The organism is Streptomyces sp. AK08-02, assembly GCF_033795085.1.
GTDB lineage: Bacteria > Actinomycetota > Actinomycetes > Streptomycetales > Streptomycetaceae > Streptomyces > Streptomyces echiniscabiei.
This window is the reverse complement of sequence record NZ_JARAZV010000015.1, coordinates 282,148-332,016: the sequence shown is the minus strand read 5'-3', so window position 1 is coordinate 332,016 and position 49,869 is coordinate 282,148. Positions and strand designations below refer to the sequence as shown.

At 70.9% G+C, this 49,869-nt stretch carries 44 protein-coding genes (1 of these 44 only partly in view); 21 read left to right on the top strand and 23 right to left on the bottom strand.

Features of this window, described 5'->3' with window-relative positions; translation table 11 throughout:
• Positions 1–209 precede the first annotated feature (209 nt).
• Complete coding sequence (locus PV734_RS30995) at positions 210–1,151, top strand: hypothetical protein (RefSeq protein ID WP_319292969.1); 942 nt, start codon at positions 210–212, stop codon at positions 1,149–1,151.
• A gap of 291 nt (positions 1,152–1,442) precedes the next feature.
• Complete coding sequence (locus PV734_RS30990) at positions 1,443–3,743, top strand: LamG domain-containing protein (protein WP_319292967.1); 2,301 nt, start codon at positions 1,443–1,445, stop codon at positions 3,741–3,743.
• Positions 3,744–3,977: 234 nt separating this feature from the next.
• Here PV734_RS30990 and PV734_RS30985 read toward each other — a convergent pair whose 3' ends face one another.
• Together PV734_RS30985 and PV734_RS30980 are read right to left on the bottom strand one after the other, a co-directional pair.
• Positions 3,978–6,362 carry a serine/threonine-protein kinase gene (locus PV734_RS30985; RefSeq protein WP_319095381.1) on the bottom strand — a complete coding sequence of 795 codons (2,385 nt, stop codon included), beginning with the start codon at positions 6,360–6,362 and terminating at the stop codon, positions 3,978–3,980.
• 240 nt (positions 6,363–6,602) lie between these two features.
• Complete coding sequence (locus PV734_RS30980; protein WP_319095382.1) at positions 6,603–7,322, bottom strand: VOC family protein; 720 nt, start codon at positions 7,320–7,322, stop codon at positions 6,603–6,605.
• A 145-nt stretch (positions 7,323–7,467) separates the two neighbouring features.
• On the opposite strand from PV734_RS30980, the gene PV734_RS30975 reads away from it, so the two are divergent.
• Complete coding sequence (locus PV734_RS30975; protein WP_319095383.1) at positions 7,468–8,115, top strand: TetR family transcriptional regulator; 648 nt, start codon at positions 7,468–7,470, stop codon at positions 8,113–8,115.
• A gap of 132 nt (positions 8,116–8,247) precedes the next feature.
• On the opposite strand, the gene PV734_RS30970 is transcribed toward PV734_RS30975, so the two are convergent.
• On the bottom strand, positions 8,248–8,730 hold the full coding sequence (locus PV734_RS30970; protein ID WP_319292965.1) for a nitroreductase family deazaflavin-dependent oxidoreductase: 483 nt from the start codon (positions 8,728–8,730) through the stop codon (positions 8,248–8,250).
• The gene (locus PV734_RS30965) at positions 8,730–9,962 is read right to left on the bottom strand and encodes an acyl-CoA dehydrogenase family protein (RefSeq protein ID WP_319292963.1); all 1,233 of its coding nucleotides are present in this window, start codon (positions 9,960–9,962) and stop codon (positions 8,730–8,732) included. The genes PV734_RS30970 and PV734_RS30965 overlap by 1 nt, the downstream gene beginning before the upstream one ends.
• A gap of 169 nt (positions 9,963–10,131) precedes the next feature.
• Here PV734_RS30965 and PV734_RS30960 point away from each other — a divergent pair, with 169 nt between their 5' ends.
• Positions 10,132–11,301, top strand: a complete 1,170-nt coding sequence (locus PV734_RS30960; RefSeq protein WP_319292961.1) for a thiolase C-terminal domain-containing protein — start codon at positions 10,132–10,134, stop codon at positions 11,299–11,301.
• A gap of 51 nt (positions 11,302–11,352) precedes the next feature.
• Here the strand turns inward: PV734_RS30960 and PV734_RS30955 are convergent, their stop codons facing one another.
• Positions 11,353–11,856 (bottom strand): isochorismatase family protein, encoded by a 504-nt coding sequence (locus PV734_RS30955; RefSeq protein WP_319095387.1) that lies wholly within the window; start codon positions 11,854–11,856, stop codon positions 11,353–11,355.
• A gap of 127 nt (positions 11,857–11,983) precedes the next feature.
• Here PV734_RS30955 and PV734_RS30950 point away from each other — a divergent pair, with 127 nt between their 5' ends.
• Positions 11,984–12,556 carry a helix-turn-helix domain-containing protein gene (locus tag PV734_RS30950; RefSeq protein WP_319292959.1) on the top strand — a complete coding sequence of 191 codons (573 nt, stop codon included), beginning with the start codon at positions 11,984–11,986 and terminating at the stop codon, positions 12,554–12,556.
• Between the two features lie 87 nt (positions 12,557–12,643).
• On the opposite strand, the gene PV734_RS30945 is transcribed toward PV734_RS30950, so the two are convergent.
• On the bottom strand, positions 12,644–13,054 hold the full coding sequence (locus tag PV734_RS30945) for a Fur family transcriptional regulator (RefSeq protein WP_319095389.1): 411 nt from the start codon (positions 13,052–13,054) through the stop codon (positions 12,644–12,646).
• A gap of 324 nt (positions 13,055–13,378) precedes the next feature.
• Between PV734_RS30945 and katG the strand changes: the two genes are divergently transcribed.
• Positions 13,379–15,607: a catalase/peroxidase HPI gene (gene katG / locus PV734_RS30940; RefSeq protein ID WP_319292957.1), complete on the top strand. Its 2,229-nt coding sequence runs from the start codon at positions 13,379–13,381 to the stop codon at positions 15,605–15,607.
• A gap of 100 nt (positions 15,608–15,707) precedes the next feature.
• Positions 15,708–16,403: a pyridoxal 5'-phosphate synthase gene (locus PV734_RS30935; RefSeq protein ID WP_319292955.1), complete on the top strand. Its 696-nt coding sequence runs from the start codon at positions 15,708–15,710 to the stop codon at positions 16,401–16,403.
• Here the strand turns inward: PV734_RS30935 and PV734_RS30930 are convergent.
• Both PV734_RS30930 and PV734_RS30925 read right to left on the bottom strand, forming a co-directional pair.
• On the bottom strand, positions 16,381–17,010 hold the full coding sequence (locus PV734_RS30930) for a GNAT family N-acetyltransferase (RefSeq protein WP_319292953.1): 630 nt from the start codon (positions 17,008–17,010) through the stop codon (positions 16,381–16,383). The genes PV734_RS30935 and PV734_RS30930 overlap by 23 nt on opposite strands.
• Positions 17,010–17,453, bottom strand: coding sequence for a Zn-ribbon domain-containing OB-fold protein (locus tag PV734_RS30925; protein WP_319292951.1), 444 nt, complete (start codon positions 17,451–17,453; stop codon positions 17,010–17,012). Before PV734_RS30925 ends, PV734_RS30930 begins: the two co-directional genes overlap by 1 nt.
• Positions 17,454–17,654: 201 nt before the next feature.
• Here PV734_RS30925 and PV734_RS30920 point away from each other — a divergent pair, with 201 nt between their 5' ends.
• From PV734_RS30920 to PV734_RS30905, 4 genes are all read left to right on the top strand, one after another.
• Positions 17,655–18,830, top strand: coding sequence for an NAD(P)/FAD-dependent oxidoreductase (locus PV734_RS30920; protein WP_319292950.1), 1,176 nt, complete (start codon positions 17,655–17,657; stop codon positions 18,828–18,830).
• 149 nt (positions 18,831–18,979) lie between these two features.
• Positions 18,980–21,244, top strand: a complete 2,265-nt coding sequence (locus PV734_RS30915; RefSeq protein ID WP_319292948.1) for an acetate--CoA ligase family protein — start codon at positions 18,980–18,982, stop codon at positions 21,242–21,244.
• A 28-nt stretch (positions 21,245–21,272) separates the two neighbouring features.
• Positions 21,273–22,115 (top strand): enoyl-CoA hydratase/isomerase family protein, encoded by an 843-nt coding sequence (locus tag PV734_RS30910; RefSeq protein ID WP_319292946.1) that lies wholly within the window; start codon positions 21,273–21,275, stop codon positions 22,113–22,115.
• 50 nt (positions 22,116–22,165) lie between these two features.
• Positions 22,166–22,828 (top strand): flavin reductase family protein, encoded by a 663-nt coding sequence (locus PV734_RS30905; RefSeq protein ID WP_415924295.1) that lies wholly within the window; start codon positions 22,166–22,168, stop codon positions 22,826–22,828.
• A gap of 194 nt (positions 22,829–23,022) precedes the next feature.
• On the opposite strand, the gene PV734_RS30900 is transcribed toward PV734_RS30905, so the two are convergent.
• Entirely contained in the window at positions 23,023–24,366 is a 1,344-nt protein-coding gene (locus PV734_RS30900; protein ID WP_319292943.1) for an MFS transporter, read from the bottom strand.
• A 71-nt stretch (positions 24,367–24,437) separates the two neighbouring features.
• On the opposite strand from PV734_RS30900, the gene PV734_RS30895 reads away from it, so the two are divergent.
• Positions 24,438–25,469, top strand: coding sequence for a GlxA family transcriptional regulator (locus PV734_RS30895; RefSeq protein ID WP_319095399.1), 1,032 nt, complete (start codon positions 24,438–24,440; stop codon positions 25,467–25,469).
• A 9-nt stretch (positions 25,470–25,478) separates the two neighbouring features.
• On the opposite strand, the gene PV734_RS30890 is transcribed toward PV734_RS30895, so the two are convergent.
• The 3 genes from PV734_RS30890 to PV734_RS30880 all read right to left on the bottom strand — a co-directional run bounded on the left by PV734_RS30890 (position 25,479) and on the right by PV734_RS30880 (position 28,708).
• Positions 25,479–26,528, bottom strand: coding sequence for a Zn-dependent alcohol dehydrogenase (locus PV734_RS30890; protein WP_319095400.1), 1,050 nt, complete (start codon positions 26,526–26,528; stop codon positions 25,479–25,481).
• Positions 26,528–27,679 carry an acyl-CoA dehydrogenase family protein gene (locus PV734_RS30885; RefSeq protein WP_319095401.1) on the bottom strand — a complete coding sequence of 384 codons (1,152 nt, stop codon included), beginning with the start codon at positions 27,677–27,679 and terminating at the stop codon, positions 26,528–26,530. Before PV734_RS30885 ends, PV734_RS30890 begins: the two co-directional genes overlap by 1 nt.
• A 114-nt stretch (positions 27,680–27,793) precedes the next feature.
• Positions 27,794–28,708, bottom strand: coding sequence for an SDR family oxidoreductase (locus tag PV734_RS30880; RefSeq protein ID WP_319095402.1), 915 nt, complete (start codon positions 28,706–28,708; stop codon positions 27,794–27,796).
• A gap of 106 nt (positions 28,709–28,814) precedes the next feature.
• On the opposite strand from PV734_RS30880, the gene PV734_RS30875 reads away from it, so the two are divergent.
• Positions 28,815–29,750, top strand: a complete 936-nt coding sequence (locus PV734_RS30875; protein ID WP_319292941.1) for a cyclase family protein — start codon at positions 28,815–28,817, stop codon at positions 29,748–29,750.
• 494 nt (positions 29,751–30,244) lie between these two features.
• Here the strand turns inward: PV734_RS30875 and PV734_RS30870 are convergent, their stop codons facing one another.
• The 4 genes from PV734_RS30870 to PV734_RS30855 all read right to left on the bottom strand — a co-directional run bounded on the left by PV734_RS30870 (position 30,245) and on the right by PV734_RS30855 (position 34,569).
• Complete coding sequence (locus PV734_RS30870) at positions 30,245–30,820, bottom strand: ATP-binding protein (protein WP_319292939.1); 576 nt, start codon at positions 30,818–30,820, stop codon at positions 30,245–30,247.
• A 514-nt stretch (positions 30,821–31,334) separates the two neighbouring features.
• The gene (locus tag PV734_RS30865) at positions 31,335–32,231 is read right to left on the bottom strand and encodes an acyl-CoA dehydrogenase family protein (RefSeq protein WP_319292937.1); all 897 of its coding nucleotides are present in this window, start codon (positions 32,229–32,231) and stop codon (positions 31,335–31,337) included.
• A gap of 8 nt (positions 32,232–32,239) precedes the next feature.
• Positions 32,240–33,376 (bottom strand): acyl-CoA dehydrogenase, encoded by a 1,137-nt coding sequence (locus PV734_RS30860; protein ID WP_319292935.1) that lies wholly within the window; start codon positions 33,374–33,376, stop codon positions 32,240–32,242.
• A complete protein-coding gene (locus PV734_RS30855; protein WP_319095407.1) occupies positions 33,376–34,569 on the bottom strand; it encodes an amidohydrolase family protein in 1,194 nt (397 codons plus the stop codon). The genes PV734_RS30860 and PV734_RS30855 overlap by 1 nt, the downstream gene beginning before the upstream one ends.
• 172 nt (positions 34,570–34,741) lie before the next feature.
• Between PV734_RS30855 and PV734_RS30850 the strand changes: the two genes are divergently transcribed.
• Complete coding sequence (locus tag PV734_RS30850; RefSeq protein WP_319095408.1) at positions 34,742–36,304, top strand: class I adenylate-forming enzyme family protein; 1,563 nt, start codon at positions 34,742–34,744, stop codon at positions 36,302–36,304.
• On the opposite strand, the gene PV734_RS30845 is transcribed toward PV734_RS30850, so the two are convergent.
• Positions 36,241–36,795, bottom strand: coding sequence for an EF-hand domain-containing protein (locus PV734_RS30845; protein ID WP_319095409.1), 555 nt, complete (start codon positions 36,793–36,795; stop codon positions 36,241–36,243). The genes PV734_RS30850 and PV734_RS30845 overlap by 64 nt on opposite strands.
• A gap of 183 nt (positions 36,796–36,978) precedes the next feature.
• Entirely contained in the window at positions 36,979–37,380 is a 402-nt protein-coding gene (locus PV734_RS30840; protein WP_319095410.1) for an STAS domain-containing protein, read from the bottom strand.
• Between the two features lie 396 nt (positions 37,381–37,776).
• Between PV734_RS30840 and PV734_RS30835 the strand changes: the two genes are divergently transcribed.
• The 3 genes from PV734_RS30835 (at position 37,777) to PV734_RS30825 (ending at position 40,501) form a co-directional block, all read left to right on the top strand.
• A complete protein-coding gene (locus PV734_RS30835) occupies positions 37,777–38,391 on the top strand; it encodes a sigma-70 family RNA polymerase sigma factor (protein WP_319095411.1) in 615 nt (204 codons plus the stop codon).
• A complete protein-coding gene (locus PV734_RS30830) occupies positions 38,388–39,737 on the top strand; it encodes a zf-HC2 domain-containing protein (protein WP_319292933.1) in 1,350 nt (449 codons plus the stop codon). Before PV734_RS30835 ends, PV734_RS30830 begins: the two co-directional genes overlap by 4 nt.
• 116 nt (positions 39,738–39,853) lie before the next feature.
• Entirely contained in the window at positions 39,854–40,501 is a 648-nt protein-coding gene (locus PV734_RS30825; RefSeq protein WP_319292931.1) for a dihydrofolate reductase family protein, read from the top strand.
• A 61-nt stretch (positions 40,502–40,562) separates the two neighbouring features.
• Here the strand turns inward: PV734_RS30825 and PV734_RS30820 are convergent, their stop codons facing one another.
• The 3 genes from PV734_RS30820 to PV734_RS30810 form a co-directional block, all read right to left on the bottom strand.
• The gene (locus PV734_RS30820; protein ID WP_319095414.1) at positions 40,563–40,907 is read right to left on the bottom strand and encodes a hypothetical protein; all 345 of its coding nucleotides are present in this window, start codon (positions 40,905–40,907) and stop codon (positions 40,563–40,565) included.
• Positions 40,908–40,948: 41 nt separating this feature from the next.
• Complete coding sequence (gene purU, locus PV734_RS30815; RefSeq protein WP_319095415.1) at positions 40,949–41,830, bottom strand: formyltetrahydrofolate deformylase; 882 nt, start codon at positions 41,828–41,830, stop codon at positions 40,949–40,951.
• 96 nt (positions 41,831–41,926) lie between these two features.
• On the bottom strand, positions 41,927–42,427 hold the full coding sequence (locus PV734_RS30810; protein WP_006374073.1) for an SCO4402 family protein: 501 nt from the start codon (positions 42,425–42,427) through the stop codon (positions 41,927–41,929).
• 117 nt (positions 42,428–42,544) lie between these two features.
• Between PV734_RS30810 and PV734_RS30805 the strand changes: the two genes are divergently transcribed.
• Positions 42,545–43,849, top strand: a complete 1,305-nt coding sequence (locus tag PV734_RS30805) for an ABC transporter substrate-binding protein (RefSeq protein ID WP_319292928.1) — start codon at positions 42,545–42,547, stop codon at positions 43,847–43,849.
• Positions 43,850–43,899: 50 nt separating this feature from the next.
• On the opposite strand, the gene PV734_RS30800 is transcribed toward PV734_RS30805, so the two are convergent.
• Together PV734_RS30800 and PV734_RS30795 are read right to left on the bottom strand one after the other, a co-directional pair.
• The gene (locus PV734_RS30800; protein ID WP_319292926.1) at positions 43,900–45,804 is read right to left on the bottom strand and encodes a hypothetical protein; all 1,905 of its coding nucleotides are present in this window, start codon (positions 45,802–45,804) and stop codon (positions 43,900–43,902) included.
• A 130-nt stretch (positions 45,805–45,934) separates the two neighbouring features.
• The gene (locus tag PV734_RS30795; protein WP_319095418.1) at positions 45,935–47,320 is read right to left on the bottom strand and encodes a transcriptional regulator; all 1,386 of its coding nucleotides are present in this window, start codon (positions 47,318–47,320) and stop codon (positions 45,935–45,937) included.
• 340 nt (positions 47,321–47,660) lie between these two features.
• On the opposite strand from PV734_RS30795, the gene PV734_RS30790 reads away from it, so the two are divergent.
• From PV734_RS30790 to PV734_RS30780, 3 genes are all read left to right on the top strand, one after another.
• Positions 47,661–48,314 (top strand): bifunctional DNA primase/polymerase, encoded by a 654-nt coding sequence (locus tag PV734_RS30790; RefSeq protein WP_319095419.1) that lies wholly within the window; start codon positions 47,661–47,663, stop codon positions 48,312–48,314.
• Positions 48,315–48,613: 299 nt separating this feature from the next.
• Positions 48,614–49,390: an ABC transporter ATP-binding protein gene (locus PV734_RS30785; protein WP_319292924.1), complete on the top strand. Its 777-nt coding sequence runs from the start codon at positions 48,614–48,616 to the stop codon at positions 49,388–49,390.
• On the top strand, positions 49,387–49,869 hold the beginning of the coding sequence (locus PV734_RS30780) for a transporter (RefSeq protein WP_319095422.1). The gene runs 1,116 nt beyond the window's last position; 483 of the gene's 1,599 nt are visible here — the first part of the coding sequence; its start codon is at positions 49,387–49,389; its stop codon lies beyond the right edge, outside the window. Before PV734_RS30785 ends, PV734_RS30780 begins: the two co-directional genes overlap by 4 nt.

The window sequence follows — 49,869 nt, the reverse complement described above, 5'->3', positions numbered from 1 at the left end:
GCCGCCGGCCGCCGGGCCCACACCGAACGCACCCTCGTCCTCAGCCTCTACGGCATCACATGATCAAACCGGACGACCCGGGCAAACGCCGGGGCCCTGGCCGACACCCTGGCGGCTTTTCGTGACCGCTTCGAAGAAGCCGGTCCCGGTAAAAGCCGACCTTCAGCCGGTATGCACCTCGTACTCTCCTCATTCAGCCCGGAGGACACATGTTCAAGCGAACCGCAGCGCATGTACGCGGAAAGACGAGATCCAGAAAAGGGAAGCGTGCTTTCTCCGCTTTCTTCGCGGTCGCCATCGCGATAGCGCTGCTCCAGGCGCTCCTGTCGATGACATCGGCCCCATCGGCACAGGCTGTATCGATCACCGAATGCCCGGGAGGTGCCCATTCGGGAGAAGGGTCGTCTTCCTGCCCCAACGTGGAAAACGAAAATCTTCAAACCCAGAGGCGCTTCCCATCCGTGCTGTATCGCGGAGAAAACCGCCTGCCGAACGACATCTTTCGCAACGGCTTCACCTCGTGGGGGCCCAACGACGACATAGAAAGCCACGTCCGAGGCGACAGATATCGCAACAGCAACTACATCCCGACGTCAGGCACGCTATCCGTTGCGGAGACGTTCGCGCGCACTCACGGACTAGTGGCGCTGAATTCCATGGCGCGGCAGCCACGCTGTTCGACCGGGCGGCTCGCCTTCTACGCGTTCATTCCGGTGCTTGGCAATTTCATGATGGAGAGCTGCATCAACGGACAGGTGACAGCGGAGGCCCTCGTCTACACCATCGATCCCGTGTGGGCGAGGAACGCGGTGTACGTCCCCGATCAGACCCGTGGGAATCCGGAACTTCACCGGTTCAACGTCCAGGACGAATGGGCCTACGTTCACCGGATTCCGCGAGAGGCGATCTCCGGCGTCCGCATCTACCGATTGACGGCGCAGGCCAGAGGCGGCTTCATAAATGAGCGGACCGTCACCTTCCACTACCATCGTTTCGCCGGGAATCCTTTTCACACACAGGCGCGAATCCTCTACAACCCGGAAAGCGATCTGGATTCCCACTTCGGGTTCCATTCGAACATGAACATCCCCGAACTGCCCGCGAACCCGTACACCCGCGGCTGTTCGACGCTGGACTTCTGCCACCGCTGACCTTGGAATTCCGAAAGAATTCCGTTCGGCGGCATCCCGTTCACCCTGCACCAGCTGAATCCGCCGCGCTTCAGGTTCGCCCGCCCGGCCGCCCGACCGAGCCCCGCAGGCGCAGGCCGCCCCAGGCGTTCTCCGCGCCGCCCCTTCTCGACGAACACGGGCCGGCGCCGGTGCACCACGGCCGCGCGAAACAAGCCGATCGCCGATGAGGAGTGAAAGCACTCCCGTTGCCCACCCCGGCGGAATCCGCCGGCGAAGCCATTGGGCTCACCCCGACACGAAAGGCAACACATGCTGAAGAAGAACGAGCCGGGGGTGAGAACCCGGACGGCCACCTCGCCCATGCGACGGATGCGGACCGGTCTCGTCGCCGCCTGCTCCCTCGCGCTGGTCGCCACCGGCGGGCTGCTGACGACCGCCGCTCCGGCCCAGGCCGACATCACCGACGGTCTGCTGCTGCGGTACAAGCTGGACGAGTCCGCCGGCACGGTCGCCCACGACTCCTCGGGCCACGGCCTTGACGGCACGGTCAACGGCACCGCCGACCTGGGTGGTGCCGAGGGGCTGGGCTTCAACGGCTCCGACACCTACGTCAAGATGCCGAACAACATCATGGCCGGGCTGGACTCGATCAGCGTCGACTTCGACGTGTGGGTCGACAACGCCCTGACCAAGCCGTACTTCTTCTACGGGCTCGGCAACACCAGCGGCACCAACGGCAACGGCTACCTGTTCACCACCGGCGACACCTTCCGCACCTCGGTCTCCCTCACCGACTACACGGCCAAGAAGGACATCCAGCCCTCGGGCGGCACGTACACACTGCCGCACGGCGGATGGGAGCACGTGACGTACACCCAGACCGGCACCACCGGCATCCTCTACGAGAACGGGGTGGAGAAGGCCCGCAACACCAACGTCACCATCACCCCGGGCTCGATCGGCAACGGAACAACCACCGCGAACTACCTCGGCCGGTCCCTCTACGCCAACGACAAGTACTTCAAGGGCCGGATGCGCGACTTCCGCGTCTACAACAAGTCCCTGTCCCCGGCCGAGGTCGAGGACAGAGCCAACGACATGGAGCTGCAGTCGGAGGAGCTGCAGGCCCTGGCCGTCTACAACAACGCGCTCGCGGCTTTCGAGGACCCCAACATCGGCCCGGTCCTCATCTTCCCGTCCGACTACACCGGGGACATCGACAACATCCAGCGGCCACCGGACTGGACCGACTCCTCCGGTCGGACACCGACGCTCTGGCCCACCCCCACCACCGCGAAGAGCCCACAGTTCACGGCCGATCAGATCACCGTCCTGCAGGACGCGGTCTACGCCGCGGTACAGCCCGACGGCGACACGACGTACACCTTGGCCGTCCACTACGACGGGATGAGCGACCGGGTGATCGCGGAGACCAACGCTCCGGCCTCGGTCACCGACCCCCTGACCACCCAGTACGCCGGCCAACTCGTGATCGACAGGTCCACGGACGTCCCTCCCGCACCGCCCGCGTGCCGGCCGGCGCAAGTCGGCACCACCCAGGGACTGCTGCTGGACTACAAGCTGGACGAGCCCGTCGGTGAGGTCGCCCACGACTCCTCGGGCAACGGCCGCGACGGTTGGATCTACAACGCCGCCGACCTGGGTGGCGCCGAGGGGCTGGGCTTCAACGGCTCCGACACCTACGTCAAGATGCCGGACAACATCATGAAGGGGCTGAACTCGATCAGCGTCGACTTCGACGTGTGGGTCGACGACACCCTGACCAAGCCGTACTTCTTCTACGGGCTCGGCAACAGCAACGCCACCAACGGCAACGGCGACGGCTACCTGTTCACCACCGGCGACACCTTCCGCACCTCGGCCTCCCTCACCGACTACACGGCCAAGAAGGACATCCAGCCCTCGGGCGGCACCTACACACTGCCGCACGGCACCTGGAAGCACGTCACGTACACCCAGACCGGCACCACCGGCATCCTCTACGAGAACGGGGTGGAGAAGGCCCGCAACACCAACGTCACCATCACCCCGGGCTCGATCGGCAACGGAACAACCACCGCGAACTACCTCGGCCGATCCCTCTACGCCAACGACAAGTACTTCAAGGGCCGGATGCGCGACTTCCGCGTCTACGACCACGCCCTGACCGCGCCGCAGGTCCAGGACAGGGCCGACGAGCCCGCGAAGCACATGGAGCAGCTGCAGGAGCTGGCCAACTACAACTGCGCGATCTCGTACTTCGACGACCCCGAAGTGGGGCCGGTGGTCACCTACCCGTCCGACTACACCGGAGACCTCTCCGTGCAGACGCCGACCGACTGGACCGACTCCTCCGGGCAGACACCGACGAGTTGGCCCCAGCCCGCCATCGCGAAGAGCCAGCAGTTCACCGCCGCCGAGATCAAGAAGGTCACCGAGGCGGTCTACCAGGCGATCGATCCTAATGACGACGCGACATACGGACTGGTGGTCACCTACAACGGGCCGACCGACAAGATGATGGTGGTCACCAACGCTCCGGCGTCGGTCACCGACCCGCTGATGAGTGCCTACCCGGGCAAGATCCTCCTCCAGGGGCCCCCGGCCTGAAAGGCGATCCGGATCAGCTGAGATCAGGGAGGGGCCCGGGTCACCCGGGCCCCTCCTGGAGTCCAAGGCCGGTGGCGATCTCGTCCAGCGACTCGAACACCGCTCACCCGACCCCGGCGGCACCGCCAGACAGCGCCAGACACCGAACAGCGCCCACCGCACACCGGCTTTCGCCCTCCGCCCGCCCAGAGGGATCCGGCCTTCGCCCCTTCCGCCCGCCCAGAGGGCGACCGCTCACCCGGTCCGAGCCGTCCCCGTCCCCTTCTCCGCGTCCAACGCGTACACGCACCGGTCCTTGCTGCACGCGTACACCACACCGTCCTTGACCACCGGGGCCCCGGTGATCTCACCGCCGGTCGCCAGTTTCCATCTGAGGCGTCCGTCGTCGGCCTTCAGGGTGTACAGGAGGTGGTCGGTCGAGCCGAAGTGGATACGGCCCTCGGCCACCGCCGGGGCGCCGACGATGTCGCCGCCCGCCTGGAACCGCCATTTGGGGGTACCGGTGACCGCGTCGAGGGTGTACAGGCCCTTACCGCTGCCGACGTGCACGTGCCCCGCCGCCACCAGTACGGGCTCGATCGACGCGCGCGACTCGGTCGCGATCCGCCACCTGTCCCGTCCGTCCGCCGCGTCGAGGGCGTAGACCGTGCCGAGGTAGTCGGCGAGGTAGACACCGCCGCCCGTGACCGCGGGGCCCGGCGCGAAGGTGGGCGGCGAGAGGAACACCGCCGGGGCCTCGAAGTGCCAGCGGACGTGGCCCGCGGCGACGTCGATCGCCAGGACCCGGGTGCCCGCGGAGACGTAGACCTGGCCGTCGGGGCCCGGGGTCAGCCGTACCGGGACTCCACCGCAGGAGGCGGCGTCGCCGATCGGGTAGGACCAGCGCTCGTCACCCGTACGGGCGTCCAGGGCGCGCAGTCGCCCCTCCTGCCAGACGAACACCGTGCCCTCGTGGACGTGCGGGCCGGCCTCCGGGGACTCGAAGTCCGTCTGGGCGCCGGTGTGCTCCCACAGTTTCTGGCCGGTGGCCGCGTCCCAGCCCTGGACGCCGCCACCGCGCGTTCCGGTGACGACCGTGCCCCGGTCCGCCTTCAGCGAGTACACCCAGGCGTCCGTGGACAGCCGCCACAGGTCCATGCCCTCGCGGGCGTCGAGCGCGAACAGGGTCGGTCCGTCGGAGGCGTGGATACGGCCGTCCGCGACCGCCATCGACCAGGCGACGTCCCTCGTCTTGAAGCGGCGGCGGCCCGTCATCACGTCCAGGGCGTGCACCTCGAAGGAGGTGACGTAGACCAGGTCACCGGCGACGGCCGGGGTGCCCCAGACGTCGTTCGACATACGGAAACGCCAGGGGCGCCAGCCCGCGGGCGACTCCGGGGGCAGCTGCGGCGCGACCGGGACGGGGTTGGGGTCGGCGCCGTTGACGCCGGGGCGGGGGCGCGACCAGGAGGCGACGAGGCCGGACTCCGGCGGGGGTGCCTGGACGGCGGCGGCGCGGGCGTCGGAGACGCGCGGTCCGGGGCCGATGGGCACGGGGGCGCCGGCCAGCCGGACGGGACCGGTGTCGGGCGCTCCGGTGGGCAGGGCGGACGGCATCGGGCCGGGTACGGGGCCGGGGCCCGGGCCTCGGCCGAAGCCGGGCGCCGGGTCGTGCGAGGGCGGCGGCGGGATCGCCAGCCTGCCGCCGCTGCGGCCGGCGGAGGACTGCGGCTTGGCCGCCGGACGGCCTCCCCGGCGCTGTTCGATGAGGGCCGTCGCCCGTTCGGGCAGCCATGCGGAGGCCGTACCGCTGTCGTCGGAGCCGGAGCCGAAGAGGTGGGGAGCCAGCTGCGCCTGGAGGTCGGCGGGGTTGGGGCGGTTGGTCGCCTCCATCTGCATACAGGACTCGATGAGGGGGCGGAGTTCGTCCGGCAGGCCTTCGAGGTCCGGGCCCTCACGCAGCAGCATGAAGACCGTCTCGACGGGGTTCGCGCCGTGGAAGGGGGCGTGGCCGGTGGCCGCGAAGACCAGCATCGAGCCGAGCGAGAACACGTCGCTGGCGCCGGTCACGCTGCGCGAGTCCTTCGCCTGTTCGGGGGACATGTAGGCGGGCGTTCCGACGGCGACGTTCGTCATCGTCAAACGGGTGTTCGAGACGCCGGAGGCGATACCGAAGTCGATGACCCGGGGGCCGTCCTCGACCACCAGTACGTTCGACGGCTTCAGGTCGCGGTGGACGAGCCCCGCGCCGTGGATGGACTGCAGCGCCTCCGCGACCCCCGCCGCGAACCAGCGCACCGCCTGGGCCGGCATCGGCCCGCACTCGTTCACTATCTCTTCGAGGGAGGGCGCGGGCACGTACGCGGTGGCGAGCCACGGCACGGCGGCGCGCGGATCGGCGTCGACGACGGCGGCCGTGTAGAAGCCGGAGACGGCCCGCGCCGCCTCCACCTCACGGGTGAAGCGGACCCGGAACAGCTGGTCCTCGGCGAGTTCCGTCCGGACGGTCTTGATCGCCACCCGTCGGCCCGAGGCCGAGCGCGCGAGATAGACCAGCCCCATGCCGCCGGCACCCAGCCGTCCCAGCACCTCGAACGGCCCGATCCGCCGCGGATCGTGCTGCGTCAGCTGATCCACCACTTGCCTGCCACCTCCCCGTACGAGCCGCGTCACCTACATATGTACGCGACCCCGTGCAGCGTCTCACCACCGCCACCGCCTTGGCGGCACGCACCCCGATTCTTCCTGGCCGGGGCACAGGTTGCGAACTCGCCTCCGAAAGGGGATGTCTCAACCCAAACAGCCACAAAACCCCTCCACGCGGGCGCTCGCGCGACGACTCACGCCCGTTCCTGGCGGTTCACGACAGCCATCGGCCGCTCATTTTCGGAGGAGTGCGAACGACGCTCCCTGATTGTCCGTGACGACCGCCACATTCCCGTACGAAGTGTCGAAGGGCGGCACCTGGACCCGGCCGCCGATCCGGTTCACCGTCCCGAGCGCCTCCGTCATGTCCTCGACGGCGAAGTGGACCAGGAAATGCGGCGGCATCTCGGCCGGGAACACCTCCGAGACCGCGGCCCGGCCGAAGTCGGGGGCCGCTTCGGGTCCGAAGAGCGCCTCGTGGAAGAGGTTGCCGTAGAAGGTGTTGGCGACGGCCGTGTCCCGGGCGTACAGCTCGGCCCAGGCGAAGGTGCCGGGCTCGTGGCGGCGGCCGAAACCGGGGTGCGTACCGGCCTGCCAGAGGCCGAACACAGCTCCCTCGGGGTCGGCGGCCAGTGCCATCGTCCCCAGTTCGCCCAAGGGGACCGGCGCGGTGATCACCTGCCCGCCGGCCGCGTGGATCCGGGCGACGAGGGCGTGGACGTACGGGCTGGCGAAGTACACCGTCCACACGGTGGGCATCCGGCCGTCCGCCTTGTGGGCGAGGGAGGCGACGGGCTCGCCCTCGCGCAGGGCCTGCGTGAGGCCCTCCTTCTCCTGGAAGGTCCACCCGAAGAGCTCACCGTAGAAGCGCTTGCCCGCCTCGACGTCGGGCAGCTGGGCGTCCACCCAGCAGGGGACGCCCTCTGTGCGGGCGGATGCCCTGTTTTCGGCCATACCGTCAAGTTAACGGTCCTTCACGCATCCCGCAGAGCAGGCGCGGGACCAGGCAAAGCCGCCCCTGAGCGCCCACGGATCACCATTGCACCCCATTTGCAGTCGGCCGAATCGCGCTCCGATCACCCCTCGGTAAGCTGACGGCATGACAGGACAAGTGCGTACCGTCGACGGCCGAGTGGCGGGTCGGCGTGGGCAGGCGACCCGGCAGAAGCTGCTCGACTGCCTCAGCGAGATGCTCAGCTCCTCCCCTTACCGGGACGTCAAAGTCATCGATGTCGCCCGGAAGGCGGGGACTTCACCCGCCACCTTCTACCAGTACTTCCCGGACGTCGAAGGCGCCGTCCTGGAGATCGCCGAGCAAATGGCCACCGAGGGCGCCGGGTTGACCCAGCTGCTCGCGGGGCGGTCCTGGGTCGGCAAGGCCGGCTGGCAGACCGCCCAGGAACTCGTCGACGGGTTCCTGGAGTTCTGGCGGAAGAACGACGCGATCCTCAGGGTCGTCGATCTCGGCGCCGCCGAGGGCGACAAGCGGTTCTACAAGATCCGCATGAAGATCCTCAACTCCGTGACCAACTCCCTTACGGACACGGTCACCGAGCTCCAGGCCAAGGGCAGGGTCGACAAGGACGTCAACCCCGCCGCGATGGCCGGCTCCCTCGTCGCGATGCTCGCGGCGGTGGCCTCGCATCAGAAGGGCTTCCAGACCTGGGGTGTGAAACAGGCCGAACTGAAGCCGAACCTGGCTCAGTTGGTCCACCTGGGCGTGACCGGCAAGAAGCCGACGAAATAGCGCCGACCTTCTATTCCAGGTTCCATGGCCGCCTCAACCGGCCCAAGTCCTGTCACACAGGCGGTGGTTCACTCCGGTGGACCACCGCCTGTCGCGCACCGGGGACGAGTTCGCCCGGCACTCAGCGCCTACTCAGCGCCGTACGATCCGGAAGATCCGTATCTCCCGCTCGACCCGCGCCTGATAGGTCGCGTACGGCGGCCAGAACGCCAGCAGCGCCTTCCAGGCCGCGTCCCGTTCCTCGCCGGCCAGCAGCCGGGCCGTGACCGGGATGTCCTGCCCCTTCCAGCTGACCTCGGCGTCCGGATGGGCGAGGAGGTTGGCGGTCCAGGCGGGATGACCGGTACGCCCGAAGTTAGACCCGATGAGCAGCCAGCTGTGCGTCTCCTCCGGCATACAGGCGAGCGGGGTACGCCGTGGCAGCCCGCTCTTCGCCCCGCGCACGGTGAGCACCACCCCGGGCAGCAGCTGGGCACTGAGCAGCACCTTGCCCCTGGTCAGCCGGTGTACGGCGCGGTCGAGCGCGGGGACGACGTGCGGGGCGATCCGCGCGAAGGCCGGCGCCGAGGACATCTTCTGGACCGCTTTCACGACCCTGGTCGCTGTCACTGGCATCAGACGGTCACCTCTCCCGTGTCGAAGAGCCGCGCGGCCTCGGCCGCGTACGCCCGGAGCCGGTGCACCGGTCCGAACAGCAGCTCGTCGCCGGCGGCGCGCTTGAAGTACAGCTGGGCCTCGTGCTCCCAGGTGAAGCCGATACCGCCGTGCAGCTGGATGCCCTCGGCGGCGGCCGTACGGAGGGAGTCGAGGGCCTGGGCGAGGGCGAGCCCGCCAACTCTCTCACCCTCGTGGGCAGTTGCCCAGGCCGCGTAGTAGGCGGCCGAGCGGGCCGCCTGGACCTGGACGTACACATCGGCTAGCCGGTGCTTGACGGCCTGGAACGACCCGATCGCCCGCCCGAACTGCACGCGCCGCAGGGCGTGTTCGACGGTCAGCCCCAGGATCCGGTCGGCGGCCCCGACGGCCTCGGCGGCGAGCACGGTGGCGGCCACGTCTCCGGCCAGGGAGAGGGCGCGGGTGACGGCGAGGGCGAGGTCGGCGCCCACACCGTCACCCGCATCGCCCGTTCCGCTCTCCTCGTTGCCCAGCAACTCGGCCGGTACGTCACGCAGTTCGAGGCGCGCCTGCGGCCGGGTGGCGTCGAGGGAGGTCTGCCGGTGGCGGACGAGTCCGGGGGCGTCGCCGGGGACGAGGAAGAGAAGGGTGCGCGAACGGGCGTATCCACCGGCGTGCGCGGCGACGAGGAGAAGCCCGGCGCTGTGCCCGTCGAGAACCTGGCCGACCTGCCCGTACAGCCGCCAGCCCGGGTCCTTCCGGGCCGCCTGCACCCCGCCGGCCCGCCCGCCCCCGGCCCAGTCGCGGTCGGGCGCGCCGTTGAGGGAGAGCACGGCGGCCAGTGCGGTGCCGGGGACGGCGAGCGTGGCGGTCAGGGCGCCGGAGGCGATGCGTGGGAGGAGGTCGGCACGCTGGGCGGGGGTGCCGAGGGCGGTGATGAGAGGGGCGGCCAGTACGGCGGTCGCGAGCAGCGGAGAGGGCGCCAGGGCTCGCCCCAACTCCTCTGCCGCGAGGGCGAGTTCGGTCGTGGTGCCGCCGACCCCGCCGTGCGCCTCGGGCAGGGCCAGGCCGGGCAGACCGAGGTCGCCGGCGAGGGCGGTCCAGAGGGCCGGGTCGTACCCGCTGGGGGTGTCGACGGCGGCCCGTACGTCACCGGGCGCGCACCGCTTGTGGAGCAGTTCGCGGAGGGTACGGCGGATGTGGTCCTGCTCGGGGGTGAATCGGGCGTCCATGACCTGCCCCTCCTGGGCGTCCGCAGCGCCCGTTCAGCGGGAACCGACGGATCTGACGGTTCGTCATATTAGGGCGGACGGACCCTGCCGCACAGAGTCGGAGCTGATATACCGTCAGATTCATGCTGAGTCGACAACGAACGGGCGACGGACGGCGGGAGGACGGGCGATGAGCCGGAAGGTCGCGATCGTCGGGGTGGCCCTGTCGGACTGCGGCCGGGTGGACGACGTCACCCCGTACGCACTGCACGCGCAGGCCGCCCGGCGGGCACTGGCGGACTCTGGGCTCGGCCGGGAGGTGGTGGACGGTTTCGCGTCCGCGGGTCTCGGCACGCTGGCCCCCGCCGAGGTGGCCGAATACCTCGGCCTGCGCCCCACCTGGGTCGACTCCACCTCCGTGGGCGGCTCGACCTGGGAGGTCATGGCGGCGCACGCGGCGGACGCGATAGCGGCGCGCCACGCGAACGCCGTACTCCTCGTCTACGGCTCCACGGCCCGCGCGGACGTCAAGGCGGGCCGCCGGACCGGGAACCTGTCCTTCGGCGCGCGTGGCCCGCTGCAGTTCGAGGTCCCGTACGGCCACACGCTCATCGCCAAGTACGCGATGGCCGCACGCCGGCACATGCACGAATACGGCACGACGATCGAGCAGTTGGCGTCGGTCGCGGTCCAGGCGAGGGACAACGCGGCGCTGAACCCGGAGGCGATGTTCCGGACGCCGATCACCGTCGACGAGGTGCTCGACGGCCCGATGATCGCGGACCCCTTCACCAAGCTCCACTGCTGCCTGCGCTCGGACGGGGGCGCGGCGGTGCTGCTGGTGGCCGAGGAGTACGTACGGGACTGCCGTACGCGGCCGGTGTGGATCCTCGGGACGGGGGAGCACGTCTCGCACGTGAGCATGTCGGAGTGGGCCGACTTCACGGTGTCCCCGGCGGCGGTGAGCGGGCGGATCGCCTTCAAGCGGGCGGGAGTCCGGCCGGACGAGATGGACTTCGCGGAGATCTACGACGCGTTCACCTATATGACGCTGGTGACGCTGGAGGACCTCGGCTTCTGCGGGAAGGGCGAGGGCGGGGAGTTCGTGGACGCCGCGAAGGGCCGTCTGCGGGTGGCGGGCGGCGAGCTGCCGGTCAACACGGACGGGGGCGGCCTTTCGGCCCAGCACCCGGGAATGCGGGGCCTGTTCCTGCTGGTGGAGGCGGTACGGCAACTGCGCGGGGACGGGGGTGCGCGGCAGGTCCGTACAACCGCGGGAGCCCTGCCGGAGCTGGGGGTGGCCTCCGGCACCGGGGGCTGGTTCTGCTCGTCCGGGACGGTGGTGCTGGGCCGGGGGTGAGCAGGCACTCCCGGGGGCTCACCGCGCACCCTCAGCCCGGGGATCCACGTCTCACACCCTCAGCTCGGGGATCCCGTCCGCCGGCAGGACGTCGGCGATGCGCCACAACCCGATCCAGCTCTTCGGGGCGACCGACTCGTCGAGCAGTACGGCGTTGACCTCGGGGTCGGGGTCGTCGCAGGCGTCGGCGCAGACGGTGACCTGGAAGCCGGTGTCGACCGCCCACCGGGTGGTGGACAGCACGGTCCCGGAGGTGGCGACGCCCGCGACGACGATCCGGCCGACCCCGGCGGCCTCCAGCAGCTCACGGAGTCCGGTGGTGGCGAAGGCGCTGAAGCTGGTCTTGGTCAGCACGGTCTCGCCCTCGGCGGGGGTCAGGAGCGGGTGGATCTGCTCGCTCATGCCCTGCGGGACGACATGGAAGACGGGCAGTCCGGCCGTACGGGCGGCGGTGAGGGCGTGTGCGGCGCGCTCGGCGACGGAGGGGTCGTGGCTGAAGTTGTCGACGATGTAGGTGACGTAGTCGAGGGCGAGGAACGCGGTGCCGGTGGCCATGGTGTTCACCTTTGCGGAGGAAAGCGGGGCTAAAATCGGAGAGCGCGCCCCGGTTAGCCGCACCGTACCGGAGACAGCGCCCCGCTTAAAGGCTCCATGGCAGGTTCACGACGAGGGAGACCCGGAGATGGCCACAGAGAACCGGCCCCTGCGCGCCGACGCCCGCCGCAACCGGGACCGGCTGCTGACCGTGGCGAGGGAGGCGTTCGCCGCCGAGGGGCTCTCGGTGTCCCTGGACGAGATCGCGCGCCGCGCGGGCGTGGGCCCGGGCACGCTGTACCGGCACTTCCCCACGAAGGAGGGCCTGTTCGAGGCGGTGGTCCATGAGCGGCTCGACCCGCTCCTCGCCGAGGCCCGCGCCCTGCGCGACGCGGCGGACCCGGGCGCGGCGCTGTTCACGGTGCTCGACCGGCTGGTGACGGACGCGGTGACTAAGGCGGATCTGATCGACGCCATCGCCCACGCGGGCCCCGAGGTCCGGGCCACGGTCGACGCGACCTCCGCCGACCTGCACCGCGTGATCGGCCATCTGCTGACCCGCGCCCAGTCCGCCGGCACGATCCGCCCCGACATCGGCATCGCGGACCTGATGGCCCTCCTGTCGGGCATCCTCCTGGCCCTGCGCCACCGGGCGAACGCGGGTGCGGACCCCCGCCTGGCACTGGCGGTGCTGTGCGACGGGCTGCGGGCGAGGAGTTGAGCGCCCCCAAAGGGGCGCGGGGAACCGCGCGACCAGCCACAGCGAGCCCGCAGCGAACCGACAACCTGTCGCCGCCCTCCAGCGGAGCTACCCGCAGGCCCCGCACAGCCCCCGGTAGGTGACCTCCACCTGGGACACCGTGAAGCCGAAGCGCTCCTCCGCCGGGAGGTCCGCGAGGGGGTCGCCGGTGGGGTGGACGTCCCTGATCGTGCCGCAGTTCGAGCAGATCAGGTGGTGGTGGGGGTGGTGCGCGTTCGGGTCGTAGCGCTTGGCGCGGCCGTCCGTGGCGACCTCTATGACCTCCCCGAGGGAGACCAGCTCACCCAGGGTGTTGTAGACGGTCGCACGGGAGATCTCCGGCAGCCGCTGGGCCGCGCGGGCGTGCACTTCGTCGGCCGTGTAATGGACGTGTTCGCCGTCGAGGACCTCCGCAACGACACGCCGCTGGGAAGTCATCCGCCAGCCGCGTCCACGCAGTCGCTCCAGCAGGTCGCTCATATCGTTCACCTATTCAAGTTCGGTCGAATACACGGATTTTACCAGTGGACGTCCGGGTTCCGATAGGATATGGATTTGTCACACTTCTTGACTTGGACCTTGTCCATTGTAGGATCGCTTACGGCGATGGCCAAGGGATCCGAGGGACAGGAAGAGACTCCAGTGCGGCACCAGTGCAGCAGGAGACAGCAGCGGCGAGACGGCGTGTGTGACCTCCTCCACGCGCCCGACCGTCCCCCCACCCCTCACCACCCCTCCAGTTCCTGAGAACGCAGTTCGTGAGCAACAGCAGCACCGAGATCTGCCCCGTCCGGAAGGATTCCCATGTCTGAGAACCATGACGCGATCGTCACCGACGCGAAAACCGAGGGCACGGGTGGCTGCCCGGTCGCGCACACGCGCGCCGCGCACCCGACCCAGGGCGGCGGCAACCGCCAGTGGTGGCCCGAGTCGCTGAACCTGAAGATCCTCGCGAAGAACCCGGCCGTGTCGAACCCGCTGGGCGAGGAGTTCGACTACGCCGCCGCGTTCCAGACCCTTGACCTTCCCGCCGTGAAGCAGGACATCACCGCGGTGCTGACGGACTCCAAGGACTGGTGGCCGGCCGACTTCGGGCACTACGGCCCGTTCATGATCCGTATGGCGTGGCACAGCGCGGGCACCTACCGCATCAGCGACGGCCGCGGCGGCGGCGGCGCCGGTCAGCAGCGCTTCGCCCCCCTGAACAGCTGGCCGGACAACGGCAACCTCGACAAGGCCCGCCGTCTGCTGTGGCCGGTCAAGAAGAAGTACGGCCAGAGCCTCTCCTGGGCCGACCTCATGATCCTCGCGGGCAACGTGGCCCTGGAGTCGATGGGCTTCGAGACCTTCGGCTTCGGCGGCGGTCGCGCCGACGTGTGGGAGCCCGACGAGGACGTGTACTGGGGCCCCGAGAAGGTCTGGCTCGACGACGAGCGCTACACCGGCGACCGTGAGCTGGAGGAGCCCCTCGGCGCCGTCCAGATGGGCCTCATCTACGTCAACCCCGAGGGCCCCAACGGCAACCCGGACCCGCTGGCCTCGGCCCGCGACATCCGCGAGACGTTCCGCCGCATGGCGATGAACGACGAGGAGACCGTCGCCCTCATCGCCGGCGGCCACACCTTCGGCAAGACCCACGGCGCGGGCCCGGCCGACGCCGTCGGCCCCGACCCCGAGGCCGCCCCGATCGAGCAGCAGGGCTTCGGCTGGAAGAGCTCGTACGGCACCGGCAAGGGCGGCGACGCGATCACCAGTGGCCTTGAGGTCACCTGGACGAGCACGCCGGCCCAGTGGAGCCACGGGTTCTTCAAGAACCTCTTCGAGTACGACTACGAGCTGACCACCAGCCCGGCCGGCGCCAACCAGTGGGTCGCCAAGGACGGTGCCGGTGCGGGCACCATCCCGGACGCCCACGACGCGTCGAAGTCCAAGCCCCCGATGATGCTGACGACCGACCTCGCGCTCCGGTTCGACCCGGCGTACGCGGAGATCTCCCGTCGCTTCTACGAGAACCCGGACCAGTTCGCGGACGCCTTCGCCCGCGCCTGGTTCAAGCTGACCCACCGTGACCTGGGCCCGGTCGTCCGCTACCTCGGCCCCGAGGTCCCGTCCGAGACGCTGCTGTGGCAGGACCCGCTCCCCGCGGTGACGCACGAGCTGGTCGACGCCGCCGACGTCTCCGCCCTCAAGGCGCAGCTCCTCGCCTCCGGCCTCACGGTGTCCCAGCTGGTCTCCACCACCTGGGCCGCCACGTCCTCCTTCCGCGCCAGCGACAAGCGCGGCGGCGCCAACGGTGCCCGCATCCGCCTCCAGCCGCAGGCCTCCTGGGAGGTCAACAGCCCGGACGAGCTCGCCACGGTGCTGCGCACCCTGGAGGGCGTGCAGTCGTCCTTCAACGCCGCGCAGTCCGGCGGCAAGCAGGTCTCGCTGGCCGACGTGATCGTCCTCGCGGGCGCCGCGGGCGTCGAGAAGGCGGCCAAGGACGCCGGCTTCGACATCGAGGTCCCCTTCACGCCGGGCCGCGTGGACGCGACGCAGGAGCAGACGGACGTCGAGTCCTTCGCCGCCCTGGAGCCGACCGCCGACGGGTTCCGCAACTACCTCGGCAAGGGCAACCGCCTTCCCGCCGAGTTCCTGCTGCTCGACAAGGCGAACCTGCTGGGCCTGAGCGCCCCCGAGCTGACCGTCCTCGTCGGCGGCCTGCGCGTCCTCGGCGCCAACCACCAGGGCTCCTCGCACGGCGTCTTCACCGACACCCCCGGCAAGCTGACGAACGACTTCTTCGTCAACCTGCTGGAGCTGGGCACGGAGTGGACGGCCACGTCCGAGGACAAGAACACGTTCGAGGGCCGCGACGCCTCGGGCCAGGTCAAGTGGACCGGCACCCGCACCGACCTGGTCTTCGGCTCCAACTCCGAGCTGCGCGCGGTCGCGGAGGTCTACGCGAGCGACGACGCCAAGGAGAAGTTCGTCAAGGACTTCGTCAAGGCGTGGGTCAAGGTCTCGAACGCGGACCGCTTCGACCTCGTCTGAGCCACCACTCGCCCGAGCAGGCGAGTAACAGCGTCCAGGCCGGCCCGTACGGGTCGGCCTGGACGTTTTCGTGGACAGGCCCTCCCCGATACTCGTCCCCATGCCACCTTCTGCCTCCGCGCGCCCGGAACCGGATCTCCACGACCTGCTCAGGACCCTGCGGGTCTGGTCCCCGGACATCACCACGCTGCCGGCCTTCGACCCGGAGTCCGCCCCCACCTCCCCGCTCCCCCTCTTCACCACCTGGTTCACGGAGGCGGTCGCCGCCGGGCAGCCCGAACCGCACACCATGTCCCTGGCCACGTCGGACGCGGACGGCCTGCCCGACGTACGCACCGTGATGCTGCACGGCGCGGACACCGACGGCTGGACCTTCGCCTCCCACTCCGGAAGCGCCAAGGGCCGGCAACTGGCGGCACGCCCCTACGCGGCACTCCACTTCTACTGGCCCGCCCTCGGCCGCCAGATCCGGCTCCGGGGCCCCGTCGAATCCGCCCCCTCGCCCGAGGCACAGGCCGACCTGCACGCCCACTCGACGGGAGCACTGGCCGCCGCGCTGACCGGCCGCCAGAGCGAAGTACTGGGCTCCCTGGCCGAGTTGGCGCACGCCTCCCAGGACGCCTGGGAACGGGCGCGGCGCGAGCCGACCGCACCGGCTCCCACCTGGACCCTGTACCGACTGCGCCCCGACGAGGCCGAGTTCTTCCAGGGAGACGCCCAGCGCCGCCACGTACGGCTCAGGTACCACCGCGCGACTACGGCCACGGATTGGCTCAGGGAGCTGCTGTGGCCGTAGAAATCGTGTCGTCCGGCTCCGGGTCCTGAGCGATCCGCCCGTGCAGGTGAACGTCCCGGAACACGTCCTGGCGTTCCGCCTCGAACATCGCGCCCCGCAGGGTCCCCTCGTACCGGAAGCCGCAGTGTTCGGCGACGCGGCAGGACGCGTCGTGGCCGAGGGCGTGGCCGAGTTCCAGGCGGTTGAGGCCGAGGCTGTCGAAGGCCCAGCGGGTGCCGAGGGCGCGGGTGGCGACGCGCCTGCCACGGGCCTCGGGGAGGACCCAGTAGCCGACGCGGGCGACCCGGATGAAGGGGTCGATGTCGTTGACGCCCAGGTGGCCGAGTATCGCGCCGGTGGCGAGGTCCGTGACGCAGAAGGACACCCGGGAGCCGTCCGGCGCGGTCCCGGAGCGGGTGCCGAGGGAGTCCCGGGCGCTGTCGAGGTCGGTGACCGGTTTCATCGGGGTGTTCCAGCGCCGGAAGTCCGGGTCGGTCAGCCCGCGCAGCCAGGCGTCGACGTCGGTGTCCTGGTCAGCGCGCCACTGCCGCAGCCGGAGTCCCTGGCCGAGCAGCTCGGGAAACTCGGACACGGGGTGGGCGTGGGACCGCTCATGAATATGGGCCATCACCCCATTGAAGCCCGTACGGCTGTACGACTCCCACCCCGGGGACGGAACACGGGCACTCCCTCCCGAAAGGCGACCTCCAGCCCCATCCCGACCCGCAGCGACTCCCCCACCACCTCGGTCATCATCCGCGGCCCCTCGTCGAGATCGACGACGGCGGCCACGTACGGCACGCGCTCCCCGAAGGGCGGCAGGTCGTTCCGATGGACGACGGACCAGGTGTAGAGCGTGGCCAGTCCGCTCGCGGTCTCCCACGTGACGTCCTCGCTCCAGCAGTGCGGGCAGAACTCGCGCGGATAGTGATGAGCGCGCCCGCAGCCCCCACAACGCCGCACCAGCAGCCGCCCCTCGGCCGCCGCGTCCCAGTAGGGACGGGTGAAGGCGTCCACCTCGGGTATGTCGAACCGGCCCCTGCCCGTGTCCGTTCCGCTGTCCGTGCCCATGTCCACGGCCCCCTGCCGATCACCCGGATCTGACGGTACGTCAGTTCGTCGCGTCCGCTCAGTATGCCCTCACCGCACCCCCGCAACCAGGCCCTCTGCCCCACCGGTCCCGCCCATATCCCCCACTGTCGTGATCAATCCGCAACCAATTCCGGTCTTGACCGAGACCTAACAAGTGAGCACGTGAATACGCTCGGGCACATGGCCGACTCACCGACACCGTCACCGTCCTCCGCCGCCCCCGTGTACGTCATCGGCGGTGGACCCGGCGGTCTCGCCGTCGCCTACGCACTGAAGGCCCAGGGTGTTCGGGCCGTCGTGCTGGAGCGGGGCGACCAGGTCGGCTCGTCCTGGCGGCGCCACTACGACCGGCTGCACCTGCACACCACCCGGCGGCTGTCCTCGCTGCCGGGGCTGGCGATGCCGCGTTCCTTCGGGCGGTGGGTGGCCCGGGACGACGTGGTCCGGTACCTGGAGAAGTACGCCGAGCACCACGAGCTGGAGGTCGTCACCGGCGTCGAGGTGTCCCGCGTCGAGCGGACCGCCGACGGCACCGGCTGGCTGCTGCACGCCACCGGCGGGCGCGAGCTGACCGGCAGCGCGGTCGTCGTCGCCACCGGGACCAACCACACCCCCCGGATCCCCGAGTGGCCCGGGCGCGACGCCTACGGCGGCGAGCTGCTGCACGCCGCCCAGTACCGCAACCCGGCCCCCTACGCCGGCCGCGACGTCCTCGTCGTCGGCATCGGCAACACCGGCGCCGAGATCGCCGTCGACCTGGTGGAGGGCGGCGCCTCACGGGTGCGGCTGTCCGTCCGCACCGCCCCGCACATCGTGCGCCGGTCCACGGCCGGCTGGGCGGCCCAGTTCACCGGCATCGTCGTACGACGGCTGCCGGTGCGCCTCGTCGACCGGCTCGCGGGACCGATGGCCAAGCTCAGCGTGCCCGACCTGTCCGCCCACGGGCTGCCCCGCCCCGACACCGGGCTGTACTCGCGCGTCAACGCCGGCTCGATCCCCGTGCAGGACGTCGGTCTCATCGACGCCGTGCGCAAGGGGCGCGTCGAGATCGTGGCCGCCGTCGAGAGGTTCGAGGACGGCAAGATCGTCCTCGCCGACGGTGAGCACATCGAGCCGGACGCCGTCATCGCCGCCACCGGATATTTCCGGGGCCTGGAACCCCTCGTCGGCCACCTCGACGTGCTCGACGCCCGCGGCAAACCGGTCGTCCACGGGCCCCGGGCCCCGAAGAACGCGCCAGGTCTCTTCTTCAGCGGTTACACCAACCCCATCAGCGGAATGCTCCGGGAAATGGCCATCGACGCGGTACGCATCGCCAAGAAGATCGCGCGGCAGCAGTCCGTCGGGGCGAAGTAGGTCCCTCGCTCCCCAGACAGCCCTTGCGGAGTGCGGGGCCGAACCGTCGGCCCAAGAAGTTCCTCGCACGCCGGTTCCTGACGGAGTGTCAGTTCAGTAACCTGACACTGCGTCAGTTAATTGGCTGTCACACAGGAGCGGGCGGACCGATGCTTGGATCAACCCACGGCACCTTCACCACCGACTCCCGCCGGGCCAGGGTCATCGCCTGCGGCGAGCAGCCCTCGCCCGTCGTGCACGGCAGGCCCGCCGATGTCGACGATCTCGACGTCGGCGGCCGGCCCCTGTACGCCGGCGTACCCGATCTCGACCGGTTCTTCCGGCCCGAGTCCCTGGCGGTGATCGGCGCCTCGGACACCGAGGGCCGGCCGAACACCGGTATCACCAGGCAGTTGCTGGCGTGGGCCGATCGCGTCGGAGCCCGGCTGCATCCGGTGCATCCGACCCGCGAGGCCGTCTTCGGCATACCCTGCTTCCCTTCCGTCGCCGATCTGCCCGAGCAGATCGATCTCGCCGTACTCCTGGTCGCGGACCCCCTTCCCGTGGTCGAGGAGCTCGCCGAGGCCAAGGTGAGGTTCGCCGTCGCCTTCGCCTCCGGGTTCGCGGAGACGGGCGAGGCGGGCGCGGAGGCACAGGCCCGCCTGTCCGACGCCGTCCGCCGCTCCGGCCTGCGGCTGCTCGGCCCGAACACCAACCTCAACGCCTTCGAGAACTTCCGCGAGGACCTCGACGGCCCCGCGATCGCCCTGATCACCCAGTCCGGCCACCAGGGCAGGCCGGTCTTCGCCCTCCAGGAACTCGGCATCCGCCTCTCCCACTGGGCCCCTACCGGCAACGAGGCCGATCTGGAGACCGCCGACTTCATCTCCTACTTCTCGGAGCGCCCCGAGGTGGGCGCCATCGCCTGCTACGTCGAGGGCCTGAAGGACGGCCGCGCCTTCCTCCTCGCCGCCGACCGGGCCGCCCGGCGCGGTGTCCCCGTGGTCGCGGTCAAGGTGGGCCGCACCGAGACCGGCGCCCGCACCGCCGCCTCCCACACCGGCAAACTGACCGGCGCCGACAAGGTGGTGGACGCGGCGATGCGGCAGTACGGGGTGATCCGCGTCGACGGACTCGACCAACTCCAGGACACCTCGGCCCTGTTGGCCCGCGCCCGCCGTCCGCTCGCCGACGGGGTCGCCGTGTGTTCGATCTCGGGCGGCACGGGGGCGCACTTCGCGGACCTGGCGACCGAGGCCGGGCTGCGCCTGCCGCAGCTGTCCGCAGCCAAGCAGGCCGAGCTGCACCAGTGGATACCCGACTACCTGAACGTGGCCAACCCGGTGGACAGCGGCGGGCATCCGGTCGGCGACTGGCGCGGCCGGAAGATCATCGACGCGATCCTCGCCGACCCGGCGGTGGGCGTCCTGGTCTGTCCGATCACCGGGCCCTTTCCGCCGATGAGCGACAGGCTCGCGCAGGACCTCGTGGACGCGGCCGAGCAGACGGACAAGCTGGTGTGCGTGATCTGGGGGTCGCCGGTCGGCACGGAGCCGGCGTACCGCGAGACGCTGCTCGGCTCCTCCCGCGTGGCCACCTTCCGTACCTTCGCGAACTGTGTGACCGCCGTCCGCGCCCATCTCGACCACGCCCGGTTCACCGCCTCCTACCGCTCCCCCTTCGACGAGGCGCCGCGCACCCCGTCGCCCAGTTTCCGCAAGGCGCGGGCGCTGATGCGGCCGGGCGAGACGCTGAGCGAGCACGCCGCCAAGCTGCTGCTGCGGGCGTACGGAATCCGGGTGCCGCGCGAGCAGTTGGTGACCAGCGCGGCGGCGGCCGTCCGGGCGGCGGGGCTGGTGGGCTACCCGGTGGTGATGAAGGCGTCGGGCGGCCAGATCGCGCACAAGACGGAACTCGGGCTGGTGAAGATCGGGCTGACCTCGGCCAGCCAGGTCCGCGACGCCTACCGCGAGCTGACCGACATCGCCCGATACGAGGGCGTGGACCTGGACGGCGTACTCGTGTGCCAGATGGTCGAGCGGGGCGTCGAGATGGTCGTCGGTGTCACGCACGACGAGCTGTTCGGCCCGACGGTGACGGTGGGGCTCGGCGGTGTGCTCGTGGAGGTGCTCCAGGACACCGCCGTACGCGTGCCGCCCTTCGGTGAGGTGCAGGCGCGGGACATGCTGACCGAGCTGCGCGGGCGGGCCCTGCTGGACGGGGTCCGGGGGCGCCCCCCGGCCGACCTGGAGGCGCTCGTCGAGGTCGTCATGCGGGTGCAGCGCATGGCACTGGAACTCGGGGACGAGCTGGCGGAGCTGGACATCAACCCGCTGATGGTGCTGCCCAGGGGGCAGGGTGCGGTGGCGCTGGACGCGCTGGCGGTGTGCGGGCCGGGTCCGCAGGACCAGGACGTGAACCAGCAGCCGCTCTAGCCGCCACAAGAAACGGAGCAGCACTCCCATGACTTCCTCCCCCGAAGAATCCGGCACGCCGGAAAAATCCGCCGATGCGTCTGAGTCATTGGTACTGCACGCCACTGACAATCAGGTCTCGTGGATCACCCTCAACCGCCCCGAGACTCTCAACGCCATCACCTCTGACCAGCGAGAACGCCTGATCCAACTCTTTTCGGAGGCCTCGGCCGACCCGGCCGTTCGGGCCGTGGTCCTCACCGGCACGGGCAAGGGCTTCTGCACGGGCGCGGACCTGCGAGGCGGCGGGCAGCCGCAGGGCGAACGGATCGCGGGCGACGTGGCCCGGCTCATCCGCCAGGGCGCCCAGCGCCTGATCTCAGCGGTCCTGGACTGCGAGAAGCCGGTGATAGCGGCGGTGAACGGCACGGCGGCCGGCCTCGGTGCCCACCTGGCCCTCGCCTGCGACCTGGTCCTGGCGGCCGAACAGGCCCGGTTCATCGAGGTGTTCGTCCGCCGGGGCCTGGTCCCGGACGGCGGTGGCGCGTACCTCCTCCCCCGCCTGATCGGCCCCCGGCGCGCGAAGGAACTGATGTTCTTCGGCGACGCGCTGACGGCCCCGGACGCGGAACGCCTGGGCCTGGTCAACCGGGTCGTACCGGCCGAGGACCTCCACAAGACGGCCCGTGAGTGGGCGGAACGCCTGGCCACCGGTCCGACCCGCGCCCTCGCCCTCACCAAGCAGCTGATCAACGCCTCCCTGGACTCGGACCGCGCGACGGCGTTCGCCGCCGAGGCCACGGCGCAGGAGATCAACATGACGACGGCGGACGCGCGGGAAGGGGTGGCGAGCTTCGTGGAACGCCGAACCCCTCACTACACCGGCAGCTGACTGCCCTGTGGGGCTTCACTTCTGACGCTCCGTCAGTTCCAATGGAACCTATGTTGGGACAAGCGGGAATGGCGGCGGCTGCCGTCCGTTATCTCAGATCGGCCGGCGCACCCACCGTCGCGGCGTCCGTCGAAGCGCTGCCCCGCCCCGCCTTACGGGCGGTCGGCGACGACGAACGGGCGCCGATCCCCCCGGCCGAATTCCGGCGCGTACTGGGCAACTTCGCCACCGGCGTCACCATCATCACCGCCCCGCCCGCCGAGGGCGGGACCACCCCCGCCGGATTCGCCTGCCAGTCCTTCTCGGCTCTCTCCCTCGACCCGCCCCTCGTCGTCTTCATGGTCGGCCGTACGTCGAGGACCTGGCCGCTCATCGCCCGCGCGGGCGTCTTCTGCGTCAACGTACTGGACGCCGGGCAGGGCGAGTTGTGCCGTGGGTTCGCGAGAAGCGGCACGGACAAGTTCGCGGGCGTCGAGTACGAGCCGACGCCCGCCTCAGGCTCCCCACTCCTCGCAGGCGCCGCCGCCTGGATCGACTGCACGATCCAGGCGGTGCACACGGGAGGCGACCACCTCATCGTGGTGGGGCGGGTGGACGACTTGGGGGCGGGCCCGGAGGACGGGGAGCCCTTGCTGTTCCACCGTGGGCAGTTCACCCGGCTCCGGAGCGACCAGGAAGCCTTCGGGCGACCGCCGCCCTCCACGACGACGTGACTTCGGCGACGCGGGCCGCGTGCAGGGGGCCGACGCGGTCCCTGCCTCGGGGACGACTCGGCCGAGTGCCGGTCCGGTCCACCACCCTCGGGCCCGCCGCCCCCACGGCGTTCAGCGACTCGTTCCTGGTCCGCGGCCCCGTGTGTTCGGCTTGCACTGTGCGGCGGATGCGTGCTGCCCGCTGCCCGAACGCCTCAGGCCGGCGCTCCCACCACCCGAACCGGCCCGCGCCGCCGTATCACCAGCGCCATCAGCGCCGCCGCCGCGCACAGCGCCCCCGACGCGTACCAGACCACGTCGTACGCGCCGAAGACGTCCCGGGCCAGGCCGCCCAGGAAGGCGACGAGCGCCGCGCCCACCTGGTGGGAGGCCAGGACCCAGCCGAAGACGATCGCGCTGTCGTCGCCGTAGTGCTCACGGCACAGGGCGACGGTGGGCGGGACCGTGGCGACCCAGTCGAGGCCGTAGAAGACGATGAAGAAGATCATCGGAGGGTGGACGGAGGGTGCCAGCAGCATCGGGAGGAACAGGAGCGAGACTCCGCGCAGCGCGTAGTACACCGCCAGGAGGCGGCGCGGGTCGTAGCGGTCGGTGAACCAGCCGGAGGCGATCGTGCCGACCACGTCGAAGACGCCGATGACGGCGAGCAGTGAGGCGGCGGCCGTGATGGGCATGCCGTGGTCGTGGGCGGCGGGCACGAAGTGGGTCTGGATCAGGCCGTTCGTCGAGGCTCCGCAGATCGCGAAGGTGCCGGCCAGGAGCCAGAACGGACCCGTGCGCACCGCCGACAGCAGCACCTGGACCGTACGGCGTGCCGCGCCTTGCACGGGAGCCGGTTTCGGTACGAACTCCGTTGCCCCGTACGGCTTCAGGCCCACGTCCGCCGGGTGGTCGCGCAGCAGCAGCCAGACGAAGGGGACGACCGTCAGGGCCGCCAGGGACACGGTCACCGCCGCCGGGCGCCAGTCGTACGTCTCGATGATCCATGAGAGCAGCGGCAGGAAGATCAGCTGGCCGGAGGCCGAGGCGGCGGTCAGGATGCCCGTCACCAGGCCTCGGCGCTCGGTGAACCAGCGGTTGGTGACCGTCGCCGCGAAGGCGAGTGCCATCGAGCCGGTGCCCAGCCCGACCAACAGGCCCCAGCACAGCATCAGTTGCCAGGCCGCCGTCATCCACACGGTGAGGCCGGAGCCGAGGGCGATGATCGCGAGGGCGACCGCGACGACCCGACGGATGCCGAAGCGGTCCATCAGCGCGGCGGCGAAGGGGGCCGTCAGCCCGTAGAGCGCGAGGTTGACGGAGACGGCGGCGCCGATCGTGCCGCGCGACCAGTCGAATTCGTCATGGAGCGGGTCGATGAGCAGTCCGGGCAGGGACCGGAAGGCGGCGGCGCCGATGATCGTCACGAAGGCGACGGCGGCGACGAACCAGGCCCGGTGGACGCGGAGGCGCCCGGCCCGGCCGGGCTTCCGGAGGCGGCCGGAGGCATCAGCGGCGTCGGTGGCGGCATCGGGGGTCTGTCTGGAGGTCGTCGTCACGCTGTCAACCTTCCGACCTGCGGACTCTCCGGGCGAGTGGCCGGAAGGACAGCATTCGCTAGGATCGGGCCATGACCCTGTCTCCGAAAGACACTCGGGAAGACACCCGGGCCGACACGGACTTCCGCCCCCACCGCGTCGTCGTTCTCGCCCTCGACGGTCTGCTCCCCTTCGAGCTGGGCATCCCGCACCGCATCTTCGGCCGCCCCAGGGACGCCCGGCGCCGGCACCTGTACGAGATCGTGACCTGCTCGGTCCGCCCGCCGGGCCCGGTCGAGACCGACGCCGACTTCGCCATCCAGGTCGCCCATGGTCCCGAGGCCCTGGCCACCGCCGACACGGTGATCATCCCGGCGTCGTACGAACTCGGCCCGCTCTTCGAGGAGGGCGTGCTGCCCGACGAACTGGCCGCCGCCCTCGCCCACATCCGGCCGGGCACCCGGCTCGCCTCCATCTGCACGGGCGTGTACGTCCTCGCCGCCGCCGGCTATCTGGACGGCCGCCCGGCCACCACGCACTGGGCCGACGCCGAGCACTTCCAGCGGCTCTTCCCGAGGGTCAGGGTCGACGCGGACGTCCTGTACGTCGACGACGGCGACGTGCTGACCTCGGCCGGCGTCGCGGCCGGTATCGACCTGTGCCTCCACATGGTGCGCCGCGACCACGGCACCGCCGTCGCCAACGAGGTGGCCCGCCGTACGGTCGTACCGCCGCACCGCACCGGCGGACAGGCACAGTACATCCAACGCCCGCTCCCGGAGCCCCAGTTGGCGACCACGACCACCGCCCGCGCCTGGGCGCTCGGCCGCCTCCACGAACCGCTCCAGCTGCGCGACATGGCCGAGCAGGAGTCGATGTCGGTACGTACGTTCACGCGCCGGTTCCGTGAGGAGGTCGGTGTCAGCCCCGGCCAGTGGCTCACCCAGCAGCGGGTGGAGCGGGCCCGGCACCTGCTGGAGTCCACCGACCTGTCCGTCGACCAGGTGGCCCGTGACGCCGGGTTCGGCACGGCCCAGTCGATGCGGCAGCACCTGCAGACGGCGCTCGGGGTCACGCCGACCTCGTACCGCCGTACGTTCCGGGCGTCGGCCCCCGTCCGCTAGGTACCGGGGTCAGAACGTCAGCACCCCCCGCGCGACCCGCCCCGCCTCCGCGTCCCCGACCGCCTTCTCGAAGTCCTCGACCGGGTACGTCTCCGTCACCAACTCGTCGAGCAGCAGCCGCCCTTCGCGGTACAGCTCGGCGTAGAGCGCGATGTCCCGCTGGGGGCGCGAGGAGCCGTAGCGGCAGCCCAGGATCGACTTGTCCAGGTACATCGACGAGACGAGGAAGGACGCCTCGGCGGTCGAGGGCGGTACGCCGAGCAGGATCGCCTGGCCGTGCCGGTCGAGCAGATCGATCGCCTGTCGGACGAGTTCGACCCGGCCGACGCACTCGAAGACATGGTCCGCGCCCGTCGGCAGCACGTCCCGCACGCCCTCCGTCGAGGTCAGGAAGTGGGTCGCGCCGAACCGCCGCGCCACCGCCTCCTTCGCCGGGTTCGCGTCCACGGCGACGATCCGCAGGGCGCCCGCGATCCGGGCGCCCTGGAGGACGTTCAGGCCGACCCCGCCCGTGCCGATGACCACGACGCTGTCCCCGCGGTCGACGCGGGCCCGGTTGAGCACGGCGCCCACCCCGGTCAGCACGCCGCAGCCGATGAGCGCGGCCGACGGCATCGGGATGTCCTTCGGGATGCGTACCGCCTGCACGGCCTTCACCACCGTGCGTTCCGCGAAGGCCGAGTTGGACGCGAACTGGAACACCGGCCGCCCGCCCCGCGTGAACGGCCTGCCGGGCCGCCCGATCGCCTGCCGGCACATGGTCGGCCGGCCCCGGTCGCACTCCGCGCACGCACCGCAGTTCGCGAGCGTCGACAGCGCCACATGGTCCCCGGGCACCACATGCGTGACACCGGCGCCGACCGCCTCCACCATGCCCGCGCCCTCGTGCCCGAGCACCACAGGGACGGGGAAGGGGATGGTCCCGTCCACCACGGAGAGATCGCTGTGGCACAGTCCCGCCGCCGAGATCGCCACCAGCACCTCTCCGGGGCCCGGGTCCCGCACCTCCAGATCATCGACGACCTGGATCTGCTTCCCGTCGAACAGCACACCGCGCATCAGACGACCCCCTTGGGCTCTCGCGGCAGACCGAGCAGGCGCTCGGCGATGATCGTGCGCTGGATCTGGTCGGAGCCGCCGTAGATCGTGTCGGCCCGGGAGAACATGAACAGGTGCTGCGCGGCGTCGAGTTCGTACGGCGCCGAGGGCGTCCAGTCCGACGGCCCGACCCCCGCGCCCGCGCCCCGCACCAGCACCGCCAGCTCTCCCAGCCGCTGGTGCCACCCGCCCCACAGCAGCTTGGCCACACTCGACGCCCCGGCGTCCGCCGAACTCCCCAGGGTGCGCAGCGCGTTCCAGCGCATCGCCCGCAACTCCGCCCACTGCCGGACGAGTCGCTCCCGTACGACGGGATCGGCCACCGCCCCGCTGTCGACGGCGGCCTGCACCACCCGCCCCAACTCCCCGGCGAAACCGATCTGTTGGGCGAGCATGGAGACCCCCCGCTCGAACCCGAGGAGACTCATCGCGACGGTCCAGCCGGCGCCCTCGCCTCCGACGAGATGCTCGGCGCGTGCCTGGGCCCCGTCGAAGAAGACCTCGTTGAACTCGCTGGTCCCGGTCATCTGCCGGATCGGCCGGACCTCGATCCGCCCCGGCTGGTCCATGGGGACGAGCAGAAATCCGAGCCCGCGGTGACGGGCCGACCCCGCTTCCGTACGGGCCAGCACGAAGCACCAGTCGGCCTCGTGGGCCAGGGAGGTCCAGATCTTCTGCCCGGTGATCCGATACGTCCCGTCGGCGCTCCGTTCCGCCTTCGTGCTCACCCCGGCGAGGTCGGACCCCGCGCCGGGCTCGCTGTAGCCCTGGCACCAGAGCTCCTCGCCCGCCGCGATCGGGGGCAGGAACCGCCTGCGCTGCTCATCGGTACCGTGCGCGAGAAGCGTGGGGGCGAGTAGGTTCTCCCCGATGTGCCCGGACCGCGCGGGCGCCCCCGACCGGGCGTACTCCTCGGCCCAGACGACCTGTTGGGTGAGACCGGCGGCCCGGTTCCCGAACCCCGTCTCCCCCCAGGAGAGCCCGATCCACCCGGCCTTCCCGAGAATCCGCTCCCAGGAGCGCCGATCGAGGTCCCCCTCCACATGCGCCCCGAGCCAAGCCCGAGCCTCCGCCCGAAACTCCTCATCCCCGGCGCTGAACCCAAAGTCCACAGACCTCTCCTAATCAACGCAGGACGCGACCGACTCCGGCAGGGGCGCGGGGAACTGCGCGACAAGCCACAACGCACCCGCACCCGCACCCGCCAACCCACAAGCACCCCCGAGTTACTGGGCGTTGGGCCGAGCCCCATCCCGCGCGGCCCGCTCCATCTCCTCCAACCGCACAAGCATCGGCATCGGATCCACCCCCACCGACCCCGGCAAAAACTCCGCGATCGTCTCCGGCGTCCACCCGCCGGAGGCGTACGCCGCCCGCAACTCCCTCGGCTGCGCCCACACCGCGATCTTCGGCCCGGCGACCGTGTAGACCTGCCCGGTGATCCGCTGCTCCTTCGCCCGGTCGGACAGCAGGTACACCACCAGCGCGGCCACGTCCTCCGGCTCCCCGATCTCCGCCAGCTCCATGGGCACGTTCGCCGACATCCGTGTACGCGCGACCGGCGCGACCGCGTTCGCGGTGACCCCGTACTTGTGGAGCCCGAGCGCGGCGCTGCGGACGAGCGAGATGATCCCGCCCTTCGCCGCGCTGTAGTTGGCCTGTGACACCGATCCCTGATGGTTTCCGCTGGTGAACCCGATCAGCGTCCCCGTCCGCTGCTGACGCATCACCGCCGACGCCGCCCGGAACACCGTGAACGTGCCCTTCAGGTGGGTGGCGACGACCGGGTCCCACTCCTCCTCGGACATGTTGAACAGCATCCGCTCGCGCAGGATCCCGGCGACGCACACGACACCGTCCAGGCGGCCGTACGACGACAGCGCCACGTCCACGACCCGCTGACCGCCGGCCATGGTCGACACGTCGTCGGCGACCGCGACGGCGTCCCCGCCCGCCGCCTCGATCTCCTTGACGATGCCGTCGGCGATCTCGCTCGTCGGTGAGGCGCCGTCGATGGAGACCCCGTAGTCGTTGACGACGACCCGGGCCCCCTCGGCCGCCGCGCCCAGCGCCACCGCCCGGCCGATGCCCCGGCCGGCGCCCGTCACGGCGACCACCTTGCCTGCCAAGAAGTTCCCCATGTCCGGCCCCTTCCCGCGGTTTCTGACGGACCGTTAGATTTTATGACCCGTCAGATATCCGGAGGCAAGCCCCGGGAGGGACCGGACTCCAGGAAGGACCGGACTCATGTCATTGCCGGCCGAGTTCCACGCCATCGCCAAACGCGTGAACAACTGGGGGCGTTGGGGGGAGGACGACGAGATCGGCACCCTCAACCTCATCACCGACGCCGTCGTGCGCGCCGCCGCCGCGACCGTCCGCACGGGCCGCCGCATCCCCCTCGCCCTTCCACTCCAGCAGGACGGCGTCCAGACCGGCGCGATCCCGGGTCGGCTGAACCCCGTACACGCCATGGTGCAGATCAACCAGGAGCTGTTCGGACCGCCGGGCGGCGGAACCGTGGCGACCAGCGACGACATCGTCACCCTGGGACTCCAGTGCGCGACCCACTGGGACGCCCTCGCCCACGCCTCCCACTCCGGCAGGCTCTACAACGGGCGCCCGGCGGACACCATCACGGCCCACTCCGGCGCCGAGTTCGCCGGCGTCGACAAGGCACGGCACGTCGTCTCGCGAGGGGTGCTGCTGGACGTGGCCCGGGCGCGGGGCGTCGAGCGGCTCGACGGGGGGCACGCGGTCACCCCGGAGGACCTGGACGCGGCGGAGGAACTGGCGGGCACACGCGTGCGCGCCGGTGACATCGTGCTCGTACGGACGGGGCAGATCCGGGTGTACCTGGCCGGCGACAAGCACGGGTACATGTATCCCTCGCCGGGGTTGTCGGTCCGTACACCGGAGTGGTTCCACGCGCGGGATGTCGCGGCGGTCGCCAACGACACCATCACCTTTGAGATATTTCCGCCGGAGTCGGAGGATCTCTGGCTGCCCGTACACGCGCTCGACCTGGTGGAGATGGGGATGCCGCAGGGTCAGAACTGGAATCTCGAAGAGTTGTCCACAGCCTGTGGACAAGAAAACCGGTACGAGTTCCTGCTGTCGGCGACCCCCGAACCGTTCACGGGTGCCACGGGCAGTCCCGTGGCACCCGTGGCACTCCTCTGACCTCTGTCGGCCGGTCGGCGGCGCGCCATTGCCCACCCCAAGTACGGCATCGCGCGCCGCCACCCGCCTTCGGCGTTCCCGCCCCACCCCCCCCGGGCCCTGAAGGAGCCGACGCCGAATCGCGATCCACACTCGCCGAGGGCCCCCGTCACCGAACCCTCGCCGTCCCCTCACGGCGGATCGCGTTGAACACAAGCGTGTTCACCCGGTCACGTCACGTCAACACCTGTTCGGAGATTTATTACTTACGCCCTTTTTGCGACAACCGCGCACAGGGGCACACCCCGGCGCACCGCACCACACCGGACCGGAAAGGTCGGATTTTCTGCACCGGTGCCCCGCCGAGCGCCGCACCGGGCACAGCCCCACGCACGGCACCCCCGCACGGCGCCCACACAGGGCGCCGCACGCGGCACCACGCGCGGCGGGCAGGCGGCATTGGCGGCATGACAGACGGCAGACCACCCCGCGCGCCGTCACGGCGGCCGCCCCGGTCACACGGCCTCGTACGCCGCCATGCCCCCGTAAGCGGAAGCCGTGACGGTGGTCGCGCCCGTGGCGGTGGCCGTCGCGGCGGACGCGACGGCGGCCGTGGCGACCCCCGGCGCGGCGACGGCGTTTCCGCCCCCGCACGGCGCCGGAGCCGGACAGCGGTCCAGTTCGCACCAGATGCGCTTGCCGACACCCTCGGGGCTCCACCCCCAGCGGTCGGCGAGCCCGTCCACCAGCTCCAGCCCGCGCCCGTTGGTCTCGTCACGCTCGGCATGCCGGGGGGCCGGCGGGCAGGCGCTCAGGTCGACGACCTCCAGCCGTACGATGCCGTCGGCCACGCCCTGGGCGCCGGTCTGCGCCCCGCACACGCCCTGGAACGTCAGCCGCAGCACCGCGGGACGCCCGGTGTGCACCACCGCGTTGGTGACCAGTTCGGAGACGAGCAGGATCAGCGTCTCCGCCAGTGGCTCGTCGTCCGACACCCCGGACCCGGCAAGCCGCGACCGCACCCATCTCCTGGCCCGCCCCACCTCTGCGGGGTCGGGCCGGATCTCCAGCTGCACTTGAAGCACCTGCACCGCTCACACCATCCGAACCGGCGGACACATCGCCTCGCGCCGCACGAGGGCCACGATCGTAGCCATTTTCTGCATGCCCAGAACAACGGTTGGGCCGGCGGCCAGATCGGGGATCACAGAACGTGAGTCCCTTACGAGAAAGCATGGTTGACGTACAGTCACGCCAACAAGCGCTTCGGGCATATTCCAACGCGAAGGAGTACTCCTGCGGCATACTGTGCGACGCTCGCCACCCGCAGTCGAACTGGCGAGCTGGAGACACCGACCCGCCCCGCGAGCGGCGCGCACCGCCGAATCCGGGGGCGCCTCAGGGGCGACACCGGGATGGCTCGACCTCGGAACCACTCGCATGCCACAGAAGGTACCGGAGGGAACACATGACTCCGGGCCGTGACGAGTCCCGCGAAGGACACAACCCGGTATCGACGCTGAGTGATCTCACAACACCTCGGTCACGGTTCGATCCCGCCACGATCGGCGACACCAATCCGGCCAGTACCGCTCCGACCGCCGGTCACAGCGCCTCGGCCAGTAACGCGGAGGCGAGAACCTCCTCACACTCCGTCACCGCACCTGGTCGCCGGGCCCTTACCCAGGCCCGCTTCAGATACAGATGGACGTCCGACTCCCAGGTGAAGCCCATGCCGCCGTGCACCTGAAGGCAGTCGCGGGCGCCACGCACCGCGGCCTCGTCGGCGAGGAGCCGGGCCGCCGCGATGTCCGCCGGATCGACGGTGACGGCGGCCGCGTACACCGCCGCCCGCGCCACCTCTACGCGCACCAGCATCCCGGCGCACAGGTGCTGCACCGCCTGAAAGGCCCCGATCGGCCGCCCGAACTGCTCACGGGTCCGTGCGTGTTGCGCGGCCAGCTCACACACCCGGGCCCCGGTGCCGAGCTGCTCGGCGGCGGTGAGAAGAGACGTCAGGAGTACGTCCGTACGGTCGCCGGAGCCCGGATCCCCGGCTCTGTGCAGGGGCGTGAGCGGATCCACCGACCGCATCCGTACCGCGCCGGCCGCGTCTCCCCGTACGACGTCGGCCGCCGCCAGCCACTCCACCACTCCGCCGGCGTCGACGCCGGTCACCACCGTCTCCCCCGTCGCCGCCCCCGGCACCTCCCCCGCCGCGAGATGCGTGGCGATCAGCGGCCCGGCCAGCAGTACGCGCCCCGCCTCCTCGAACGCCAACACCGCCTCGGGCAGCCCGAGTCCGACCCCGCCCTCCTCTTCCGGCAGCCGCAGCGAGAAGAACCCGGCGTCCCCCAGTTCCCGCCACAGCCCCCGGTCCAGCCGGGGCCCGTCGGCGACGTCCATGGCCGCCCGCAACCGCTCGCGCCCGAACCGCGACGCCAGCAGCCCCCGTACGCCTGTCTGCAACGCCCGCTGATCCTCGGTGAGTTGGAACCGCATCTGCGAAGTCACCGCCCTTTCGGCAGGCCGAGAACGCGTTCGGCCACGATGCTGTGCTGGATCTGGGAGGTGCCGGCGGCGATGGTGTACGACAGCGAGGACAACCGGTCGAGCAGCCAGGGCTGTTCGAGATCCAGCGCCGTGCCGCCCGCACCTCCCAGCACCTCCGCCGCCGCCTCGTACAGCTCCTGCCGGGCATGCGAGTACCGCAGTTTGAAGACGGACGCGCCCACCCCGGGCACGCCCTCGCTCGCCTCGCTCACGTTCCACTGGGTCAGCCGCCACAGCGCCCGGAACTCGGCGTTCAGCCGCCCGAGCCGACGGCGCAGGACAGGGTCGTCCCAGCGGCCGTTCTCCCGTGCCGCCAGGGCGAGTTCGCCCAGCACCCGGCGACAGGCGACCACCTCCCCCACGAACGCCGTACCGCGCTCGAAGGACAGGGTCACCATGGTCACGCGCCAGCCGTCGTTCTCCTCCCCGACCCGGTTGGCGACGGGCACCCGGACCTCGTCGAGGAAGACCTCGGCGAACTCGTTCGACCCGGCGAGCGTGCGCAGCGGCCGTACGGTGACGCCCGGCGCGTCCATGGGCATGGCCAGCCAGGTGATCCCGCGATGCTTGGGCGCCTCCGGGTCGGTCCGCACCAACAGCTCGCACCAGTCGGCGACTTCGGCGTGCGAGGTCCAGATCTTGGAGCCGCTGACCACGTAGTGGTCGCCGTCGCGCCGGGCGCGGGTGCGCAGCGCGGCGAGGTCCGAACCGGCGTCCGGCTCACTGAACCCCTGGCACCAGACCTCCTCGCCGCGCAGCACCGGCGGCAGCCAGCGCGCCCGCTGCTCGTCGGTCCCCTCGGCGGCGACGGTCGGCCCGGCGTGCAGCAGCCCGACGAAGTTCGCCCCCACATAGGGCGCGCCGGCCTTCTCCGTCTCCTCCAGGAAGATCATCCGTACGGCGGGGTCGGCGCCCCAGTGGACCTCGCCGTACCCGGCGTCGTACAGCGTCCGCTGCCAGCCCAGGTCGTACGCCCGCCGCCCGGGCCAGTCGTCGGGCGAGGGCGCGACCGGCAGCGCCGGCAGGACCTTCGCCAGCCATTCCCTCAACCGTGCCCGGAACTCCGCCTCTTGGGGGGTGTCGGCGAGGTCCACTACTTGTCCAGGTCGAGGCCGAGCATGCGGATGGCGTTGCCGCGCATCAGCTTGTAGACGGTCTCGTCGTCGAGGCCCTTCACATGGTCGAGGGCGACCTCCTTGGTGTGCGGGAAGGTCGAGTCGACGTGCGGGTAGTCGGTCTCGAAGGTGGCGTTGTCCCGGCCGACGACGTCGATCGAGGCGACTCCGTGCTTGTCGCGGAAGAAGCAGCAGAAGATCTGCCGGTAGTAGTACGTCGAGGGCGGCTCCGGGATCAGATCCCGCACCCCGCCCCACGCGCGGTGTTCCTGCCACACGTCGTCGGCGCGTTCCAGGGCGTACGGGATCCAGCCCATCTGGCCTTCGCTGTACGCGAGTTTGAGCGTCGGGAACTTCACCAGTACGCCGCTGAACAGGAAGTCCATCATCGACGCCATCGCGTTGTTGAAGCTCAGCGCGGCCTGGACGGCGGGCGGGGCGTCCGGGGAGGCGGCGGGCATCTGACTGCTGCTGCCGATGTGCATGTTGACGACCGTCCCGGTCTCCTCGCACACCGCGAAGAACGGGTCCCAGTAGCCGGAGTGGATCGACGGCAGGCCGAGGTGGGTGGGGATCTCCGAGAAGGTCACCGCCCGCACCCCGCGTTCGGCGTTGCGCCGGATCTCCGCGACCGCCAACTCGACGTCCCACAGAGGGATCAGGCACAGCGGGATCAGCCGGCCGCCGCTGTCGCCGCACCACTCCTCGACCATCCAGTCGTTGTAGGCGCGCACACAGGCCAGCGCGACCTCCTTGTCCTGGGCCTCGGCGAAGGTCTGGCCGCAGAAACGCGGGAAGGTGGGGAAGCAGAGGGAGCCCTCGACATGGTTGAGGTCCATGTCCGCGAGCCGGGCCTTCGGGTCCCAGCAGCCGCGCCGCATCTGTTCGCGGGTGATGCCGTCGAGGGTCATCTCGTCCCGCGAGAACCCGACGGCCGCGATGATCCGCTTGTACGGGAACTGCAGGTCCTCGTACTGCCACCAGTCGGTGACCGGGCCGTCGGGGTCGGTGGTGATCCGGTATTTGCCGCCCACGTAGGCGAGTTCGCCGATTCCGGCGGTGAAGGGCTTCGGCCCTCTGTCCCGGTACTTGGCCGGCAGCCAGGTCTCGAAGAGGTGCGCGGGTTCGATCACGTGGTCGTCGACGCTGATGATGCGGGGCAGTTCGGTCATGGGTCCCCTCCGCCTGGCCAGCCGGTGTTGATTATCTGACGGTCCGTCAGTTCTGCGCCTCTAGAAGGTTAGTCCCGCACCTATGGACCGACAAGGCGCCAGGCCCTACGCTCCCCGCACAATCTGACTGTTCGTCAGAAGCACTTCCGGTCAGCTGGCAACTGGGGGCAACGTGAACGTCGTCGACACCGCACACGCCCTGGGTTCGGCCCGTACCCTCTGGGAACTGGTGACCCGCCGCGCCGAACTCACCCCCGACCGACCGGTCTTCCTCCAGGACGACCGCGCCCTCACCTTCGGCGAACTCCGGGCCCGCTCCGAACGGGTGGCGGCGGGCCTGTACGACATGGGTGTACGCCCCGGCACGGTCGTCGCCTGGCAGCTGCCCACCCGTATCGAGACCGCCCTGCTCTCCTTCGCCCTGGCCCGGCTGGGCGCCGTGCAGTCGCCGGTCATCCCCTTCTACCGGGACCGCGAAGTGGGCTTCGCGCTACGGGAGTCGAAGGCCGAGTTCTTCGCGGTGCCCGGCGTGTGGCGCGGCTTCGACCACACGGAGATGGCACGGCGGCTCGGCGCGAAGGGCGTCTTCCAGGCGTACGACAGCGACGAACTCCCGGACGGGGACCCGTCGTCGCTGCCGCCCCCGCCCGCCGACGGCACCTCGGTCCGCTGGATCTACTGGACCTCGGGCACGACCTCCGACCCCAAGGGGGTGCTCCACACCGACCGTTCACTCATCGCGGGCGGCTCCTGCCTCGCGCACGCACTCCGGCTCACCGAGTCGGACGTGGGCTCGATGGCCTTCCCGTACGCCCATATCGCCGGCCCCGACTACACGGTGATGCTCCTGCTGTACGGGTTCCCGGCGGTGATGTTCGAGCAGTTCGCGCTGCCGGACGCGCTGGAGGGCTACCGCAAGAACGGCGTGACCGTGGCCGGCGGATCCACGGCCTTCTACTCCATGTTCCTCGCCGAACAGCGCAAGCAGCCGGGGACTCCGGTGATCCCCTCCCTGCGGCTGCTCGCGGGCGGCGGGGCGCCGAAACCGCCGGAGGTCTACCACTCCGTCGTACGCGAGATGGGCGTACAGCTCACCCACGGGTACGGGATGACCGAGGTGCCGATGATCACCATGGGCGCACCGGACGACACGGTCGACAACCTGGCGACGACGGAGGGGCGCCCCCCGGAGGGGATGGAGATACGGGTGGTGGAGGGCGAGGTGCGACTGCGGGGCGAGGCCGTGTGCCAGGGCTATCTGGACCCCGCGCAGACCGCCGAGGCCTTCGACGAGGACGGCTTTCTGCGCACCGGCGACCTGGGATTCCTCACCGGAAGCGGGCACTTGGTGCTCACCGGGCGACTCAAGGACGTCATCATCCGCAAGGGCGAGAACATCTCGGCGAAGGAGATCGAGGACCTGCTGCACACGCATCCGGGGGTGGGTGACGTGGCGGTGGTGGGGCTGCCGGACGCGGAGCGCGGGGAGTTGGTCTGCGCGGTGGTGGAACAGGCGGCAGGCGCCGATGAGTTGACCCTCGCCGGGCTGACCTCCCACCTGCGGTCGGAAGGGCTGTCCGTGCACAAGCTGCCGGAGCGGCTGGAGCTGGTGGACGCCCTTCCACGCAACGACGCCCTGCGGAAGGTGCTCAAGTACAAGCTGCGCGAACGCTATTCGGAGCCCTCGCCCGGTCCGTCCGCCGTGCCCTCGTCCGAGTCGGAGACATCGAAGTAGCGGGCCAGCGCGTCGACGATCTCCGTCTCGCCGACCTTGCCGTCCGCGTCGGTGTCGAGCGTCGCGGCGGCCATGGCGGCGACGTCCTCGGGCACACCGAGCGCCTTGAGAACGCGTTCGGTGTCTTCGAGGGTCGCCGCGCCGTCGCCGTCCCGGTCCGCGACGGCCAGCGCCGCGTGCAGGAAGGGCCGGGCGATCTCGGCGAACCGGCCCGGGCTGTCGTGCAGCCGCTTCACCGCGCCGTTCACGAACTCGTCGCGGGTGATCCGCTGGTCGCCGTCCCGGTCCGCTATCCCCGCCATGCCCTGCCAGAAGGCCTCGGCACCGCTGTAGAGGGCCTGGCCCTTGTCGGACCGGGCAGGGGTGTCGAACTCGGCGAGCAGCGCCTTGGCCGCCACGCTGAAGTCCACGCGGTCGATGTAGCCGTTGCCGTCCTGGTCGAAGGTGGCGAACCGGGCGGCGATCTTCCGGCCGTACTCGGAGCTGACCATGTCTGTCGGGCCTGCCTTACGTCTGCGTCCTACGCCGGTGTCTTGGGTCGTCTTCCCGCACGGAGCGTACGACGCGCGGGTGACCGCCGGAGCAGGAAAACGACACCTGTACCGAGACTGGGTAAATTCCGCGACAACGGCGTCACGCGCGCGGGGTCCGGGGTCGCGCCCGTGCGGGGCCGGTCACGCGCGCGTGAAGGCCGCCTGGAGAGGCGCCGCGGCCTCGTCGGCGGCCGTGGTGACATCCGCGTAGACGTCGAAGAGGCGACGGACCCCCAGGGCACCGAGGACCCGGTTGACGTGATGGGCGTGGGCGCTCTCCGCGTCCCCCTGCGCGGGCAGGATCAGGCGCAGGCGGCCCTGGCAGGAGCGCAGCAGCCGACGGGTGGCGATGAGGACGCCGACGCCGCTGGAGTCGCAGAAGACGACCTCGGAGAGATCGAGGACGACGCTGTGACGGCCGTCGGCCACCGCGTCGTGCACGCGCTGCCGCAGCTCCGGCGAGGTGACCAGATCCATTTCCCCGGACACCCGGAGCACGGTCCAGCCGCCGTGCTCGTCGTCGGTCACCTTGAACGCCACCATCACGCCTCTATCCGACTCGTCCGGCAGAAACGGAAGCCTTACTTACGCTTCCTTTCGACGCGGCTGCCCAACAGCCATGTCATCAAACACAGCACATCCGCTCGGCCCGAACCGCAAGAGACTTGCAGGCGGTTTGCAAGGGGCCTGTTTCGGTCACCCGCGATCCAGAACGATCGAAAGCGGTGCAGATTACGTCACGATCGGTCGGTCTCCGAAGGTTCTCTACCATCCGGAGGCCTTCGGAGGGCGCACAATGCCGCAAAGCGGAGTGGGCTGTCCGAGGGGCCGACTACATTCGACGAGAGGGTGGGCGGCCACCGGACCTGGACACGAACACGGCACGGGCACGACTGGGACAACTGACGCGACCGAGACGTACGGGGGTGAGGGGGCAGCATGCCGAAGAGGGACACACCGCCCCGCTGGGACCGCAAGATGCAGCAACGACTCGCGCGCGGGGAGGCAGCCGCGCTCGGTGAGCTGTACGACCGGTTCGCGTCCCTCGTGCACGGCCTGGCCCACCGGGTCCTCGGCGACGAACAGGCCGCCGACCGCATCACCCGCGAGGTCTTCGCCCACGTCTGGCAGCACCCCGACACCTACGACCCCAAGCAGGGCCCGCTGCGTTCCTGGTTGGCCGCCCTGACCCACCGCCTCGCGGTCCAGCGCCTCCGCCAGACGGAGACGGCGGCGCTGACCCACGACGATCCGACCGACCGGGACGAGCGCCCCACGGGGTCGAGCGGCTCCATGGAGGAACTGGAACGCAGGGTCCGCCGCGCCTCCGTCGCCGCCCGCGCCGACTACATCGTCACGTCGATGCCCGCACCGTTGCGCGCCGCCCTGGAACTGGCGTACTTCCAACGGCGCGACTACCGCCAGACCGCCGCCGACCTGGGCGTCACGGAGGCCGAGGCCCGCCGCCGCCTCCGCCTCGGCCTCCAGCTCCTGTCCACGGCCCACGACACCGGCACACCGGGGGCACCCCCCGAATACGGGGGTGCGGTGTGAGCGGCGCGGGTCACGAGGACGGGGACTGGGAGAAGTACGAGGGGTACGACGCCCAGGGGCCGAACGACGGCAACGGCGACCTCGGCAGCAAGGGATCGGACCCCGGCGACCCTCCGCGCCGCATACCGATGCCGCGCTCCTCGGTCGAGGACACGGGACTCCCCCTGCCCGACGTACCCCCAGTGGCTCCAGTAGCCCCTGTCCCCGCTGTGGCTGCTGCGCCCCTCGTCCTGGAACACGACGTACTGAGGTCGCTGCTCGGGGCGTGGGCGCTGGCCGCCTGCGCGCCGGAGGAGACACTGGCCGTCGAGGAGCACCTCGGGGAGTGCGGAGCGTGCGCGGACGAGGCCCGGCGGCTGCGCGAGGCGGTCGAGCTGCTGCAACGCCCGGAGCCCCTGGACCTGGACCCGACCCTGCGCACCCGCGTCCTGCAGACCTGCCTCGACCGCCGCCCGCCGCGCATCCCGGTGCCGGAGTGGGCGGCCCCGTACGACGCGGAGACCGCCCGGCTCGACGCCCTGCTGCAGGACTTCGGCGACGCGGAGTGGCACGCGCCCGTGCGGCTGCGCTGGTTCGAGGGCACCGAGCGGACGAGCCGCCGTACGACGGTCGCCGGTGTCATCGCTCACCTGCTGAGCGTGGACGGCCTGGTCGCCGTCGCGCTGGGCCTCGACGACCCGCTCACCGGCGAGTGGAAGACCCCGGTCGCCCCGACTCCGGCGGGCCGTACGGAGGCGTACTGGCAGGCCTCGCACCACCCGCACAACCGTTCCGTACGGCTGCCGTGGCGGGAGCAGAGCCATGGCATCGTCCGGACGGTGGCGTTCGCGGGCGGCGGCTCGGGGAAGCTGCCTGTGTCGTACGGTGACTTCGAACTGCCCTTGCGGGACGCGATGTTGGACCGCGCCTTCGAGTGCTGGGTACACGCGGGCGACATCGCGGACGCGGTCGACTACCCCCACGAACCGCCGGCCCCGCGCCACCTCCACGACATGATCGACCTCGCGGCCCGCATGCTCCCGGAAGCACTGGCCGCCCGCCGCCAGGCGGGCCTCGCCTCCCCGGACCGGACGACCCGCCACCTGGTCCCGGCGGGCGAACCCGGCCGCAGCCTCCGTCTGGAGATCGAGGGCTCCGGCGGCGGCGAGTGGTTCATCCCCCTGGACTCCCCTGCCGCCGTCCCCTCAGCGGCCCACGAGGTCGCCCATGTGGCCCTGGACGGCGTGGAGTTCTGCCAGCTGGCGGCGGGCCACGTCTCCCCGGAGGAGGCCGCGGCGGGACAGGACGGGGACCGGGAGGCCATCAGGGACGTGCTGTTCGCGGCGGCTTCGCTGAGCCGGATGTAGGCACCGGACGTGAACAGGACTGTCGTCTCTGTCCCGCCCCGGCGATGAGTTTTCCGGCGCCCACCGGTCTACCCCCCCCCGACCGATACAGACAGCCAGCTCACCGGGAGTAAGTCATGGGCCTCATCCACATCGAGATGTTCGCGACCCTCGACCTCGTCGGACAGGCGCCCGGTGGGCCCGACGAGGATCCGGTGGGGTTTCCGTTCGGCGGGTGGCAGGCGCCCCTGATGGACGAGGCCACCGGAGCGCAGATCCTCGCCGCGTACGAGGGCACGGACGCCCTTCTGCTGGGCCGGCGGACGTATGACCTCTTCGCCGGTTACTGGCCGCATCAGAAGGGTGGCGAGGACAACGAGATCGCCACGCTCTTCAACAGCGTCCCGAAGTACGTGGCGTCCCGTGGCACGCCCGACCTCTCGTGGGCCGGGTCCACGCACCTCGGCCCGGATCTGGCCGGCGCGGTGCGCGAGATCCGGGACCGGCACGAGAACGTGAAGGTCGTCGGCAGCCTGGACCTGGTGCAGACCCTGCTGCGCGAGAAGCTGTTCGACCGTCTCGACCTCTGGGTGCACCCGGTCGTCCTCGGCGTCGGCAAGAAGGTCTTCGACGGCGGCACGGTGCCCACGAACATCACGCTCCTCGAACCCCCGGCGGCCGGCGCCAAGGGCACCGTGTACCTGCGCTACGGGCTCGCGGACGGCACACCGAGGACCGGCGACATGAGCGCACCCGACCGCGGCGTCGGACGCGACGACGCCTGAACCGTCCCGGCCGCCCCCCGCGACGGAAGCCGGGTCGCGTCCGGCCTGATCGCCCAACCGCTCAGACACAGTCGCAGGGCCAGGCCTGGACGACGAGCACGGCCGCCCCCGCGAAGGTGGCGGCCGCCGCGCCGGCCAGTCGCCCGCGCTGTCCTGGCCTGGCGGGGCGAAGCAGCTCCCAGCCGCCGTAGCCGAGGAGGACCAGCAGGGCGCCGCCCAGGGCTCCGGTGACGAGCGGACTGTGCTTCCAGCCCTCGTGGGACACCAGAAACACAACCGCGACGGCGACGCAGACGACGAACGCCAGCACCAACTCCCCGGCGACTTCTTCCAGGAGCTCCTTGAGGAACGAGCCGACGCCGCGCACCACCCGCAGGACACGGCTCCGAACGCCGGCGACAGTCACGCGCCACACGCCCCCAGCCCCGGTCCAGGTTCGCCGGACTCCTAGGCGAACACCACGGTCCGTCGCCCGTTCAGCAGAATCCGCCGCTCCGCGTGCCATTTCACCGCGCGCGCCAGTGCCTGGCACTCCACGTCGCGGCCGATGGCCACCAGCTGGTCCGGAGTCACGTCGTGGGCGACGCGCTCGACCTCCTGCTCGATGATCGGGCCCTCGTCCAGGTCCGCCGTGACGTAGTGCGCCGTCGCTCCGATCAGCTTGACGCCTCGGGCGTGGGCCTGGTGGTACGGCTTGGCGCCCTTGAAGCTCGGGAGGAAGGAGTGGTGGATGTTGATGATCCGGCCGCTGAGCGCCTTGCACAGGTCGTCCGACAGCACCTGCATGTAGCGGGCCAGGACGACCAGTTCCACGTTCTTCTCGCGGACCAGCTCCAGGAGTTGTGCCTCGGCCTGTGCCTTCGTGTCCTTCGTCACCGGGATGTGGACGAAGGGGACGTCGTACGAGGCGACCAGCTCGGCGAAGTCCGTGTGGTTGGAGACGACCGCCGCGATGTCGACCGGCAGCGCGCCGATGCGGGCGCGGAAGAGGAGGTCGTTGAGGCAGTGGCCGAACTTGCTGACCATGAGGACGACCCGCATACGGTCCTCGGCCCGGTGGATCTGCCAGTCCATGTGGAAGGCGTCACCGATCGCCGCGAAACTCGCGCGCAGCTTGTCGACCGTCACCGGCGTCTCTCCCGAGAAGTGGACGCGCATGAAGAACAGTCCCGTGTCCCGGTCGCCGAACTGCTGGCTGTCCTCGATGTTGCAGCCGGTCATGAAGAGGTAGCTCGACACGGCGTGCACGATGCCCTGTTTGTCGGGGCAGGAGAGCGTGAGGACGTACTGCTCGGCGGGGGGCGCGGCCTGGCTGGACTGCTCGTTCATGCCGGACAGGGTCCCATATCCACCTGGTACGGCCGACTCCCGTCCGCCACCCGGAACGGGCCTCCGGAACGGACCGGCCGGGACGCCCATGTGCGCCTACGCCGAGCGCGTCAGTATCCGCAGTACCTCCAGCGTGCGCGGCGGCACGTCCGGTTCCTCGCCGTCGCTCGCCGCCAGGCGCACATGGGCGTCCCGGGCCGCGCGGACGGCCTCCGGCCAGCCGGCGTGGTCGAGGTAGGCCGAGACGGGGGCGTCCGGGCCGACCTGGTGCATGATCCGCAGGACGCGGAGTACGGCGGTGTCGACGAGGGCGGCTTCCTGGGAGTCCCGGAAGATCGTGCCGACGTATTTCTCGGCGGACCAGCTGTCCAGCCAGGTGTCCTCGACCAGGCGGTACACGGCGTCGGTGACGTCCCCGTAGCCGTCGACGCCGGCCAGCCAGACGTCTCGCTGGAACACCGGATCGGAGAGCATGTGCAGCGCGGAGCGCACATTGCTGCGCCAGCGCCACCACGGCATGTCGTTGAGTGGCATGCCGCCCATGGTGGGGGAGCGACGGCCGCGACGGGAAGAGTCTTCCGAACCTTGCACGGTCATCGATCGTACGGTCCCTGTGAAAATGAGATCAACACCCCCCGTAATTCACCTCCCCGTCACCGCCTGTCGACCAAGGGTCACATCCGGGTTGGCTGTGTGACGGAATCGTGCGTGTCCATGACCGGCAGGCGAGGCACCCGCAGCTCCTTCCGCACCAATCTCCCCATGTCGATGGGCGTGCTGGCCGTGTGCGCGGCACTCACCGCCGGCTGCGGGGTCATACCCGGCACCTCGGCAGGCGCCGAGGGCGGCGACATCACCGTCATGACCTGGGCACCGGAGGGCACCGACGCCACCAACAAACCCGGTATGCCGGCCATGGCGCAGGCGTACGCCCGCTGGATCAACTCCACGGGGGGCCTGAACGGGCGCAAGCTCAAGGTCCTGACCTGCAACGACCACAACGACGGGGTGGCCGCCGCGAAGTGCGCCCGGCGCGCCGCCGACGAGGACGTCGTCGCGGTCGTCGGCTCCTACAGCCAGTTCGGCGACGACTTCCTGGGCCCGCTGGCCTCCGCCGGAATCCCCTACATCGGCGGCTACGGCGTCACCAACGACGAGTTCACCAATCCGATGTCCTACCCGGTCAACGGCGGCTCGCCCGCCCTTCTGGCCGGCCTCGGCAAGGAGCTCGCCTCCGTCTGCGGGCCCGTCGCCCTGATCCGCCCCGACACCATCGCGGGCGACCAGCTGCCCCAGCTCCTCGACTCCGGGCTGCGGGCGGGCGGCCACGCCGAGGCGCGGGACCAGTTGGCCGCCGAGAACGCCACCGAGTACGCGACGCACACCCGGCTCGCCCTGGAGCGCACGGCGGGCAAGGCGGGCGCAGCGGGCACGGAAGCCGAGCGCGAGGGCTGTGTCGTGCCCGCGCTCGGGGACCGTACGAACACCTTCATGGACTCCTTCCGGCGCGACCGCGAGGACTACCCGGCCGTACGCACCGCCACCGTCCTCGGCAGCGTCGACCAGACGGTGATCAACGCGACCGGGGGCAGGACGGGTCCGTACGAGGGCTCGTACATCACCGGCTGGTACCCGGTGGCCGGCGACGCCCGCTGGGACGGGATGAAGAAGGTCATCAACGAGGAGGCCTTCGACGACAACCGCATCGACCCGCAGGACGCGGGGGTGCAGACCACCTGGATCGCGTACACCGTCCTCAAGACGGTCGTCGAGTCGCTGGGCGAGGGCGAGGTGTCGTCGACCACGGTCCGGCGGGCCCTCGACGACGGTGTCCGGGTCAGCACCGGCGGCCTCACCCCGGCGCTGCGCTGGCGCTTCGAGGACCTGCTGTCGGTGGTCGGCTTCCCGCGCCTCATCAACGCGCGGGTGACCCTCCAGGTCGTGCGCGGGGGCCGCCTCGTCGCCGCGCGCGAGGGCTCCGTCGACACGAGGAAGCTGCTGGAGAGCGCGACGGACTGACAACCGGCGGGCGGTCCCTCCCGGAGGGACCGCGCCGGGTCGGAACCGGGTCAGAGCTGGGTGGACTGGCGCTCCGTCAGGCCGTACGGCTTCGCGATCGCGTTCCACAGCTCGGCCGCCTTGGCCTTCTGCTCGGTGGCGATGCCGCTCTGCTGGTTGCCCTTCTGCGTCTGGCCGGTCGAACGGGCCTGGCCCTTCCGGCAGCCGTGCTTGCCCGCCACCTGGTCGGCCCAGGCCGCGTAGTGCTCGTCGGCCGACTGGGACGCGTGCCACGCCTTGGTGAGGGCGTCGGTCAGCTGGGCGTTCTCGGGGAGCTTGTCGACGGACAGCGACGCGAGCCGGGTGACCAGCTCGCCGCGCTGCTGGGCCGCGCCGCGCAGGTCGGCGGCGGCCTGGCCGAGGTTGTTGCAGGACTTGACGTTCGCCACGGCCTTGATCACCGTGTCGCGGCTGTTGTTGCTGTCGGCGAGAAGCTTGTCGAGTTCGACGGCCTGCGCCTTGGCCGGGTCGGCGGCCGGTGCCTCGGACTCCTTCGGCGCGGCCGAGGTCGCCGCGACCGTCTTGTTGCCCGCGTCGTTGGCGCTGTCCCCGCCACTGCTGCTCAGATAGGCGCCGGCGCCTATCCCGAGCACGGCGATGCCGACCCCGAGGGCCGCGATGACGGGCACCCGTGAACGCCTGCCGCCACCGCCCCCGCCGCCGTGCCGGTCGTCCGTGTCGTGGGGCTCGTGCGGCCCGCCCGCCTGGAAGCCGTACGGGGCCTGCTGGGCGGCGTACGGAGCCTGCTGGCCGTAGGGCCCGGGGGCGGGCTGCTGGTGCTGCTGGGGCTGGATGCGGGGCATCTGCTGGGTGGCGCCGGCCGGTGACCCGGCGCCGGGTGCGCTCGGGCCGCCGCGGAAGAGGTTGTCGAAGTCGGAGGGCGGCTGACGGTCGTCGGGGCCGCCCGGGTGTCCGCCGTACGGCCCTGCGGGCACCGGCGGGATGTACTGGGTGGCGTCGGCGTCGGAACCGCCGGGGGCGGCCTGCGGGACGCGGCCCAGATACGCGGTCGCCTCGGCGGCCGTCGCGGGCGGCATCGCGCCGGGGCCCACGGGCGGCACGGGCGGGAGGAACTGCGTCGCCGCCTCGTTGACGTGCGGGGCCTGGTGGGAGGGCGCGGGGGAGTGCGCCGTCACCGGCGGGAGGTACTGGGTGGCCGGTTCGGCGACCGGCCCGGGGGTGCCGGGAACGGGCGGGATGTACTGGGTCGCGCCCTCGTCGACGGGCGGCAGCGGAGCACCGGGCGCGGCGGCGTACGGGAGGGCCGCACCGCCCTCGGGCGGCAGCGGGGCGCCACCGTACTGCCCGTACTGCTGCCCGTACGACTGTCCGTGCTGATGCCCGTAGAGCTGATGGGCCTGCTCGGGAGCCGGCTGCTGGGCCTGCTGCTGGTACTCCGGCATGGGTATGCCCCCGGCGGCGGGCGGGAGCGGCGCGGACCCGGCGCCGTGGGGGGCGTCCGGGGTCGGCTGGTCGCCGTAACCGGGCTGCTGGGCCCAACCGCCGGACATGTGCGGGTCGTTGTCCCACGCCGGGGCCGACGGCGCCTGCTGCTCGGGCTGTTGCTGCGGCTGGGGGTGGAACTGGCCCTGGTCACCCCACTGTTGGTGCTGGTACTGGTACTGCTCCTGGTGCTGCTGAGCGTCCGGTGCCGCGGGCCAGCCATCGGCCGCCGGAGGCTGCCCCTGCCCCTGGGCCTGGGCCTGGTTCATGTCCGGGCCCCACGGCTGTCCCCAGGCCTGACCGGTGGTCGGGTTCGGGTTCGGCGGTGGAGGCAGCGCCGGGGCGGGGACGGGCCTGCCGACGCTTCCCCCCGTCATGCCCGGCAGCAGCGGTTCGCCGCCGTCGGAGGGCAGCACGATGCCTTCGCGCGCCACGCGCGGCGAGGGCTCCTCGCCCTGTCCACTCTGCGTCACCGGGACTCCTACTGATGGGGGACCTTCGGAATCGTCGGTTAACGCTACCGGGTCCCCGGAATCCGATTCACCGCAGCACAGGACCGGACCGGTCCCCCACCAGCCGCTCAGCCTTCCGCTGTGTCTCCCGTCACGCCGCCGACCGCAGGTCCAGCCGAGCCCCGAACTCCCGGACCACGGATTCCTCGCGGTACGGCTCCAGGCGCATGTGGAGGTCCTCCAGGTACTCGGCGCCCCGGTTGGAGCGCAGGGTGCCGAGGAGTTCCACCGCGCGCAGCCCCGTGTGGCAGGCCTCCTCCACCTCGCGCTGCTGGACCTGTGCCGTGGCCAGCAGCACCAGTCCGATGGCCCGGCGCCGGGCTCGCGTCTCGGGGTGTCCGTCCAGCGACTCCTGCGCGCACCGCGCCGCCGCCTCGGCCTGGCCGAGGTCCCGGTGGCAGTGCGCCAACTCGTCGGCCAGATAGGCCCCGTCGAAGTGGGCGATCCACGCCGGGTCGTCCCCGGACTCCGGATCGGCCGCGTCCAGCGCGTTGACCGCGCGCGACGACGCCAGCTGGGCCGACCGCGCGTCGCCCATCAGGGCGTGCCCCCGGGCCTCGGCCGCGTGGAACATCGCCTCCGCGCGCGGGGTGACCCTGCCACGCGCCCCTTCCTGTGCCGCCCGCGCCAACTGGGCGATCTCCCGCGGGTTTCCGAGCTGCGCGGCGAGATGGCTCATGGAGGCGGCGAGTACGTACCCTCCGTACCCCCGGTCCCCGGCCGCCTGGGCGAGCCGGAGCGCCTGGATGTAGTAGCGCTGGGCGAGACCGGGCTGGCCGGTGTCGACCGCCATGTACCCGGCGAGTTCGGTCAGCCGCGCGACGGCGGCGAAGAGGTCACGGCCGACCGCCTCCCGGTACGAGCCCGCCAGCAGCCCGGAGACGACGCTGTTGAGGTAGTGCACGAGGACCGGACGGACATGCCCGCTGCCGAACTGGTGGTCCAGGTCCGTCAGCGCCTGTGTCATCGCGCGCACCGCGGCCACGTCCGACGGCCCCACGCGGGGGCCCGCCTGACGCGCCACCTGGGAGTCGGGGGACGAGATCAGCCAGTCCCGGCTGGGCTCCACGAGCGCGGACGCGGCGACGGACGAACCGGAGAGGAAGTCCCGCCGGCCCACGTCACTGCGCCACAGCTCACACACCTGCTCGATGGCGCCGAGGACGGTCGGGGAGAACTGGAGTCCGACGCCCGAGGCGAGGTTCTTGCCGTTGGCCATGCCGATCTCGTCGATCGTGACCGTACGGCCGAGTTTTCGGCCGAGGGCCTCGGCGATGATCGCGGGCGCCCGGCCCCGGGGCTGCTGTCCGCGCAGCCAACGGGCCACGGACGTCTTGTCGTACCGCAGATCGTGGCCGTGCTCCGCGCCGCACATGTTGACCCGACGGGCCAGCCCGGCGTTCGAGCAGCCCGCTTCCTGGATGAGCGCCTGCAGCCGTTCGTTCGGCTGCCGCGCGACGAGAGGCCTTGCGGCCATGGCGTACCCCCTGAGGCTGCGGTGCCGTGCCCACGCACCGGGTTGACGTGTCTTCCGTGCCCGGATCCCCTTCCGTACGCGGCCCGACGAGCGGACGAGTACGGCGAAAAGATCCGGCCTCGAAGATCAATGCCCCGCAGACATGCCGACAATGCGAAGCATGTGAGGATTGCCGGGGTAAAGGCGGATGCCCAGCCCCACCCCTGCCTACCCAGCCCCGTCCCGGATCCTCCTGCGCGCCCCCGCCCATGCATCCATGCGCCCCAGATGCGGAATCGATGCTCCTCCCCCGCGCATGTGACATGCGTAACTCATGAATCCCACTAGAGTTGTCCTCATCGTGGAAGAGACCATCGCGGGCCCTGATGCTGCCCAAATCCCCAAGCAACGCGGCGAATCCCTCTTGGAAACCGCCGTCCGTTACGCCGAAGAACGCCACTGGGACGTGTTTCCCGGTACGTGGCTGGAAGCAGTCGACGGGGTGCAGCGATGCTCCTGCGGCGACACAGCGTGCGCCCTGCCCGGCGCACACCCGTCGCGTCCCGACTGGATCACGCAGGCCACAGGCAGTGCGACCGTCGCGCGCCGGCTGTGGACCGACCAGCCGACGGCGTCGATCCTGCTGCCGACCGGCCATACGTTCGATGCGATTGACGTGCCCGAGACCGCCGGGTTCCTCGCGCTGGCGCGTATGGAGCGGATGGAACTGACGCTCGGACCGGTGATGTTGACGCCGGATCGGCGGATGCGGTTCTTCGTGTTGCCGGGGGCGTCGGTGAAGGTGCCTGATCTGGTGCGCAAGTTGGGGTGGTCGCCTGCCTCGCTGGATCTGGTCGCGTTGGGTGAGGGCGCGTATGTGGCTGCGCCGCCTACCCGGTACGCGTCTCGGGGGGCTGTGCAGTGGGCCTGCCGGCCTACGCCTGCGAATCGGTGGCTGCCGGATGCGGAGGAGTTGATCTCGCCGCTTGCCTATGCGTGTGGGCGGGATCGGTAGGTTCGCCGTTCGGGGTGCCTGGTTTCGGTTGTCTGGCGGCTGCGGGTGCGCTGTGGCTTGTCGCGCAGTTCCCCGCGCCCCTGAAAAGCCTGCGGTTGCCGCTCGTCGGTAACTTCCCTGCGCCCCTGAAAGGCCTGGGGTTGCCGCTCGTCGGTCACTTCCCCGTGCCCCTGAAAAGCCCGGGGTTGCCGCTCGTCGGTCACTTCCCCGCGCCCCTGAAAAGCCCGGGGTTGCCGCCCGTCGCCGCCGATCGAATGCGGCCCCGTGTGCCGGGGACGGCTGCCGCTTAGGCTCCTCGCATGGTTGATGGTGCTGCCGTGCGGGTGCGGGGACTCTGGAAGCGGTTCGGGCAGCAGGTCGCTGTTGCCGGGATCGATCTGGAGTTGCCCGCCGGGAAGTTCGTCGGGCTCGTCGGGCCGAACGGGGCCGGGAAGACGACCACGCTCTCGATGGTGACCGGGCTGCTGCGGCCCGACCAGGGCACCGTGGAGGTCGTGGGGCACGACGTGTGGAGCGACCCCGTCGAGGTCAAGGCGCGGATCGGGGTGCTGCCCGAAGGGCTTCGGCTCTTCGAGCGGCTGTCCGGGCGTGAACTGCTCGCCTACTCCGGTCGCTTGCGTGGCCTGCCCGGCGTCGAGGTCGACAAGCGGGCGGCCCAGCTTCTCGACGTCCTCGACCTGGCCGGCGCGCAGCACAAACTCGTCGTCGACTACTCGACCGGCATGCGCAAGAAGATCGGCCTCGCCGCCGCTCTCCTCCACAATCCCGAAATCCTGTTCCTCGACGAGCCGTTCGAGGGCGTGGACCCGGTGTCGGCGCAGATCATCCGGGGTGTGCTGGAGCGGTACACCGGCTCCGGCGCCACCGTCGTCTTCTCCTCCCATGTCATGGAGCTGGTCGAGTCGCTGTGCGACTGGGTCGCGGTGATGGCGGCGGGACGGATCCGGGCGCACGGCCCGCTGGCCGACGTGCGGGGTGACGCGCCCACGCTCCAGCACGCGTTCCTCGAACTCGTCGGCGCGGGCGAGCGCGACCACGGGTCCCACCTCGACTGGCTGGGCGGCGGCGCCCGATGACGGGGGACGCGTCGGTCACCTCGGTCGTCGTACGCCTGAAACTGTCGCTGCTTCGCAACGGGCTGCGGCAGTCAGCGGGGCGGCGGGCCGCGTACGTCACCTCCCTCGTCGTCGTGCTGCTGCTCGCCGCGCTGCAGTTCCTGGGACTGATCGCGCTGCGCGGCAACGCGCACGCCGCGTCCGTCACCGTCATCCTCCTCGCGGTGATGGCGCTGGGCTGGACCTTCATGCCGCTGTTCTTTCCCAGCGGGGACGAGACCCTCGACCCGACCCGGCTGGTGATGCTGCCGTTGCGCCCCCGGCCACTGGTCCGGGCGCTGCTCGTGGCCTCGCTCGTGGGCATCGGGCCGCTGTTCACCCTGTCGCTGCTCGTGGGGTCGGTACTCGCCCTGGCGCACGGCGGGGCGGCGTTCGCCGTGTCGCTCGTCGCCGTTCCCCTCGCGCTGCTGGTGTGCGTGGCGCTCGCGCGGGCCGTCGCC

Coding starts and splice junctions, on each gene's coding strand:
- PV734_RS30995 (WP_319292969.1), top strand. CDS start 210: ATGTTCAAGCGAACCGCAGCGCATGTACGCGGAAAGACGAGATCCAGA.
- PV734_RS30950 (WP_319292959.1), top strand. CDS start 11,984: ATGGCCACAGAGAACCGGCCCCTGCGCGCCGACGCCCGCCGCAACCGG.
- PV734_RS30855 (WP_319095407.1), bottom strand. CDS start 34,569: ATGACCGAACTGCCCCGCATCATCAGCGTCGACGACCACGTGATCGAA.
- PV734_RS30930 (WP_319292953.1), bottom strand. CDS start 17,010: ATGGCCCATATTCATGAGCGGTCCCACGCCCACCCCGTGTCCGAGTTT.
- PV734_RS30875 (WP_319292941.1), top strand. CDS start 28,815: ATGTCATTGCCGGCCGAGTTCCACGCCATCGCCAAACGCGTGAACAAC.
- PV734_RS30945 (WP_319095389.1), bottom strand. CDS start 13,054: ATGAGCGACCTGCTGGAGCGACTGCGTGGACGCGGCTGGCGGATGACT.
- PV734_RS30785 (WP_319292924.1), top strand. CDS start 48,614: ATGGTTGATGGTGCTGCCGTGCGGGTGCGGGGACTCTGGAAGCGGTTC.
- PV734_RS30835 (WP_319095411.1), top strand. CDS start 37,777: ATGCCGAAGAGGGACACACCGCCCCGCTGGGACCGCAAGATGCAGCAA.
- PV734_RS30965 (WP_319292963.1), bottom strand. CDS start 9,962: ATGGACGCCCGATTCACCCCCGAGCAGGACCACATCCGCCGTACCCTC.
- PV734_RS30980 (WP_319095382.1), bottom strand. CDS start 7,322: ATGGCCGAAAACAGGGCATCCGCCCGCACAGAGGGCGTCCCCTGCTGG.
- PV734_RS30970 (WP_319292965.1), bottom strand. CDS start 8,730: ATGCCAGTGACAGCGACCAGGGTCGTGAAAGCGGTCCAGAAGATGTCC.
- PV734_RS30890 (WP_319095400.1), bottom strand. CDS start 26,528: ATGCGCGGTGTGCTGTTCGACGGGAAGCAGATCCAGGTCGTCGATGAT.
- PV734_RS30905 (WP_415924295.1), top strand. CDS start 22,166: ATGTTGGGACAAGCGGGAATGGCGGCGGCTGCCGTCCGTTATCTCAGA.
- PV734_RS30840 (WP_319095410.1), bottom strand. CDS start 37,380: ATGGTGGCGTTCAAGGTGACCGACGACGAGCACGGCGGCTGGACCGTG.
- PV734_RS30910 (WP_319292946.1), top strand. CDS start 21,273: ATGACTTCCTCCCCCGAAGAATCCGGCACGCCGGAAAAATCCGCCGAT.
- PV734_RS30845 (WP_319095409.1), bottom strand. CDS start 36,795: ATGGTCAGCTCCGAGTACGGCCGGAAGATCGCCGCCCGGTTCGCCACC.
- PV734_RS30895 (WP_319095399.1), top strand. CDS start 24,438: ATGACCCTGTCTCCGAAAGACACTCGGGAAGACACCCGGGCCGACACG.
- PV734_RS30935 (WP_319292955.1), top strand. CDS start 15,708: ATGCCACCTTCTGCCTCCGCGCGCCCGGAACCGGATCTCCACGACCTG.
- PV734_RS30865 (WP_319292937.1), bottom strand. CDS start 32,231: ATGCGGTTCCAACTCACCGAGGATCAGCGGGCGTTGCAGACAGGCGTA.
- PV734_RS30990 (WP_319292967.1), top strand. CDS start 1,443: ATGCTGAAGAAGAACGAGCCGGGGGTGAGAACCCGGACGGCCACCTCG.
- PV734_RS30810 (WP_006374073.1), bottom strand. CDS start 42,427: ATGACCGTGCAAGGTTCGGAAGACTCTTCCCGTCGCGGCCGTCGCTCC.
- PV734_RS30925 (WP_319292951.1), bottom strand. CDS start 17,453: ATGGGCACGGACAGCGGAACGGACACGGGCAGGGGCCGGTTCGACATA.
- PV734_RS30920 (WP_319292950.1), top strand. CDS start 17,655: ATGGCCGACTCACCGACACCGTCACCGTCCTCCGCCGCCCCCGTGTAC.
- PV734_RS30915 (WP_319292948.1), top strand. CDS start 18,980: ATGCTTGGATCAACCCACGGCACCTTCACCACCGACTCCCGCCGGGCC.
- purU (WP_319095415.1), bottom strand. CDS start 41,830: ATGAACGAGCAGTCCAGCCAGGCCGCGCCCCCCGCCGAGCAGTACGTC.
- PV734_RS30960 (WP_319292961.1), top strand. CDS start 10,132: ATGAGCCGGAAGGTCGCGATCGTCGGGGTGGCCCTGTCGGACTGCGGC.
- katG (WP_319292957.1), top strand. CDS start 13,379: ATGTCTGAGAACCATGACGCGATCGTCACCGACGCGAAAACCGAGGGC.
- PV734_RS30825 (WP_319292931.1), top strand. CDS start 39,854: ATGGGCCTCATCCACATCGAGATGTTCGCGACCCTCGACCTCGTCGGA.
- PV734_RS30805 (WP_319292928.1), top strand. CDS start 42,545: ATGACCGGCAGGCGAGGCACCCGCAGCTCCTTCCGCACCAATCTCCCC.
- PV734_RS30880 (WP_319095402.1), bottom strand. CDS start 28,708: ATGGGGAACTTCTTGGCAGGCAAGGTGGTCGCCGTGACGGGCGCCGGC.
- PV734_RS30955 (WP_319095387.1), bottom strand. CDS start 11,856: ATGGCCACCGGCACCGCGTTCCTCGCCCTCGACTACGTCACCTACATC.
- PV734_RS30795 (WP_319095418.1), bottom strand. CDS start 47,320: ATGGCCGCAAGGCCTCTCGTCGCGCGGCAGCCGAACGAACGGCTGCAG.
- PV734_RS30975 (WP_319095383.1), top strand. CDS start 7,468: ATGACAGGACAAGTGCGTACCGTCGACGGCCGAGTGGCGGGTCGGCGT.